This is a genomic window from Telluria sp. RB2R28 (assembly GCF_059685835.1).
Genome location: NZ_JCASIK010000003.1, coordinates 630,899 through 688,569, shown reverse-complemented (window position 1 = coordinate 688,569; position 57,671 = coordinate 630,899). Strand labels below are relative to the sequence as shown.

Below are 57,671 nucleotides of genomic sequence, written 5' to 3'. Positions count from 1 at the left end.
CTCGGCTACCCGTTCCTGACCAGCCACACGGCCCACCTCGACCTGCCCGTGCTGGGCGAACTGCACGCGCCGAGCGCGTTCATGTTCGACCTGGGCGTGTTCCTGGTGGTCGTCGGGTCGACCATGCTCACGCTCGTCGCGCTGGCCCACCAGTCGCTGCGCAGCCACCGCCTGGCCGCCGACGCCACGCGCGTCACCATTCCACCTGCCAAGGAGATCCTCTGATGGAGCTTGTTCTTTCGCTTGCCATCGGCATCGTGTTCGCCTCCGGCATCTGGCTTGTCCTGCGTCCGCGCAGCTTCCAGGTGCTGTGCGGCCTGATGCTGATGTCGTACGCCGTCAACCTGTTCATCTTCGCGATGGGCCGCCTGTGGATCGATGCGCCGCCGCTTACCCCGGCCGGCACGCTGCCTAACCCGGCGATCCTGGCCGACCCGCTGCCACAGGCGCTGGTGCTGACCGCGATCGTGATCGGCTTTGCCACCACCGCGCTGTACCTGGTGGTGATGATCGGTTCGCGCGGCCTGACCGGCACCGACCACGTTGACGGCCAGGAGCCCGATTTATGAGTCTGCACTGGACACAGCACCTGATCCTGGTGCCGGTAATACTGCCGCTGCTGGTCGGCGCCGCGCTGGCCCCGCTCACGCAGGGCTGGCACCGCCTGAAGTTCTGGCTCAGCTACGCCTCGATCCTCGGCCTCGTGGCCAACGCGCTGGCGCTGGTTCACTTCACTGACGGCGGCGCCTGGCAAGACGGCATGGGCATCTACCTCGCCGGCAACTGGAGTGCGCCGTTCGGCATCGCGCTGCTGGCCGATCGCCTGAGCAGCATCATGCTGCTGCTCACCGCCCTGCTGGGCCTGGCCTCGCTGCACTTCACCAAGCAGCGCTGGGGCCGGATCGGCGTGCACTTCCACACGCTGTTCCAGTTCCTGCTAATGGGCATCAACGGCGCGTTCCTGACGCACGACCTGTTCAACCTATTCGTGTTCTTCGAAGTGATGCTGGCCGCCTCGTACGGCCTGGTGCTGCACGGGTATAACGCCGAGCGCATCCGCGCCAGCATGCAGTACATCGCGATCAACCTGGCCGCCGCGCTGCTGTTCCTGCTCGGCCTGGCCCTGATCTACGCGACCACGGGCACGCTGAACATGGCCGACGTGGCCGGCCGCGTGCCGCTGCTGGCGGGCGACGACCTGGCGCTGTTCAAGATCGGCGCGACGATGATGGCGCTGACCTTCCTGACCAAGAGCGCGATGTGGCCGCTGGGCTTCTGGCTGCCGACCACCTACGCCGCCGCATCGCCGCCGGTCGCGGCCATGCTGGTGCTGATGACCAAGGTCGGCGCGTATGTCGTGCTGCGCCTGTGGCTGCTGATCTTCTCGGACGACGCCGGCGCCGCCGCTGGCTTCGGCCAGGACGCGCTGCTGTATGGCGGCATGGCCACCATCGTGTTCGGCGCCGCCGGCATGCTCTCGACCGATACGGCCGGACGCATGGCGGGTTACGCCGCAATCATCTCGTCCGGCACGCTGCTGGCGGTGATCGGCTATGGCCAGCCGAACCTGGTCACGGCCGGCATCTACTACCTGATCGGCTCGACGCTGGCGGTGGCCGCGTTCCTGCTGTTGATCGAGCTGATCGACCGCATCCGCACGCCGCGCTCGGCGATGTTGGCGCTGACCATGGAAGCCTACGCGGTCGAAGACGCACCGGTCGAACCGGTCGGGCGCGGCGTGCCGGCCGTGATGGCGTTCCTGTCGCTGGCCTTTGCCGCATGCGCGCTGATGATCGCCGGGCTGCCACCGCTGCCGGGCTTCATCGCCAAGTTCGGCATGTTCCATGCGGTGCTCCATCCGCAGGTCGTGGCCACGGCCGCAAACGGCGTGATGACGGGGCCGACGACGATCCCGACCGCCGGCTGGGTGCTGATCGCGCTGATCGTGCTGTCGGGCCTGATCGCCGTGATCTCGATGATGCGCTTCGGTGTGCGCACCTTCTGGGCCAGCGGCGTGCTGGTGCCGCCCAAGCTGCACCGCACCGAAGTGATGCCGATTATCTTCTTGCTGGGACTGGCGATCGGGATGACGATCCAGGCCAATGCGCTGTTTGGCTACCTGGCGCGCGCCAGCGACGCGATCCATCGCCCGGCAACCTATATCGGCCGCGTGCTGTCCGAGCCGAGCCTGCCCGGGCCGGCCTCATCGCCCGCCCCCACCATCAACCTGACACCGGAGGCGCCATGAAGCGCTGGCTCCCCCACCCCGTCGTCTCGCTCCTGCTGTGCGGCCTGTGGCTGCTGCTGAACCAGACGTTCTACCCGGGCCACGTCCTGCTCGGCGCCCTGCTCGGCATCGCCGCGCCAATCCTGACGCGGCACCTCAACCCGCTCGGCTACCCGCGCATGCGCGCACCCGTCGTGGCGCTGCGCCTGCTCGGCTTCGCGTCGGTCGAGGTCGTGCGCTCATGCTTCAACGTCAGCCGCGTGATCCTGTTTGCCGATTACGCCAATCTCAAATCGGAGTTCATCCGCGTGCCGCTGACGATGCGCGACGAGTACGGCCTGGCCGCGCTGTCCTGCCTGATCAATATGACGCCGGGCACGGTATGGACCGAGATCCAGCCCGACACCCATGAGCTGGTCCTGCACGTGTTTGACCTGCACGATGCAGCCTGGTGGGTCGACACCATCCAGACCCGCTACGAGCAACCCCTGATTGAAATCTTCGAGAAGAAAGGCCCCCATGGCGACCCTGCTTGAACTGTCGATCGGCTACGCCCTCGTGTGCGCCATGGCGGCAATGCTGCTGTGCGCCATACGCCTGCTGATCGGGCCCTCGGCCCACGACCGCGTGCTGGCGCTCGATACCCTGTGGATGTGCGGCATGCTGCTCGCGCTGGTGCTGGGTATCCGCTTCGGCACGCAAATCTATTTTGAGGTGGCGATGCTCATCGTGCTGGTCGGCTTTGTCTCGACCATCGCGATCGCCAAGTTCCTGATGCGCGGGGAGATCATCGAATGAATGGCATCGAACACTTGCCCGACTGGGCCGCCCTCGTCGTCTCGCTGCTGCTGATCGTGGGCGCGAGCATCGTGCTGATCGGCGCGCTGGGCCTGCTGCGCCTGCGCACCTTCTACCAGCGCATTCACGGCCCGGCCATCACGGTCACGATCGGCGCCGGCAGCCTGCTGCTGGCCTCCATGCTGTACTTCACGGTCGCGCAATCGCGGCCCGTCGTGCATGAAGTGATCATCACGCTGTTCATCCTGCTCACGGCACCGGTGGTGTCGATGATGATCATGCGCGCCGCCGTCTACCGCGACCTGCGGGCCCGCCGGCCCGATGCCGGCGCCACCGCCGGCGACGTCTACTCGATCGTCGACGAAGAATAAGTCACGGGCCGGGGCCGATACGCGCCCCGGCTTGCCTCTCCCGTAGAGTAAATACAACACTCCTGTCATGACGTTGGCGCATCGCAGCAATGATAGCGCTATCAAGTCACGCGCCCACGCGTCGAGTCAGCCGCCCCGGGTCACCCCAAAATTTCCGGCAAGACACCTGCACTAACCCGCAAGATTGCATTGCGTTGCAACATCGATATCTGGTTTACAAATTTCATAAGCTCGACAACACTGAAAAAAAGCGCGATGTTAGCGCTAACGAATTGAGGAGATACGATGTCGGCAAGCAGCACATCCCCGGCCCTGCGCTGGGTTGTCATGGGTGTCAGTGGATCGGGCAAAAGCACGGTGGGGGCCATGCTGGCTGCCCACGACGGCGTCCCGTTCCTGGAAGGCGATGCCTATCATCCGCCCGCCAACGTCAGCAAGATGAGTGCTGGCATCCCGCTCGACGACGATGACCGCGCCGGCTGGCTGGCCAGCCTGGCCGGCGAAATCCGCGCCGCGCGTGCACAGGGCCATGGCCTGGTGCTGTCCTGCTCGTCGTTGAAGCGGCGCTACCGCGACCTGCTGCGTGACGCTGATCCTGCCCTGCGCTTCGTCCACCTGGCCGGCCCGCGCGAGCTGATTGCCACGCGCATGACAAGCCGCCCCGGTCACTATATGCCGCCGTCGCTGCTCGAGAGCCAGCTGCGCATCCTCGAGCCGCTGCAGCCCGACGAAGCCGGCCTGACCCTCGACATCACACTGGCGCCGCAGGCGCTGATCGAACGCATCACGGCCAGCGCCTGACCTCAAGCGCAGCCCTTACCGATTTGCCAGCAGGCGCAGCCACCCACCCATAGAGGCGGCGCGCTTTCATCCAACGAGCATCGAGGAGACAACCATCATGCGCACACCCGTTCAACGCACTCTCATCAGCCTGGCCGTTGCCAGCGCCTGCTGGATGGTCGGCGCCGCCGCCCACGCCCAGCAGGCGCAAACCGAGGCTGCCAGCGACACCACACCCGAGGCCACCGCGCTGGACGCCAGCCTGGCTGGCCCAGCGACAGCGGCAGCGGCAGAACCGGCCTCCACGTCCGTGGTGCGCATCTCGGGCTCGCGCATCGCCGCGCGCGGCTTCTCGCAGCCGACGCCCACCACCAGCCTGAGCGCCGCCGACCTCGAAAAGGCGGCCAAGCCGAACCTGTTCAACACGCTGACCGAACTGCCGGCGCTGCAGGGCAGCACGGGCCGCACGACCAGCACCAACAGCACCAGCAGCGGCATCCAGGGCCTGAGCTCCCTGAGCCTGCGCGGCCTGGGCACGATCCGGACCCTGACGCTGCTCGACGGCCAGCGCGTCGTCGGCGCCAACGTCACGGGCGTCACCGACGTCAGCCAGTTCCCGCAACTGCTGGTCAAGCGCGTCGACGTCGTCACCGGCGGCGCCTCGGCGTCGTACGGCTCGGACGCCGTGGGCGGCGTGGTCAACTTCGTCACCGATAAAACCTTCACCGGCTTCAAGTCGAATGTCCAGCTTGGCCAGACCAAGTACGACGACGACCGGGGCGCCACGGTGCAGGCAGCCTGGGGCCGGGCCTTCCTCGACAACCGCCTGCACGTAACGGCCAGCGGCGAATTCACCAAAGAAAACGGGATCGAATCGCCCGGCATCGGCGGCATGGGCCCGAACGGCCGCACCTGGTACCAGAACCCGGCCTATTCGGTGCGGCCCCTGAACCAGACCGGCGACGGCCTGCCGCAATACCGCGTGATCTCGAACGCGCAGCAGTACCAGTATTCGAAATACGGCCTGATCACGAACGGCCCGCTCCAGGGCACCGCGTTCGGCGACGGCGGCGTGCCGTACCAGTTCCAGTATGGCTCCAACGGCCGGCCGACCGGCACGGGCGCCGTCACCGGCTGCGTCAATCCGTTCTGCATCGGCGGCGACTTGAGCGGCAGCGTGGGCTCGGGCTCCAACCTGGCCATGAACTTCAAGCGTCAGGTGGCCTACACCCGCGTCTCGTACGACCTCGATGCGAACAACCAGGTCTACTTCACCGCCAACTACGGCCAGGTCGCCTCGCGCTTCTCGCCCAACCCGGGCGCGGCCAAGAACGCCAACCTGACCATCCAGTGCGCGAACCCGTTCCTGCCGGCGTCGATCCTGGCCGCCTGCGCGCAGAACAACATCACCAGCTTCCAGTACGGCACCGCGAACGCGATCTTCCCCGAAAACATCGACGTGCAGCCGACCCGCACCCAGCGCCGCTTCGTCATCGGCGCCGAAGGCCGGTTCGACCTGTTCGGCAAGTCGTGGGGGTATGACGCCTACATCACGCATGGCGAGAACAAGACCAATCTCGACGCCAACAACATGACGATCAACCGCCGCTACAACGCCGCGATCGACGCCGTGCGGGCGCCGAACGGACAGATCGTCTGCCGCAATCCGGTGGCCGCCGCGTCGGGCTGCGTGCCGCTCAATATCATCGGCAACAACCCGGTCGATCCGGCCGCCTGGGCCTACATCGCGCCCGAGAACGGCCCGCGCCAGCGCACCACGCAAAGCCAGGATGTCGGCAGCTTCAACATCAATGGCGAATTGTTCGAAGGCTGGGCCGGTCCGGTCTCGGTGGCCACGGGCGCCGAATACCGCCGCGAGAAGTACCGCGTGCGCGGCGACGCCTACGGCAACGGCGTCACGCCCGCCTCGCCGAACAACGCCATGTATCCGGTCGACCCGCTGCTCGACACCACGGTCGGCAACAACTGGTACGCCGGTAACTTCCACAATGGCGACGGCAGCTACAACGTGCGTGAAGCCTACGTGGAGCTGAACATCCCGCTGCTGAAATCGGCCACCTGGGGCGAAGCGAACCTGAACCTGGCCGACCGCGAAACCAAGTACAGCACCGCCGGCAGCGTGGGCAGCTGGAAGATGGGCGCCACCTGGCAAACCCCGGTCGACGGCCTGCGCCTGCGCGGCGTGACGTCGAAAGACGTGCGCGCACCGAACCTGAGCGAGCTGTATGCCGCGCCGGTCGTGGTCAACAACGTCGTGCAATACCAGGGCAACACGATCAGCGTGCAGGAGCGCACCGTCGGCAACACGGCGCTGCGGCCCGAGATCGCCCGCAACAACTCGTTCGGCATCGTCCTGAGCCAGCCAACGTGGGCGCCCGGCTTCTCGGTGTCGCTCGATTACTTCGACATCAAGGTCAAGGGCGTGATCGCGGCGCTGACGATCCAGCAGGAAGTCGACCTGTGCGTGGCCGGCAACCAGGAAATCTGCGCTGCAATGGTGCTCAACAACCCGGGCAACAACTACGTCACGGTGCAGAACTTCAACCTGGCTTCGCTGCACACGAAGGGCTTCGATATCGAGACCTCGTACCGCACGGGACTCGAGCGCCTGAACCTGCCGGGACGCTTCACGTTCCGCGCGCTGGGCACGCGCAACCTGCACTTCATCACCGATACGGGCGTGGTCGGCACGATCCCGGTGGATGCGGCCGGCTCGAACATGGGCAACACGCCGAAGTGGAAGGTGCTGGCGCAGCAAAGCTGGGAGCACGACAAGCTCAGTCTGACGCTGACCGAGCGCTGGGTCAGCGATGGCACTTACCGCAACGACTTCATCGAGTGCCAGACCGGCTGCCCGGTATCGACGCTGATCCACCCGACCATCTACAACAACCGGATGAAGGGCGCGACCTACTTCGACCTGGGCGGCAGCTACAACGTCTCCAAGCAGTTGCAGCTGTACTTCAAGATCGACAACCTGGCCGACAAGGACCCGGAACCGGCGCCGCAGACCAATGCCAGCTACGGCATCAACCCGGCGCTGTACGACGTGGTCGGTCGCACGTACCGGGCCGGCCTGCGCTACGGCTTCTGACCGGCCGGCGGCATGCTCGATATCGTCTCGGTATTGCTGGCGGTGGGCCTGCTCACGCTCTTGATCGCGTGGGGCAAGGTCCAGCCGCTGCTGGCCTTCGTGGCAGCGTCGCTGCTGGCGGCGCTGCTGCTGGGGGTGCCGCTGGCGCGCATCCCCGGCGCCATCGAAAAAGGCATCGGCGACCTGCTCGGCTCCCTGGTGGTGATCATCTGCCTGGGCGCGGTGTTCGGCAAACTGATCGCCGACAGCGGCGCGGCGCGCCGCATCGCCACCTGCCTGGTCGATGCGTTGGGGCCGCGCCGCCTGCCGATCGCGCTGACGATCACCGGCTTCGTGGTCGGCATCCCGCTGTACTACAACGTCGGCTTCGTGCTGCTGGTGCCGCTGATCTTCTCGCTCGTCTACAGCTCGGGGCGTCCGGCCGTGGCGCTGGCGATCCCGCTGCTGGCGGGCCTGTCGATCGCGCACGGCTTCCTGCCGCCGCACCCGTCACCGGTGGCGCTGGTGGCCGCGATCCACGCCGACATGGGCACCACGCTGCTGTACGGGATCCTGGTAGCGGTGCCGACGTTGATCATCGCCGGGCCCGTGTTCGCCATGACGCTCACGCGCATCCAGGCCAAGCCGGCCGCCATCTTCCAGGAAAGCCAGCAGGCGCCGATTGCGCAGTTGCCCGGCGCGTTCAACAGCTTCGCCACCGCGCTGCTGCCGGTACTGCTGCTGGGCGCGACGACGCTGCTGACGATGGCGCGGCCTGATCTCCATGGTGTGCTGGCGTTCTTTGCCAATCCGCTGGTCGTGATGCTCGTGTCGTACGCGGTGGCGATCGTCTCGCTCGGCCTGGCGCAGGGCCGCTCGTTTGTCACCGTGATGCAGGGCCCGGCCGAAGCGATGCGCGAGATCGCGCCGATCCTCCTGATCATCGCCGGTGCCGGCGCGCTCAAGCAGGTACTGGTCGAATCGGGCGTGAGCGCCGATCTTGGCGCGCTGCTCTCGGGCTTGCCAGTGTCGCCGCTGGTGCTGGGCTGGCTGGTGGCGACCGTGATCCGCATCTGTCTTGGTTCTGCCACCGTGGCCGGCGTGACGGCCGGCGGCATCGTCGCCCCGCTCGTGCAGAGTTCGGGCGTCGACCCGAACCTGATGGTGCTGGCCATCGGCGCCGGAAGCCTGATGTGCAGCCACGTCAACGACTCCGGCTTCTGGATGTTCAAGGAATATTTTGGCCTGTCGCTGCAGGACACGTTCCGCTCCTGGACGCTGATGGAAACGCTCGTCGGTGTCTTCGGCCTGCTGTTCGTCCTGCTGCTGTCCCAACTCTTATCGCTGTGATCCGTTTCAAGGAAACCACCATGATGACAAGGCTGTTCGATCTTCCCCGTGCACTGGCCTTCTTGCTGCTGCTGGCCGCCAGTGTCTCCGCTGGCGCTGCTTCCCTCTCTGCCTACCCCGCCATGCCGGTCGACCCGCGCGCGATCGTCGTGCGCGCCACCGGCGACGGCGTCACCGACGACAGCGCCGCGCTGCAGGCGGCCATCAACAGCGCGGCCAACGGGGGCCAGGGCGGCGTCGTATTCCTGCCGTCCGGACGCTATCGCGTCACGCGCTCGATCCTGATTCCGCTGGCGGTGCGCGTGTATGGCGTGGGGCCGACGCGCCCCGTGTTCGTGCTGGCTGAGAACACGCCCGGCTTCCAGAAGGGTGTCGCCAACATGGTGATCTTCACCGGCGGCGACCAGTACAGCGTGGGCAAGGTGCCGATGCCGGTGCCAAGCGCCGTGCCGTTCAGTGCTGAAGACGGCAAGGCGGTGCGCAATGCCAATTCATCGACCTTCTATTCGGCGCTGTCGAACGTCGACTTCGAGATCAAGGATGGCAACCCGGCCGCCGCCGCCGTGCGCATGCACACGGCGCAGCACTCGAACCTGAGCCACATCGATTTCCATATCGGCTCGGGCCTGGCAGGCGTCTACCAGGTGGGCAACGTGGCCTACAACCTGCGCTTTCACGGTGGCCGCTACGGCATCCTGAGCGAGAAGACCTCGCCCGCCTGGCAATTCACGCTGCTCGATTCGACCTTCGATGGCCAGCGCGATGCCGCGATCCGCGAGCATGAGGCGAGCCTCACGCTGGTCAATGTCGACATCCGCAATACGCCGGTGGGCGTGGAGATCAACCGCGGTTACGGCGACTGGTTGTGGGGCAAGGACGTGCGCTTCGAGAACGTCAGCCGCGCTGCGCTGGTCGTCAGCAACGAGAACAATGTGTACACGCAGGTCGGCATGGAAAACGCCAGCGCGCGCAACGTGCCGACGTTCGTGCGCTTTCGCGACAGCGGCAAGACGCTGGCCGGCAAGGGCCGCGACTACCTGGTGAAGGAATTCAACTACGGCCTGTTCATCAGGCAGATGGGCGAGCCGGGCCAGTTCTCGACCAACTACAAGACGGCGGCGCTGCCGGCCAGTGCGACGCCAGCACGCGCACTGCGCGCCCTGCCGGCATCAAATGACTGGGCCAATGTCCTGGACTTCGGCGCGAAGGGCGACGGCAGCACCGACGATACGGCGGCGCTCCAGAAAGCCATCGACAGCAAGCGCACGGTGTACCTGCCGCTGGGCTTTTACGTCGTCAACGACACGATCCGCATGAAGCCGGACACGGTGCTCATCGCGCTGCATCCGGGCCTGACGCAACTCGTGATTCCGAATGGCTCGCCGCAGTACCAGGGCATCGGCAGCCCGAAGGCGCTCCTGGAAAGCGCACGTGGCGGCGATGGCATCGTTTCGGGCCTGGGCCTGGCCACCGGTGAAGTCAACAACCGCGCCGTGGCGCTGCTGTGGCGCGCGGGCGAACAATCGCTGGTGGACGACGTGCGCATCCAGGGCGGCCACGGCACGCGCCTGTACGATGGCAGCCGCGCCGACCCGTACAAGAAGGACGCCAAATTCGACACCACAGCGCACTGGGACCGCCAGTATCCGAGCGTGTGGGTGACCGACGGCGGCGGCGGCACGTTCTCGGGCATCTGGTCGCCCAGCGGCTATGCGCAGGCCGGCTTCTACGTCACCAATACGACGACGCCCGGCAAGGTCTACGAGCTCTCGGCCGAGCACCACATCCGCGCCGAGATCGTGCTGGATAACGTGCAGAACTGGGAATTTTTGGCGCCGCAGACCGAGGAAGAAGTGCGCGACGGCGCCGACGCGGTGTCGGTCGAGATCCGCAACTCGAAGAACATCCTGTTTGCCAACTACCACGGCTACCGCGTGACGCGTTCGTACAAGCCGATGCCGGCCGCGATCCTGATCACCAATTCCAGCGACATTCGCTTTCGCAACGTGCACGTGAACGGCGAGAGCGGCTTTGCCAGCTGCGACGACGCCGGCTGCGCCACCTATCTGCGCGCCAGCAAGTTCGCCTACGAGAACGCGATCCGCGACGTGACCAACAAGCTCGATGTGCGCGAACGCGAGTTCGCCGTGTTCGACTACAGCGGCGCGCAGCGCAAGGCGCCTGCGCCGCTCGGCAAGGTCGCCAAGCTTGAAAGCGGCTTCTATTCGATCGCCGGCGGCGCTGTCGATGCGCAGGGCAAGCTGTACTTCGTCGACCGTCACTGGAAACGCATCTTCAGCTGGACGAAGGACGAGGGCCTGGTCGTGGTACGCGATGCGCCGCTCGATCCGGTCAACCTGACGATCGACAACAGCGGCAACCTGATGGTGCTGTCGTCGTACGGCCCGCAGGCGAGCGTGTACGCGTTCGATCCGCGCAAGCCCGGCCTGGACATGACGATGATCCAGCCGACGCCGGTGGCCGCGCACAGCATTGCGTCGAATCGTAGCCGCATCGCGGTGCCCGTCAACTTCTGGCAGAACGGCGAATTCAAGGACCAGCTCAATCCCGATACCTACGAATTCACGACGCTGGCCGAGATGTTCGCGCGCGACGTGGCGCTCCCGAAAGCGAACCAATACGTCTCGCTCGACGGCAGCCTGGCGCTGCCGGCCTACCGCGTGCTGCGCCAGGGTGCGGCGGATCACCTGGGCTGGCGCTGGGCCGATTCGCTGCAGACCCACGGTTTCGTCACGGCCCCGGTGGGCGGCCGCGTGGTGTTTACCAACGGCTCGGAAAACCGCACCTTCAGCGGCGTGGTGGGCGCCGGCGGCGGGATCACTGACCTCAAGCTCGTGGCCAATCGCGGCGGCGAAGGCGCGGCAGTCGCGCCAAATGGCGACGTGTACGTGGCCAATGGCCAGGTCTTCATCTACGGCAAGGACGGCAAGCAAAAGGGGCGCATCGACGTGCCGGAGCGTCCGCTGCAACTGCTGTTTGGCGGCGCGAACAAGCGCACGCTGTTCATCCTGACCCACCACGCGCTGTACGCAACGCAGATCAACTGAGGACACCACTATGAGACGCATCACCAGGGCGCTGGGCGCAGCGCTGCTGCTGGCAGCGGCAGCGGACGGCATGGCCGAGGACCAGTTCAAGCTGCTGGTGCTGGCCATGCCCGGCAAATACCACTACGAGTACATCCCGATTGCGCGGGACAGCCTGGAACGCATGGCCAAGCTGCACGCGTTCGAACTCACCTATACCAACAAGCCGCAGATGTTCGAGGGCGACCTGACGCAGTACGCGGCCGTGATGTTCCTGAACACGCCGGGCGAAGAGCTGAACGCGGCGCAGCGCGCGAAGTTCGAGGCGTACATGCGCGGCGGGGGCAACGCGATCGTCGTGCACCGCGCCGCGATCACGCCGCCGAACGACTGGGTCTGGTACGAAAAGATGGTGGGCCGCTCGGTCGGCCCGCACCCGAAGCTGCAGACGGGCGTGGTGACGGTCGTTGACCAGAACTTCCCCGCCACCTTCGGCCTGCCTGCACGCTGGATCTGGAGCGACGAGTTCTACGTCACGACCAATCCGTATCAGGTGAAGATCGACACGGTGCTGAGCGTGGACGAGTCGAGCTACGACACGACGAAGATCTGGCCGGGGCAAACGGTCAAGGGCATGGGCAAGGACCACCCGATCGCCTGGCACCACCGGCACGAACAGGGGCGCGTGTTCGTCACCACGCTGGGGCACAACGGGGAGATGTACCGCGATCCGCAGTATCTGAATCATCTGCTGGGCGGGATTTACTGGAGTGCGACCGGGTTGGGGCAGAAGCGCTGATCGGGCGTGCAAACCGAAATCGCTTCGTGGTGCAGTAACGACCGTTGGACGCGTGGATGGCATAGCCATCCACCCTACATGGAAAGTACGTCCGCGTAGGGTGGACGGCTACGCCGCCCACGCGTTCAAACCAACCTCGCTTGGCGACGCAACAACGCACATTGGGGCGTCAGCGTCGCTCAGCATCGTCGTCATCGCCACGCCGGGCCGAATGGCCTGCGCGCTGCGCAGCAGCAGCGCTTGCGGCAGCACGCTGGACACGGTGCCATCCTGCGCGCGCAGCAGCGTGCGCACGGTGCGACCCAGGGCGCTCAGGTACAGCGTGCCGTCCACGCGGCGCCATTCCAGTTCGAGCGTGCCGGGATGCGCCCGCAGCAATGCAGCCGCATCGATTGCCAGGTCATCGCTGGCCAGCGCACCACCCGCGATTGCAAGGCAATCCTGCGCGGTCGCGCCGGGGTCGGACGGAAAACCGAACGGGCCCACCGACAGCCAGCCGCTGAACAGCCAAGTGATGACGAGCGCACCGCCGCTCAGGCCCAGCCAGCAATGCCAGCCCTGCCAGCCTTTGTACGGCGACATGCGCCCGCCCGCATAACGGCGCTGCATGCGCAGCCGCTGGACGCCCAGCACCATGCCGGTCACGCCCAGCAGCAGCGCCACGCCGGACGTCGACATCACGGCCAGGCGCCATGCTTCGTTCTGCTTGCGCAGCGGCGTGACGTAGATCCAGTGGACGACGGCGCCGACCCAGTTCCAGGCGCGCTCGCTGCGTATCGTGTCGCGCACCAGTTCGCCGGTGCGGCTCGAGACATACACTACGCTGCCGGCATCATCGTCAGCTGTGACGCGCAGCAGTGGCTGGTGCACGCGCACCGCGCCGAATGTCCACTGGTCCACGTCGATCGCTTCGAACGACAGCGCGCGCGCATCCGGCGCCGCGCTGCGCGCACTGCTCGACGCTACCTGCTCGTCGACCACGAGCGCTGCGCCGTTGTCGGCCCACACCGAGTTCCAGGTGCCGTCATGGCCGAAATGCCAGGCCGGCCGGCCCGCCACCGTGTTCAGGCGCACCGCATCGGGCATGCCCTTCAATGCCGTCTCGCGCCACGCCGCATCCGCGCTCACCTGGACCCGCGCCGGATCGAGCGGCGCAAGCCAGGTCCGACGCTCCGCTTCCGTCAGCTCGGGATACGGGACATGCATCATGACGATGCCCGCGCCAAACCACAGCAGCACCAGCAGGCCGATACCGATCCCGAGCCAGCGATGCCACAGGTGCAGCTGGCGCTTCATCGAAGCCATCGCAATCCCGATCAGTAGCGCCAGTGGACCGTCCGTTCGGCATGCAGCGCGCGCAACAAGGTCGTTTTCGTCATCTGCGTTACTTTTTTGCCGGGGTTGCCGTAGGCTCGATCAGCACCAGCTTGCCGGTCTTGGGATCGCGAAAGACTTCGCCGACGCGGTCGTAACCGCTGCCGTCTTGCGTCACGCCGCTCGCGGGGCGCTCGATCTGGCGGCCTTTCTCGACCGGTTGCGGCGGTTTGATGGCGCCTTGCGAGCCGGCGATCGCCGCGATCAGGCCGCAGGCAAAAACCAGCATCACGTCGACCAGATTGACCAGGCTCGCGCGCGGGTCTTCGTCGCTCTGGTCGAAGCGCGCGTCGAGATGGCGGTACAGGCGCAGACGGCCACGTGCAGGGGCGCTCATGCCAGCGGCTCCATCGCGTCCAGCGTTTCTTCGTACCAGCGGCGGCGCAGCTTGCCGATCACCAGGCCGGCAATGCCGGCAACGAGGCCCAGCACGGTCGCATCGAAGGCAACCGTCACGGCGCTGGCCAGCTTGGCCGGATCGCCTTCACCCAGCGCGGCCAGGCCAGGCCCGAGCGGAATGATCGTGGCCATCAAACCCAGCATCGGCGGGATGCGCGCCAGCAGGTCGGCGCGCTCCAGACGGTGACGGGCCAGCTTCTGCACGTGCCCGACGTTACCGGATGCGCGCAGTCGGGCCAGGCCGTGGAAGCGCTCGCCGACGGCGATGCCCGATTCGACCAGCGCAATGGCGCAGCCGGCCAGCAGCGCCACCAGCGAAGGCGTGAGCAGCCAGCTGACGGCGTCGTGCAACCAGGCATAGGACAAGTGATCGATCATGGAGTACTCCTTACAGGTTGGGGGATGCTGCGGCCGCGCCACAGGCCGAGCGCAAACAGGGCGAAGCAGGCGGCCAGGATGACCAGGACCTGCACGATGCGCAGGCCAGGGAGCGGCGCGGGTTCGGGTTGTTGGTTGAGTTCATACACGCGCATCGCTGGCGGGGCCGCCGGTGCGGGCGCGGAAGGCGCCTGCCCCTGCTGCGCGTCGGCGCGTGGTGGCGCCGCGGCCGGTGATGCCGCCGCTGCCGGCGCGCCGGCCGGCGCCGGGACGGCAAGCGCCGGCAGCATCTCGCCGCGTGCCTTCGCCAGCGTCACGCCAAGCTGCTGCGCGTCGCCCCGATCGAGTTGCGGCGCCAGCCAGCCCCACATCGGGTGATCGGGCGACGTGTGGCCGCTGCCCGGCAAGCCATTGGCAGCCACCAGGCGCGCCAGCTCGCCGCCCATCGTGCGGATCGTTTCCGGGTCGGTCTTCCAGAAGCCTCTTTCGGCAGCCACCATGAACACGGCCAGCATGTGCGCCTTGACGTGCGCGTTATGGCGCTGGCCCAGGAATGCCGGCAGGCCGAGCTTGTGCGCATCGTCGAAGTAGACGGCCTTGACTTCATCCCAGGCCCAGTTCTTCACGAGGTCCGGGCGCGTGACCTGCCAGCCCCACAGGTTCTCGATGAATTCCTGGCCCATCGTGCGTGCGCCCGAGTAGCCGTTGTCCATCAATGGACGCAGCCACGCAGGGTTCAGGAAGCGTCCGCGCAACTCGCCCAGCAGCGCGGTGGCCAGCGGCTCGACGTCGGCCTGGCCCGGCTGCCCGTGCTGCAGGATCAGCGCGTCCGGCACGCGGCCGGTGCGCGTCTCGACGGCCAGCGACAAGCCGCCCAGATAATCGAAGGCGTCGTTGTTGTCGAGCAGGCCATACAGATTGCTGGCGCGGCCATGGTAGGTGCGGTGGATGCCGTCCAGCGCCACGTCGAAGGCGCGGTGCTGCGCGTCGCCGTCGGCGTCCAGGCCGTACGCGTGGCCCATGCGGTTGCGGTAGGCGCGGCCGATCTCCTCGCGCTCACGCCAGGCGCCCGAGCGTTCGGTCAGGCGGTTCACGCCCGTGCCGTACGCGCCTGGCGCATCGCCGAACACGCGCAGCGCGGCGCCCTGCCCCGCTTCAATGGTCGATGCACCGCCCGCAACCAGCGCGCGCTGGCGCACCAGCCATTCGCGCGCGACCCGGTTGTCCTGCACGGCTTCACTACCCCAGGCGGCGCCCTGAAGCGGCGCCAACGCAGCTTGCAGCGCCTCGCGCAGGGCCGGGTCTTGCCGCGCCAGCGTCTCGGCGGACGCCGCCAGTGCCAGCCGGCCAGCGCGGTCGATCAGGCGGATCAGATTGGGATACAGGTCGCGGAACAGCCCGGACGTGGTCACCAGCGCATCGCGCCGCACGGCACCCGGCACCAGGCGCACATCGGTGACGATGCCGCGCGCGTTCCAGACCGGCTCGGCGCCCATCATGGCCAGTGCAAAGCCGACCATCACGCCTTCGTCGCGCACGGCGTCCGAGGCCCACAGGATGATGCCTTCACTGCCCTGCTCCCGCGCGGCGTCGCCCTTGCTGCGCGCCATCGCCTTGGCCGCCATCTTTTGCGCCAGCCCGAAACCCAGGCGCGTGGGCAGGATGTCGCCATCGACCGCGTGGAAGTTGCGGCCGGTCGGCAGCGCCTCGGGTGAGCGCAGCGGATCGTTGCCCTTGCCCGGCTCGATGTAGCGGCCATCCAGGCCCGCGAGCAGGCCTGCCATCTCGCGTCGCGGCGAGTCGCGCAGCTTGCCGGCGATGGATGGGTCGTCGATGCCGCTCTTGGCCATCGAATCGAGCATCAGGTCAAGCGACTTCTGGTCCCACGGCCGGCCGAACACGTGCAGGCCGAACGGCATGAACTTCTCCTGCAGCTTGGTCAGGTAGTGGCCGACCTCGTGCGCCAGCAAATCGTCGTCGGCAGCATCGAAGCCGATGCCCCGCACTTCGAGCACGTCGGACATCGACGCTTCGAGTTCGGCGCGCAGGTTCAGCGCCACGACGCGCTCGCGCATCAGTTGCGCGGCCTGCGTCTTGAGCGACTCGGACGACGCGGCTTCGAAACTCTCGACGATCTGGCGCAGCGACAGCAGCTCGTCGTACAGCGGTGTCGTCGCCAGCGGTGGCGTCAGGTGGTCGACGATGATCGCCAGGCCGCGGCGCTTGGCCTGCGTGCCCTCGCCCACGCCGTCGACGATGTACGGGTAGATGCCCGGCAGGTCGCCTGCGATCAGGCTGGGATAATCGTCGCTCGACAGGCCCACTGCTTTACCGGGCAAAAATTCAAACGTCGAGTGGCGCCCCACGTGCACGACGGCGTCGGCTTTGAAGCGGTCGCGGATCCAATGGTAGAAGGCCAGGTACTGGTGCGGCGGCGTGATGCTGGTATTTGCATGCAGCAGTTCTTCATCGACTTCCCAGCCGCGCGGCGGCTGCGGGCCGATGAACACATTGCCGAACGTGAGGCCCGGCACCAGCAGCTTGCCGCTGTCGACCATCACCTTGCCCGGCGCCGGGCCCCAGCCGCGCATGCCTTCGATGCCGTAACCGATCAGGCGCCGGTACAGCGGCGCGAGCGCCTTGCACGGACTGGGTTTGCTGTCGTCGAGGCAGGCGCGATACCCGTCTTCGAGCGCATGCAGGTCGCGCGTGGCCTGCACGCGCTGCGGATGGTCGACACCCTCGACCAGGTGCAGCAATTCCTTGATGATTGTCTCGGCCTGCTTGCGGCCCGGCGCGCGCTCGCCCTGTGCTTCGGCGACCAGCACGTCGGCATGCAGGCGGCCCAGCATGCCGTCCATCATCTCTCCCTGCACGCGCGGTGGCAAAGTCGCGAACCAGCGCGCGTAGTCGGGGGCGCTGACGCTGTTGACGGTGGCGCTCATTTCGCGCAGCGCGGCGCGGTCTTCGGGCAGGTTCACGCCGTGCGCCATGATCATGTCGAGCAGCGCTTCGGGCGTGGCCGGCAGATCGCCGACCGTGTAGCCGGCCGCCTTGAGCGCATGCAGCATGTCGAACAGCGACGCCGGCACGTTCAGGTTGTCGGCCCCGATGTTCTGGCGGCCCGGCGGGTGGTTGTAATAGACCATCGCGACGCGCTTGTCGGCATTGCGCTTGGCACGCAGCGCCAGCCAGCGGCTCACGCGCGCCGTCAAGCGATCGACTTCGGCTGGCAGCAGCACCGGCGGGCGGTTCTCGATGCCGGTCAGGCGGTCGCGTTGCGACTGGCCCAGCGCCGCCACCACCATCGGCTGGCCGATGCCCTGCAGTTCGGGCAGCGCGACGCGGTACTGGACCGAATCCGGCGGCAGGCCATCGGGCGAGAGCTGCCACCCGATCGCGGTGCGGTCCGACAGGCGGATCGCCTTGAACACGGGGATATCGAGGCGTTTGAAGGCTTCGCTGACGACTTCGCGGCCTTCGGCGGCGCCGACGACGAAGTCCTGCAGCACCACCAGCGCCGCGGGCTTCGCCGGCGCGATCAGCTCGGGCAGGCGCACCAGCGCTTCGCGCGAAGCGCCGCCCCAGCGCGTGAGCAGCTGGACGCAGGCCTGCCCTTGTTCTTCGATGCGGCGGCACAGCGCGGCCGGCACCATGCCATCCATGTTCGCCAGGTCGAGCACGACGACGGTCGGACGGTCCTTCAGACCCAGCTTGGCGGCGTTGCCCCAGGCGGCGGCATCCTGCAGCTCGTTCTGGCCGACGCGCAGGCGCAGGGTCGGCTCGGGCAGCGGAGGGCCGAGCGCTGTCGATGGATGCAGCAGGTGGGCGATGAGGGCCGTGGTGTTGCCCACGCCGCCCGCTTGCCAGACGCGCCGCGCCGCGAGCCAGTGGCGGGCGGCGGGATTCGCCTCTGCCGCCTGCAGCGCGGCGGGCGCCGGTGCTTCGGCTGCCAGTTCGCGCAGCAGCTCGGGGGCGAAGCCGGCCAGGCTGCCGTGCGCGGCGCGCGTCATCAGGTTCAGGCTTGCTTCGCCATTGAACGCCAGCACCGCGGTGCCTGGCTTCGCGTGGCGCGCCAGCGCATCCTTCATGCGGCGCGCCGGATCGCCAAACAGCGACACCGCCAGCACCGTGTCGGCGCTCGCGATCCACTGGCCCACCTCGCGTTCACTGGCGGCCATCAGCTGGGCCGGCGTGCGCAACTGAATCCGGTCGCGCGGGTGGCTGGCCAGGTGGCGGTGCGCGGCTTCGATCGCGCCCGGCGCGGCGCGCTCCGTGACCACGGCGAACATGGTGGCGGCGTGGCTGTGGGCACAGGCAAGCAGGGACGCGAGCAAAAGCACCAGCGCAGTACAGGCGCGGGGGAGCGAAGCAGTGTTCATGTGAACGTCGACCTTTCAGCTGCGCGCCATCAGCGCGCATGACAACGGGCAGACGTCTTCCTTCCACGCTGAACGTGACAGGCCATGCGCACGCATGCTGACGCGACCACAGTGGCAACACAGAAGGAACGACGAACTACCAACCGGCACGCCCACACCCCGGGACGTACGCAATGCATCGTGAAGGCCGGTCTTCTGGCTTGCCGTCATCCTTCCCGGGTCCTGCCTTCCCGTGCACGGGGCACAGTGGCGTTCGACGAGGGTCGTCAGGCATACAGCAGCGGGGGCTGCGCCGGACTGGCGTGCGATGGATTCGCACACGTCACCGGCTTCCCGTTTCACCTTCCTGCAGACGAGCAGGACGGCACCATTCACTTGATTGGGCGCGATTCTACAGCCAGGGTGCGCCACTGTCACCGCATTCTTTGGCCTCTAGCCTAGAATGGCGGTATCGTCCGGCCAGGCCGGCACCCACTACTTCTTCGCGACCGTTCACATGATCACACGACAAGACTGCCTGGCCCTCGACGCGGCCGACCCGCTGGCTCCCCAGCGCAATGCCTTTGCGCTGCCGGACGGCGTGATTTACCTCGATGGCAATTCGCTCGGCGCCCGCCCCCGCGCGGCCCTGCAACGCGCGCAGGACGTGATCGCCGCCGAATGGGGCAATGACCTGATCCGCAGCTGGAACACGGCCGGCTGGTACGACCTGCCGCAGCGCCTGGGCACCCTGATCGCGCCGCTGATCGGCGCCGCGGCCGATGAAGTGGTGGTCACCGATTCGACCTCGGTGAACCTGTTCAAGGCGCTGGCTGCGGCGCTCAAGATGCAGGCCGACGCACCGGCGCACGCGGCCCGCCGCATCATCCTCACCGAGCGCGACAACTTCCCGAGCGATATCTACATGGCCGAAGGCCTGATCGGCTGGCTCGAGCGCGGCTACGAGCTGCGCCTGCTCGACAGCTGGGCCGACCTGCCGGCCGCTCTCGAAGGCGACGCCGGCGCCCAGGTAGCGGTGGTGATGCTCACGCACGTGAACTACCGAACCGGCCGCATGCTCGACATGAAAACGATCACGGCGCAGATCCACGCCGCTGGCGCGCTCGCGATCTGGGACCTGGCCCATTCGGCCGGCGCCGTCGAGGTCGACCTGAATGGCGCGCAGGCCGACTTCGCGGTGGGCTGCACCTACAAATTCCTCAACGGCGGGCCGGGCGCGCCCGCCTTCATCTGGGTGCCGCAGCGCCACCACGCGCAGTTCACGCAGCCGCTCACCGGCTGGTGGGCACACCGCCAGCCGTTCGCGATGCAGCCGGCGTTCGCGCCGGTGGCCGGCATCAAGCGCGCGATGTGTGGCACGCAACCGGTGGTGGCGCTGGCGCTGATCGAATGCGGACTGGCCGTGTTTCAGGACGTGACGATGGCGGCGCTGCGCAAGAAGTCTCTCGCCTTGTCAGACCTGTTCCTGACGCTGCTCGAACAGGAATGCGCCGCGCACCCGCTGGAGCTGATCACGCCGCGCAATCATGCGGACCGTGGCAGCCAGGTGAGCGTCACGCATCCGCATGGCTACGCGGTGATGCAGGCCCTGATCGCGCGCGGCGTGATCGGCGACTACCGCGAGCCGCAGGTGATGCGCTTTGGCTTCACGCCGCTGTACACGGGGTATGACGATGTGTGGCAGGCAGTGATGGTACTCAAGGATATTCTGGACCGCAGCGACTATCAGGTCGATGCCAAGCGTACTGCGGTGACCTGAGCGATTTTCGAGCGATTCTCAAGAGAGGACACGATGCCCTGCCCTGTTGACCCTGATTCGTCCGCCAGTAATGCCGATGTGAGTGGCTGCCCTGTCGCGCAGCCCGGCTACCACGGCGCCAAGCTCGATTTCAGCAAGGACATGAGCTACGGCGACTACCTGTCGCTCGACACGATCCTCAACGCCCAGCACCCGCTGTCGCCCGAGCACAACGAGCTGCTGTTCATCGTCCAGCACCAGACCAGCGAACTGTGGATGAAGCTGATGCTGCACGAGCTTCACGGCGCGCGCGACAACATCGCGCGGGGCCAGCTGCCGGCGGCGATGAAGATGCTGGCGCGCGTGGCCGCAATCATGAACCAGCTCGTGCATGCATGGGATGTGCTGGCGACGATGACGCCGCCCGAGTACACGGCGATCCGCCCGTACCTGGGCGCGTCGTCGGGGTTCCAGTCGCACCAGTATCGCGAGATCGAATTCATCCTGGGGAACAAGAACGTCACGCATTTGCAGGTGCATCAGCACAAGCCTGACGCGCATGCGGCGCTGCAGGGCGTGCTCGATAAACCGTCGCTGTATGACGAAGCGATCATGGTGATGGCGCGCAGTGGATTGGCCGTGGATGCGGCGCGGCTTGCCGGGCCGTGGCATCAGGCGACGCGGTCGGATCCGTCGGTGAAGGCGGCGTGGATGGTGGTGTATCGCGACACTGACCAATACTGGCCGCTGTATGAGCTGGGCGAGAAGCTGGTCGATATCGAGACGGCGTTTCGCTTGTGGCGCTTCCGGCATGTGACGACGGTGCAGCGCGTGATCGGGTTCAAGACGGGCACGGGTGGCACGGACGGCGTGGGGTATCTGCGCAAGATGCTCGATGTCGTGCTGTTCCCGGAATTGTTCGAACTGCGCACCGAGCTCTAATCACCTTCATTCAAGGACGGCCTGCCATGATTTCTCATCTCGACCACCTGGTGCTGACCTGCACCGACCTCGATGCGACGGAGCATTTTTATACGGAAGTCATGGGCATGGGGCTGGAAACCTTCGGCGCGGGGCGGATCGCCTTCAGGTTCGGTAACCAGAAGATCAACCTGCATCAGCGCGGGGAGGAGTTCGAGCCGAAGGCGCACCTGCCGGTGCCGGGGGCGCTGGATCTGTGCTTCATTGCATCGGTGTCGCTTGATAAGGTCATTGCGCATCTGGGCAGCTGCGACTGGCCCATTGTCGAAGGGCCGGTTGAGCGGACTGGGGCGACCGGCAAGATCCGCTCGGTGTATGTGCGTGATCCGGATCTGAATCTGATCGAGATTTCAGAGATGATGTGCTGAAATGGTTACGGCATGATGGGCGGACAGTGTCGCTATCATGCAAGCGGTTTTTTACTTTCTTGATCGAACGCTCGATATGGCGAGGGCGCAAAAAAAGCGCCGTGAGTCACAGACCCACGGCGCTTTGATCGCTCCAACAACATTCAGTCTTAGAACGGAATGTCGTCATCCATATCCGAGAAGTTCGGAGCCGGCTTCGGCTGCGGACGTGCTGCCGGTGCCGGTGGCGCCTGGCGTGGCGCTTGCTGGCGTGGCTGCTGTGGCGCCGAGTAGTCGTCGTCCATGCCGCCACCACCCATACCGCCACCCATGCCGCCGCCGTCGCCGCCCATGCCCTGGCGACCGCCCAGCATCTGCATGTTTTCAGCGATGACGTCGGTTGCGTAGCGCTCGATGCCGTCCTTGTCGGTGTACTTGCGGGTCTGCAGACGGCCTTCGACGTAGACCGACGAACCTTTTTTCAGGTATTGCGCGACGATCTCGGCCAGGCGGCCGAAGAACGAAATACGGTGCCACTCGGTCAGCTCTTTTTGCTCGCCGGTGTTGCGGTCTTTGGATTTGTACGAGGTGGCGACCGCGATGTTCGCGATGGCGTCGCCGCTCGGCATGTAGCGCACTTCCGGATCGCGGCCGAGGTTGCCAACGATGATGACCTTGTTAACTGATGCCATTTGATTACTCCTGCTGGGTATGATCAGCCCTGACTCTGCATGCTTCTAGGCGTCAGGGAACGTGGTGGTACAGCTCACTATTATGAGGCCGGCGCCCGGATTTGCCACAACAATTTGTTGAAATCCATCAGCCGTAACGCAGCGTCATCCCGTCGATTTTGTTGTCAATCCGACCTCATCCATAGCTCAGCAGGGAAATTTATTTTGCGAATCTGAACGCTTTGTCATTGAACCATTCAGAGGGCGACCCACATACGGCGGACATGTCGTTGTCCAGGCCATCGCGCCATCCGGATGCGCTTGCCGATCCGGCAATGCGCACATTAGAACCACTGGACAAATATACAGCCGTAACAAAAACCAGCTACACTAACGGGTTCTCCCCGATTGGCCCGCTGACCCGGTCGCTTAGCGTTCGCGGCTCCGCCACGGTGGCCCACATAAACTAATAGAAAGTCTGCCCAACTTAATGGAAGAAATTCGCATTCGTGGTGCCCGCACGCACAATCTGAAGAACATCAACCTCGACCTCCCGCGCAACAAGCTGATCGTGATCACGGGTTTGTCGGGCTCCGGCAAGTCGTCGCTCGCCTTCGACACCCTGTACGCCGAAGGCCAGCGCCGCTACGTCGAGTCGCTGTCGGCCTACGCGCGCCAGTTCCTGCAGCTGATGGAAAAGCCCGATGTCGACCTGATCGAGGGTCTGTCCCCGGCCATCTCCATCGAGCAGAAGGCGACGTCGCACAATCCGCGCTCGACCGTCGGCACCGTCACCGAAATTCATGATTACCTGCGCCTGCTGTACGCGCGCGTCGGCACGCCGTATTGCCCGCAGCACCCGCACCATCCGCTGGCCGCGCAGACCGTGTCGCAGATGGTCGACTCTGTGCTGGCCATGCCGGAAGGCACCAAGCTGATGATCCTGGCGCCGGTCGTGGCCGGCCGCAAGGGCGAGCATGGCGATCTGTTCCTGGCGATGCAGGCCCAGGGCTTCGTGCGGTTCCGTATCGCCAGTGGCGTGGCCGCGGCCAAGATCTACGAGATCGACGAGCTGCCCAAGCTGAAAAAGACCGAGAAACACACGATCGACGTCGTGATCGACCGCATCAAGGTCAATCCGGACATCAAGCAGCGCCTGGCCGAGAGTTTCGAGACCGCACTGCGCCTAGCCGATGGCCGCGCGGTTGCGTACGAAATGGACACCGAGAACATGACGGTGTTCTCGAACAAGTTCGCCTGTAATGTCTGCGGCTACTCATTGCAAGAGCTGGAACCGCGCCTGTTCTCGTTCAATAACCCAATGGGCGCCTGCCAGGAATGCGACGGCCTGGGCCACATCGAATTCTTCGATCCGAAACGGGTCGTGGCCTTCCCGCACCTGTCGCTGGCGTCCGGCGCCGTGAAGGGCTGGGATCGCCGCAACCAGTTCTATTTCCAGATGCTGCAGAACCTGGCGTCGCACTACGACTTCGACCTCGACGTGCCGTTCGATAAATTGCCGGCGGCGTCGCAGGATGCCGTGCTGTTCGGCTCGGGCAAGACGGCGATCCCGTTCAGCTATGTGAACGAGCGCGGCCGCACCGTGATTCGCGAGCACACGTTCGAAGGCGTGGTCAACAATCTGCAGCGCCGCTATCGCGAAACCGATTCGATGGCCGTCAAGGAAGAGCTGGCGAAGTTCATCAATGAGAAGAAGTGCCCGTCATGCGAAGGCGCGCGTCTGCGCACCGAAGCGCGGTACGTGAAAATCGGCCAGGGCGCCCAGCAGCGCGCGATCTATGAAGTGTCCGATAAGCCCCTTCGGGACACGCTCGAGTTCTTCGAAACGCTGGAACTGACCGGCGCCAAGAAGGACATCGCCGAGCGCGTGATCAAAGAGATCATTTCGCGCCTCAAGTTCCTGAACAACGTCGGCCTGGATTACCTGTCGCTCGACCGCAGCGCGGACACCTTGTCTGGCGGCGAAGCGCAGCGTATCCGCCTGGCGTCGCAGATCGGCTCGGGCCTGACGGGCGTCATGTATGTGCTCGACGAGCCGTCGATCGGCCTGCACCAGCGCGACAACGATCGCCTGATCGCGACGCTGAAACACCTGCGCGACATCGGCAATAGCGTGCTGGTGGTCGAGCACGATGAAGACGCGATCCGCACTGCCGACTATATCGTCGACATGGGCCCGGGCGCGGGCGTGCACGGCGGGCAGATCATCGCCGAAGGCACGCTCGAGCAGATCATGAAGAACGAGCATTCGGTCACGGCCCAGTATCTCGATGGCCGGCGCCGGATCGAAGTACCGAAGAAGCGCACCAAGGCCGACCCGGCGCGCCAGCTGGTGATCACAGGCGCCAAGGGCAATAACCTGAAGGATGTGACCCTGACGCTGCCGGTGGGCTTGATGACCTGCATCTCGGGCGTCTCGGGTTCGGGCAAGTCGACCCTGATCAACGACACGCTGTACCCGGCGCTGTCGCGTCACCTGTACGGCTCGCAAACCGAGCCGGCCGAGCACACGTCGATCCACGGCCTGGAACACTTCGACAAGGTGATCTCGGTCGACCAGGCGCCGATCGGTCGCACCCCGCGCTCGAATCCGGCGACGTACACGGGCCTGTTCACACCGATCCGCGATCTGTTCTCGACAGTGCCGACGGCCAAGGAACGCGGCTACAGCGCGGGCCGCTTCTCGTTCAACGTCAAGGGCGGGCGCTGCGAAGCGTGCCAGGGCGATGGCGTGATCAAGGTCGAGATGCACTTCCTGCCGGACGTGTATGTGCCGTGCGACGTCTGCCACGGCAAGCGCTACAACCGCGAAACGCTGGAAGTGAATTACAAGGGCAAGAACATCACCGAAGTGCTGGAACTGACCGTCGAGGATGCGCACGAGTTCTTCAAGCCGGTGCCGGTGATTGCGCGCAAGCTGCAAACGCTGCTGGACGTGGGCCTCGGCTACATCAAGCTGGGGCAAAGTGCGACGACCTTGTCGGGCGGCGAAGCACAGCGCGTGAAACTGTCGCTCGAGCTGTCCAAGCGCGACACGGGCCGCACGCTGTATATCCTGGATGAACCGACGACCGGCCTGCACTTTGCCGACATCGACCTGCTGCTGAAGGTGATTCACCGCCTGCGCGACCAGGGCAACACGCTGGCGATCATCGAGCACAATCTGGACGTCATCAAGACGGCGGACTGGGTGGTCGACCTGGGGCCGGAAGGCGGCGCCGGCGGCGGCGTCATCGTGGCGACGGGTACGCCGGAAGACGTGGCCAAGAACAAGGGCAGCGCCACCGGCAAGTATCTGAAGCCATTGTTGAAGGCGCCTGCAAAGGCGTAACACGCCGCTTCAGGCAGCACGATCAAACAGGGGCAACGCCAGCGGCGCTGCCCCTGTTTTTTTATGCGCGCAAGGCCTGCATTGCCGCGCTGATGAACGCGCGCATGCGCTCGTCGACCATTCCCGATTGCTGCAGTGCCGGCTCGTTCTGCAGGGCTTGCCGGATCTTTTGCTGGGTTGCCGGCTGGTCGCCGGCAAACGAGCGGAACAGATCGAACCACGCCAGCGCCAGCGCGCGTGCCTGCGGCGAGTCGGGCGCATGGCCTTCGTCCATGGCCGTACGGACCTGCGCCACCAGCGGCGGCCACTCGGCATCGCGCTTGCCGAAGTTGGCGCGCATGAAGGCAAATTCGTCGTCGTCGAGATAATTCCGGTAGATCGACAACTGGTGCGCCTTCGATGCCGCCAGGATGAACGTCATCATCTGCGGCGAAATGCCGGTGCGCTCCTGCACGCTGGGTTCGTGTTCGTGCATCGCGTTCAGCTTGGCAAACAGGATCGGATTGTCACCGGTATCGCGTCGGACCATCGCCATCCACTGCGTCGCCAAAACCTGCGCCTGCGGATCACCAGGGTCAGTACCGGCATCCATCAGTGCCTGCACTTGCGCCACCAGTGCCTGCCACTCGGGCTCGACATCATCGGCCTGGGTATAGATCGGTAATTGCGTGAGTTCTTCCTGGGAAAAATACTTGTCGTACATGGTCATGTGCTCCAGCGTTGTCAGCCAATCGGCCAGATCCGGTTGCTGTCCGTCAGCCAGCTGTCCCTGCAGTTGGGACAGGCGGCTGCGCAAGGCTTTGGCCTGCTGGATCTGCTCGGTCAGCAGGCCGATCTGGCGCGCGACGACCGTGGCCAGCGACAGGTCGGCTCTGGTGAGGGTGGTTCCGATGTCGGCCAGCGCTAGCCCGAACCTGCGCAATGCCAGAATGCGGTGCAGGCGGGCGATGTCGGCTTCGTTGTACAGCCGGTAGCCGGCGTCGGAACGCGCAGAAGGCGATAACAAACCGATCGCGTCGTAGTGGTGCAAGGCACGGACCGTCAAGCCAGTGCGTTTTGCCAGTTCCCCAATTTTCAGCAGCATCGTCGTCATCCTTTCTTCATGCGTGAAGACAGGATGGAGCCTGACGCCACGTGAGGGTCAAGCCTACAATGAATTACGGCGACGCCATCAGCAAATAGCTGAGGCCGACGATTGCCGCGTGGACGGCAGAGCCGTCCACCCTACGCCAACAGAGGGCAGTCGTAGGGTGGACGGGTTCCCCGTCCACGCGGTGATGGTTGACGAAGAGATCATCCGGCACGATCACGACGCCACAAATGAATCAGGGGCGGCGCCACCGGCGCTGCCCCTGTTCTTTTTTTTATGTTTTCACCGTCGCGAAGACGGCGCCTCCCCCACCAGGCAGCTTAAGCTCAAGCAGCCAGTTGTTTCTCCAGCCGGTCACGCGTGGCCACCAGCTCTTGCGGCAGGTGGTAGGCCAGCTTCTCGAACAGCTCGGTATGCAGTTTCAGTTCTTCGCGCCAGGCGTCCTTGTCGATGGACGTGATCTGCGCAAATTGCTGCTCGCTGAAGTCCACGCCTTCCCAGTTCAGGTCGGCATAGTTCGGCGTGGTGCCGAACAGGTGCTCGGTGCCGCCGGTGGCGCCGGCGGTGCGGTCCAGGATCCACTTCAGCACGCGCATATTATCACCGTAACCTGGCCACACGAAGTTGCCCTGCGCATCGGTGCGGAACCAGTTGACGCAGAAGATCTTCGGCAATGCCGCTGGATCGATTGCTTCGACCTTCTTGCCCAGATCGAGCCAGTGCTGGAAGTAGTCGCTCATGTTGTAGCCGATGAATGGCAGCATCGCGAACGGATCGCGGCGCACGACACCCATCTGGCCGGCAGCGGCGGCGGTGGTTTCGGAACCCATCGCGGCGGCCATGTAGACGCCTTCCACCCAGTCGCGCGCTTCGGTCACCAGCGGCACGGTCGTCGAGCGACGGCCACCGAAGATGAATGACGAGATCGGCACGCCGGCTGGATCGTCCCAGGCAGCATCGATCACCGGATTTTGCGTTGCGGCCACCGTGAAGCGAGCGTTCGGATGCGCGGCCTTGGTGCCCGATGCCGGCGTCCAGTCCTTGCCCTGCCAGTCGATCAGGTGGGCCGGTGCTTCTTTCGTCATGCCTTCCCACCAGACGTCGCCGTCGTCGGTCAGCGCGACGTTGGTGAAGATGACGTTTTCACGCAGCGAGGCCATGCAGTTCGGATTGGTCTTGTCGTTGGTGCCCGGGGCCACGCCGAAGTAGCCGGCTTCCGGGTTGATGGCGACCAGCTTGCCATCGGCGCCCGGCTTGATCCAGGCGATGTCGTCGCCGATGGTCGTGACTTTCCAGCCGTCGAATGCCTGTGGCGGGATCAGCATCGCGAAGTTGGTCTTGCCGCAGGCCGACGGGAACGCGGCGGCGATGTATTTCTTGTCGCCTTGCGGTGATTCGACGCCCAGGATCAGCATATGTTCGGCCAGCCAGCCGGTGCCGCCCTGCTGTGCTTCCTGGTAGCCCATGTTCGAGGCGATGCGCAGCGCGAAGCACTTCTTGCCCAGCAGCGCATTGCCGCCGTAGCCAGAACCGAACGACCAGATTTCGCGGGTATCCGGATAGTGGACGATGTACTTGGTGGCATTGCATGGCCATGCGACATCAGCCTGGCCATCGACCAGCGGCATGCCGACCGAGTGCACGCACGGCACGAAGTCGCCGTCCTGGCCCAGCACGTCGTACACGGCGCGGCCCATGCGCGTCATGATGCGCATATTGACGGCGACGTACGGCGAGTCGGACAGTTCCACGCCGATATGGGCGATTGGCGAACCGAGCGGGCCCATCGAGAACGGCACGACGTACAGCGTGCGGCCGGTCATGCAACCGTCGAACAGGCCGTGCAGCGTCTGGCGCATTTCGGCCGGTTCCATCCAGTTGTTGGTCGGGCCGGCTTCTTCTTTCGTGGCCGAGCAGATGTAGGTGCGGTCTTCGACGCGCGCCACGTCTGACGGATCGGACCAGGCCAGGTAGGAATTTGGACGCTTGGCCGGATTCAGCTTTTTCATCGTGCCAGCGGCAACCATTTCGGCGCACAGGCGGTCGTATTCGTCTTCCGAACCGTCGCACCAGTAAATGCTGTCAGGCTTGGTCAGCGCAGCAATCTCAGCCACCCAATTGATGAGTTTTTGATGTTTGATGTAAGCTGGGACGTTCAGTGCGGCGACGCCGCCCATCACGGGTTGGTTCATGGGGATACCTCCAAATGCCAATTAAGAATTCGGGTGGACCGTTACCTTGCATCGTCTTCAGCCGGGGCGCCCTGCGGTCGATCACGACGTTGGGCAGGCACTCTGCGGCAGAAGCAGGCGTCAACACTTGACGATACAGCGGGCAGGTCGGCAGCTTCGAGTGAAGCCTTGCGGTGCGTCTCGTGAGCACCGTTGGATGCGTGTCATTCGCTTAAGTTCTGCGCCGATTGTACACCCGCAAAACGGCGTTTCGACGGGTTTCACTACAAAAAAGTAGGAAAAATGCCCGACTAATGTAGTAGGCTATTTGGGCATTTGCCCTATCGTGTTATTTGTTTACAGGCAGATCATACAATTGTGACAACACCACTGAAAATCGCGATTCTTGACGACTATCAAGACGCTGCACGCCGTCTCGCGTGCTTTCCCCTGCTCGATGGCCATGAGGTCAAGGTCTTCCAGAGTTCGACCCGCGGCCTGGGCCAGCTTGCCATCCGGCTCGCGCCGTTCGATGCGCTGGTGCTGATCCGCGAACGCACGGCGTTCTCTGCCGCCCTGCTCGCCAAGCTGCCCAACCTGAAACTGATTTCGCAAACAGGCAAGGTCAGCGGCCATATCGACGTCGCCGCCGCGACCGCGCGCGGCATCGCGATTGCCGAGGGTACCGGCTCACCGGTTGCGCCGGCAGAATTGACGTGGACCCTGATCATGGCGGCCAGCCGCAAGATCGTGCCGTATGCCACCAATCTGAAAGAGGGACTGTGGCAGACAGCCTCGACCAATCCAGTGCTGAATGGCGTGGGCCGCGTGCTGCACGGCCGCACGCTCGGGCTCTGGAGCTACGGCAAGATCGGCAAGCTGGTGGCTGGCTATGCGCGCGCGTTCGGGATGCGCGTGGTGGTGTGGGGCAGCGACGCCAGCCGACAGGCGGCGCTGACGGATGGCTTCGAGGCGGCGCCGTCGCGCGAGGCACTGTTCGAGATGGCCGATGTGCTGAGCCTGCACTTGCGCCTGGCCGAATCGACCCGTGGCATCGTCACGGCAAGCGATCTGGCGCGGATGAAACCGGACGCACTGTTCGTCAACACCAGCCGCGCCGAGCTGGTGGCCGATGGCGCGCTGGAAAGCGCCTTGAAGAAAGGCCACCCAGGCATGGCGGCACTGGACGTGTTCACCAGCGAGCCGCTGGGACCGGATTCACCGTTGCTGCGCATCCCGACCGTCCTGGCGACGCCGCACATCGGCTACGTCGAGCAGGACAGTTACGAGCTGTATTTCAGCGCTGCGTTCGAGAATATCGTGCAGTTCGCGCAAGGTACGCCGACCAATATTCTGAATCCAGAGGCGTTGGACAAACGCTGAAGACGCGCCGCCGTAGCCTCAGCGCAGCTCCGGCTCGCCCCTGATATTGATTTTCGGCGCCGGCAGCACATGCGTGCCGGTCCACAGCCCGGCCCAGCCCGGCGGCCAGCCGATATCCGGCCCCGCATAGGGTTTGAGGCCCGCGCGCACCGGGACGATCGGCACCGGGGGCGCTTCGATCAGGCCGCCACCCGGCGGCCGCTCCATGTTCAGGCTATACATATACCCGGGCAGCAGCAGGTCGCATGCCTGCGCGAACCACGCCGTGTGATCTTCGTCGCGGCCCAGCGCTTCAGCCAGCCCTTGCGGATCGAACTTGGCGAGCGCGTGGATCAGCTCATCGGTGCTCGCGCCCGGCACATCGTTCCAGCCCATCACCGGATTGTTGTTGTACTCGGCGCCCGAGCCATACCAGCCTTCGCGCCAGGTGCGCTGCATCCAGTTGCGCGGCCCTGTGAACAGGTGCCAGCGCCAGTGCAGGCCGGATGGCTTGGGCCACGAGTACAGATACAGTTTCTGATAACCGGCCTCGTGCAGTGCACGGACGACGGCCATCAGGCGCGCGTGCGGCATGCGGTCGGGCGGGGCGCGCCGGAACAGGATCAGCTCGCCATCGGCGTGCTGCACCTCGTCGTTCGACAGGTTCAGGTCTTGCGCGCGCGACTCGTTGCCGAAGCGCGCCGACACCCACCCGGTGAGCAGGTTGACATGCGTGATCACGCCATAGCCGCGATGGCGCTGGAAGATCACGGTTCCGGGGGCAACTGCTTTCATGGCAAATATGGAAATAGACAGGAGAAAAGGAAAACGATGGGGGAAGTACTCATCCGATCCGGATGATTCTAGCGCAGTCGCCTGGAGATCGCCGGTGGTTTGGCGATATCATGGGGACCTTTTTTCAGCGAGTGGATAAACCAACATGACTTTGCGACTCATCGCCACCGGCGGCACTTTCGACAAGCATTACAACGAACTCAATGGCGTGCTGGGCTTTGCCGAAAGCCATTTACCAGAGGTCATCAAGCGCAGCCGCATGACGGTGCCGGTGGCGCTGGACGTGCTGCCGCTGCTCGATTCGCTCGAGATGGGCGACGCTGACCGCGAGCGTGTGCTGGCGACCTGCCGGGCCGCATCCGAGAAGGCCATCGTGATCGTGCACGGCACCGACACGATGCGCGAGACGGCGGCCGTACTGGGCGCGGCGGGTCTGGATCAGACGATCGTGCTGACTGGCGCCATGATCCCGTACTCGATCGCCAATTCCGATGCGCTGTTCAACCTGGGCTTTGCCTGCGGCGTCGCGCAGGTGCTGCCGGCCGGCGTGTACGTGGCGATGAACGGCCAGGTGTTCCCATGGGATAACGTGACCAAAAACCGCAGCGCCGGCGTGTTCCAGGGACTGTAAGCAGAATCGAAAAACGGCAACGGCCGGACGCCATGTCCAGCCGTTCGATCCTGCCGGCGCCGTCTCCGGCGCCATGCATCAGGTACTTGATTACGCCTTGGCTTCGCCGCCCAGCGCTTCGACGATATCGGCCAGCATCTTCGACAGCTCGCCCGTCATCAACACGATATCGTTGTCAAAACGTTCGTCGTCGTTGTGGGTCGGGCTTTCGCTTTCCTTGATCACGTCCAGCGGCTTGATGCCCTTGATCGCCAGCGACTCGGTCAGCACGAAGCTGACGCGGTCGTTCCAGGTCATGGCCAGGCGCGTGCACTGCTTGCCAGCGGCGATGTGGCGGCGGATGTCGTCCGGTTCCAGCGTGTGCTTCACGTAGCGCACTGCGGCGCGGCTCTCGCCGGTGGCGCGCAGTTCGGTGTCCTGGTCGATCGTGAAGCCGTACGGCGCTTCATCGGCTTCCAGCCAGCCGGTCATCACGGCCACTGGCGAGCGCTGCACACGGAGCGACTCCAGCGGCATCTTGTCGACGGCCTTGAGCAGCAGCTTGACGACGTCGTCGGCCTTGGCCGGGCTGGCCGCATCGACCACGAGCCAGCCATTGACCGGATCGATCCAGGTCCAGACATTGCTGCGCAGCGTGAAGGCGCGCGGCAGCAGTTCGTCGGCCACGCGCTCCTTCAGTTCCTTCATGGCTTTTTTGCCTGGCGGGAAGCCCTGCGCTTCTTCCATTTCGGCCGCCTTGGCCTTGGCCACCTGGTTGATGACCGATGCCGGCAGCAATTTCTTTTCGGTGCCCAGCATGATCAGCATCTGCTTGTTCACGACATGGACCAGGCCGCCATTTGGGCGCGGCGCATCCCAGCCCTGGCGCAGCAATTCGTTGCTGTTGGCAGGCACGAAGCTGCCCGGCTCGAGGGCCTTTTCCAGCTGTTCAGGGGTGTAGGCCCAAGGGGCCGGCAGGCGGTAGATCTGGAGATTCTTGAACCACATAGGCTTAATCCGATTGTTTCAGTATTTCAAGGGAACGACATTCTACGCTGCGCAGCAGCCGCAGCGTCAAAAATGTCAGGGGGTTGTCGCGTCGTCCGGAGAATCGTCGAACAGTCGTAACTGCTCGACAATCTCGGTGTCGCTCAGGCGCACGCCGACGCCCAATAATCGCACCGGCCGGCTGGCGCGCGCCCAGCCGGTCTCCAGTAAACGTCCATAAGTCGGAATATTGGGCGCATATCCCACACATTCGACGGTTGTCTGCTGGAAGTCCGAAAACTTGATCTTCACGAACAGCTTGTTGATGAATTTTTCAGCATTTGCGCGCTTGATGCGGCCCAGCAAATGCTCATGCAAATCGGGCAGCAGCTTCAGGCAGGCGGCCAGGTCGGGCACGTCCGGCGTATAGGTTTCCTCGGTGCTGATCGACTTGCGCTCGCGCGAGGTATTCACTTCGCGGTGGTCGATCCCGCGGCTCAGGTCGTACAGCCGCACGCCGAAGCTGCCCATATGCTCCTGCAGCTTGTCCAGGCTCCAGCCGCGCAGGTCGGCGCAGGTCTGGGCGCCTAGCCGGTTGAGTTTCTCGGCTGTCACCTTGCCCACGCCGTGCAGCTTCTTGACCGGCAGCGCCGCAACAAACGCATCGACTTCTTCGGGCCGCACCAGGAACAGGCCGTCAGGCTTGTTCCAGTCGCTGGCGATCTTGGCGACGAACTTGTTCGGGCCCACGCCGGCCGAGGCCGTGATGCCCACCGTTTCGACGATGCGGCGCCGGATCTCCTGCGCGATCAGCGTCGCACTACCTTTGCAGTGCGGCGAATCGGTCACGTCCAGGTAGGCTTCGTCGAGCGACAGCGGCTCGACGATGTCCGTGTAATCCTGGTAGATGGACATGATCTGGCTGGACGCGATGCGGTATTTCTCCATTGCCGGCGGAATTACCACCAACTCCGGACACAGCTTCATCGCCTGGGCGGTGGCCATCGCCGAATGGATGCCGAAGCGGCGCGCCTCGTAATTGCAGGTGGCAACCACGCCGCGCTGGTCGGCGCGCCCGCCCACCGCCAATGGCCGGCCGCGCAACGACGGATCGTCGCGCATCTCGACCGATGCATAAAAGCAGTCGCAATCGCAGTGGATGATTTTTCGGGCTGGGGCGTTCACGCTGGCGGGCCGCCCCATGCGGTCACAAACTGCCGGGGTCGCTTACTGTAATTGCATACAGTATCTTCTAAAAATCTCCCCGGTGCAAATGTTGCTCATTTCTGGGCAGCCTTCCTGTGACCGCCGACTCACCGTGTCACTGACAGCGAATACCGGCCATTGCTGGTGCCGGTGCCGCCACTGGTAAAGAGCACGCGCAGATAGAGGACCGCCGTGCTGGTGCTGGTATTGGCGAAGGTGGCGGTGTCGGCCACGCCAGCGCGGTTTACGCTCGCGCTCAGTTGCTTGCCTGCGCTGTTGTATAGCTGCAGGTCATAATTGGCCGTTGCCAGCACCGCGTTCAAGCTCGCCTTGAGCGTCTTGCCGGCCGGCAGATCGACCCGGAAGTAATCGGTATCGGTTGTCGTGCCCAGGTTGCCGGTGACGCTGGCATTGACCCGATTGGCCGTGGCGATCGTGTTGTTCGCTTCGATTTCAGCAACCCCGATGGGCGGCGCGGCGATGGGCGGCGCGGCGGTGGACCTGCTCGCTGCGGCGGCGGTGGCCGCGGCGGCATCGACGATGCCGGCGCCGCACCCCGTGCAACTGGCCGGGAACGCGCGCGCCGTCGACTTCAGCCTTGTTGCGATCTCGTCCGGTGTCAGTTTGGTATTTGCCGCCAGCATCAGCGCGGCCACGCCTGCCACGTGCGGCGCAGCCATCGACGTGCCCTGGTAGACCGCGTACGTATCCGCCAGCGGTCCGCTCCGGCCGCTGTTGAGCGTGGAAAGAATGCCTGACGCGCCATCGCCGCCCGGCGCAGCCACCGTGACCTGGGCGCCGAAGTTGGAATATCGTGCCCGCCCGCCAGTACGGCCCGTGGCGGCAACCGCGATCACGCCAGCGCAGTTGGCCGGGCTGGCGTTGCTGACGTCCACGGCCGAATTGCCCGCCGCTGCCACCACGACCACGCCGCGCGAGCGGGCCCCGTTGACGGCGTTCTGCATCGTCGCGCTGCAGGCCCCGCCCCCGCCCAGCGACAGGTTCAGCACGCGCGCCTTATTGGGATTGGCGGGCACGCCCGCGACGACGCCGCCCGATGCCCAGGTGATCGCATCGGCGATATCGGATGTGTATCCGCCGCATTTGCCCAGCACGCGCACGGGCAGGATTTTGGCGTTGTACGCCACGCCCGCCACGCCGGCGCCGTTGTTGGTGCGCGCCGCTACCGTGCCGGCCACATGCGTGCCGTGCCAGCTGGATGGCTGGTCAGAGAATGGCTGACCGCCACCGCAGGCACCGGCCGTGATGCCGTCACCCGGGTCGGTCGCATCGCTGTCGCGCCCGTTGCCATCATTGCCAATGGCGGCGGTGCTGATGAAGTCGTAACCCGGCAGGAACTGCCCGCTCAGATCGGCGTGTGGGCGGTAGCCGGTGTCGATCACGGCCACCACCACGCCGGTGCCAGTCGAGATATCCCAGGCCGCCGGCAGGCGCAGCCCGCCAACCGTATCGTAGTAATGCCACTGGTCGGTATAGCGGGGATCGGTCGGCGTGGCCGCATGCGTCATGATGCGGTCCGGCTCGGCATATTCGATCGACGCATCGCGCATCATCATCTCGGTCGCCAGCGAGCGCACCTCGGCCAGATTGTGCCGGCGATCGAGCCTGAACACCTTTGCGCCGTTCGCCAGCGCATGGCTTTCCCGGACCAGCACGCCAAACTGCTGGCCAGCGCGATCAATCCTGGCCTTGCGCGCGCTGCTGCCGCCTTCCACGATCACCGTCGATCCTTTGGCGGCGGGCTGGGCGTCGCGGTACTTCACGATGACGCGGTCGGTTTCCAGGATGGAATGCGGCTCTTGGGAGGCCGCGGCCACACCTATTGGGAGAGACGCCAGCGCCAGCCAAAGTGTGGCGCAGCGCGTTACCGCCGCAGTGTGCATCGAATGTGTTTGCTTCATGATCTTCCCCGTTCAAGTTCTGCATCAGGCATGTCGATGCGCCTGAGTCATGACAAGACCAGCTGCATCGGGCGCCGCACCATAGCGGCAGAATTCAGAGTAGCCTGACGGAAACATTAAGTCGCGTGGAAAATCACACCTTTTCAGCATAGTTACAACACTTACACCACTCGTTTCCTCAATAACATTTTTTCTTTGGGGTAACTATATGAACACAAAATATGTGGCACCCTGCTTCAGTTAATTAACAATCATGAACAGCCAACGCTGACCCCAAAAAAAACACGCGCGACTATATCGCGCGTGTTTTGTATGCACCAACCGCCTGCTTACCAGTTCAGCTTCAGCGTATATCGGCCATTGGTCGTGCCCGTGCCGCCACTGTAATAGGTCACACGAACATAACGGATCGCCGTACTGCTGCTCGTATTGGCCGAGGTGAGGCTGTCGGTCGCACCGGCCCCGTTCTGGCTGGTGCCCAGCTGCGTGCCGGTGCTGCTGTACACGTACAGGTCGTAGTCAGCCGTCGTCGACGTCGGGGTCAAGCTTGCTGCCAGCGTCTTGCCAGCTGGCAGATCGACCCGGAAATAATCGGTGTCGGTCGTACTGCCCAGGTTGCCGGTGACGGTCGTGTTGCTGGCCGCGACCGGGTCTGCCGTGGCCGTCGTGTTGTTCGACTCGCTCTCGGCCAGCGTGGTGACTGGTGTACCGCCACCGCCCCCTGTGGCCGACGCCACGGCGGCAGCCGCATCGACGATGCCGGTGCCGCAACCCGAGCAGCTGGCCGGGAACGCGCGCGCCGTCGACTTCAGTTTCGACTCGATCTCGTCCGGCGTCAGGTTGGTGTTTACCGCCAGCATCAGCGCCGCCACGCCGGCCACGTGCGGCGTGGCCATCGACGTGCCCTGGTAGGCCGCGTAGCTGTCCGCGGCCGGTGCGCCGGTGCCGCTGTTGAGGGTCGAGAGCACCCCCGAGGCGCCATCGCCGCCGGGCGCGGCCACATCCACCAGCGTGCCAAAGTTGGAGTACGACGCCCGTCCACCGGTACGGCCGGTGGCCGCCACCGCGATCACACCCGAGCAGTTGGCAGGGCTGGCATTGCTGACGTTGACGGCGTCGTTGCCGGCAGCGACCACCACCACCGCGCCGCGCGAACGGGCACCGTTGATGGCATTTTGCGTCGTTGCATCACAAGCGCCGCCGCCGCCCAGCGACAGGTTCAGCACACGCGCCTTGTTGGCGTTGGCCGGCACGCCCGACACCGTGCCGCCGGACGACCAGGTGATCGCGTCGGCAATGTCGGATGTGTAGCCGCCGCACTTGCCCAGCACGCGCACCGGCAGGACCTTGGCGTTGTAGGCCACGCCCGCCACGCCGGCGCCGTTGTTGGTGCGCGCTGCGACCGTGCCGGCCACGTGCGTGCCGTGCCAGCTCGATGGCTGGTCACGGGTTGGCTGGCCGTTGCCGCACGAGCCAGCGGTGACGGCGTCGCCCGGGTCGCTCGCGTCGCTGTCGCGACCATTGCCGTCGTTGCCGATGGCGGCGGTGCTGATGAAGTCATAGCCGGGCAGTTGCTGGCCGCTCAGGTCGGCATGAGGGCGCGAGCCGGTGTCGATCACGGCCACGACCACACCGGCGCCGGTCGAGACATCCCAGGCGGCCGGCAGGCGCAGGCCACCCGCGGTTTCATAGTAGTGCCATTGGTCGGTATAGCGCGGGTCGGTCGGCGTGGCCATGTGCGTCATGATGCGGTCCGGCTCGGCATATTCGATCGACGGATCGCGCGCCATCATCTCGGCCGCCAGGGACTTCACTTCGGCAAGATTGCGCTTGCGGTCGAGCTTGAACACTTTTGCACCAGTGGAAATCGGATGGCTTTCCTGGACCACCATGCCGAACTGCTGGCCGGCGCGGTCGAGCTTGGCCTTGCGCTCGCTGCTGGTACTGGCCACGCGCGCAGCGATGCCATTGACGGCCGGTTGCGCGTCGCGGTACTTCACGATGATCCGGTCGGTTTCCAGGATGAACTGTGGCCCCGGGGACGCCGCATCGCCCGCAGCCGCCAGGGCTGCGCTCGAGGCCAGCGCCAGGGATACCGCGGCGCACATCTTCAATACGACAGGACGAATCGAATGCGTTTGCTTCATTTTTCTTCCTTGTTCAAGGTTTTCCGTCGGGCGAAAGGGCTCGCCCGTATCGTTGTAAGTCCGGACTTTGCCGGCGCCGCATCGAGGCGGCTCAGCCAGCGTAGCGCGAAAGAAAGATTTAACGGAACGCAAACCTGAGAGAGTGAAGCGTGCATACAACGGTTACATGCCTAAATTTTGCAAAACCATGTTTTGTTCGGCGAAACATAAATTTAGCAGAATACTTGACACCTAAAATTTGTTGACGAAGGTTTATCGCATAGTTCCCAGATGCAAAAAAGGGCCGCGCAGTGCGCGGCCCTTTTCGTTTATGACACGTCGGCCTCGTGCGAGGCTCGTCAATTCTTAGAAATTACCCTTGAATTGCATGCCCCACTGGCGCGGCTCGTTGGTGAAGCCGGTCAGGTTGTTGAAGTCGATCGCACCGGTGATACGGCGCTGGTCGAGCACGTTGCGGCCGAAGGCTGCCACTTCATACTTGCCATTGCCGAAGATGTAGCCGACGCGCACGCCGCCTTCGGTCAGTGGTGCACCGGTGAACTCGGTCGACTCGTACAGGAAGAAGTTCACTTTGCTGCGGTACGACCAGTCGGTGTAGAAGTACAGCTCGCCGTCACGGAACGGCACGCCGTAGCGGGCCGTCGCGTTGAAGGTCCAGCGCGGTGCCTGTGGCAGTGCATTGCCATCGATCACGACACGGCCGGCGCCGTTGATCGGATCGGTGATCGTGCACTGCGCGCAGCGGTTGACCGACAGGCTGCCGTCGCGGATCTGCGTGTAGTTGTAGCTCGCGCCGGCGCTCATGCGCAGGGCGGTGCTGATCGCTGCTTCGAAGTCGAACTCGGCGCCACGGCCCTTGGTCTTGTCGGCGTTGATCAGGCGGTTGACGTTCGAATTGCCACCCACCACGGTCAGCTGCTGGTCTTCGATCGTGTAGTCGTAGATCGAGAACGAGCCACGTGCGCGGCGCTCGAACAGGTCAGCCTTGATGCCCAGCTCGACCGACTTGATGGTCTCGGCATCGGCCACGGTGATCGGCACCGACGCCGATGCAGCAGCGATACTCGGCGCGCGGAAGCCCGTTGCGGCGCGGCCATACACGTTCACGTCAGGCGTCAACTTGTAGGTGGCCGACAGGTCCCAGCTGACCTTCTTCTTGTCCGCTTCGACCGACGACGGGCCGATCTGGACGACGTTGGTCGCTTCGATGGTGCGGAACTCTTTCTCGTCCTTGGTGTAGCGCACGCCGCCGCGGATGGTCCAGTCAGGGGTCAGGTTGTACGTTGCCGAAGCGAACGCAGCCCAGGCCTTGTTCTTCTGGGTCGACACCAGGCGCGAGGTGCGCGCGTAGGTGGTGCTGTCGAAGTTGTCGCTGCCGCCGGTGACGTCTTCATCGAAGAAGTAGACGCCGGTCTGCCAGTTGAACGGGCCGGTGTTCTGCGATTCGACGCGGAATTCCTGGCTGTACTGGTCGAGGTTGTTGATGTAGCCGTTGGTCTCGACCTGGAACGGGATGAAGCCCGGACCGGTTGGCGTGCCGCCGTCGATGTCGCCGCGGCTCGAGTAACCGATGATGTGCTCGTAACCGGTGATCGACGACAGCTTGTAGCCGCCCAGATCCCATTCCAGACGCAGGTTGATGCCGTTGGTTTTCAGGTCCTGGTCATTCATCGCATTGGTGACGATCTGGTCCAGATCGGTGCCGTCGGCGAAGGTGTTGCTGCCCTTCTTGATCAGGTTGGCGCGGAACAGGCGTGCGCTGCCATTGGTCTGACGCTGGTGGAAGCCCAAGAGGCCGGTAACACCATCTTTGCTGTACAGGAACTGCACGCGCTCGGCGTGTTCGTTGTAGCCGTCCAGCTCACCGCGCTTGGTGGTCTTGGCCGGGGTGCTGTAGTTGTCGACGTAGTCGTCGCGGTGCTGGCCGACGGCCGACACGCGCATTGCCACGTTGCTCGACAGCGGCACGTTGACGGCGCCTTCGGCATTGAACGTGTAATGCGATGCCGCCGACACGTTGTAGTAGCCTTCGGTGCTGTTCAGGCGAGGCTTTTCGGACTCGAACTTGACCACACCGGCCGGGGTATTACGGCCGAACAGCGTGCCCTGCGGGCCGCGCAGCACTTCGACGCTGGCCAGGTCGAAGATCGGGAAGCCCTTGAGGATCGGGTTTTCTTGCACGATGTCGTCGTACACGAGCGAGACCGGCTGCGAGGCGAAGGTGTTGAAGTCGGTATTGCCGTAGCCGCGGATGTAAAAGCGCGGGAAGGTACGGCCGTTCGACGATTCCACGTTCAGGCTCGGCACTTTGCCGGCCAGCAGACGGATGTCGTCGCCGCCCGAGACCAGGACGTCCAGCTTGTCACCCTTGAGGGCCGTCACCGACACCGGCACGTCGCGGATGTTCTCGGTACGGCGCTGCGCGGTCACGGTGACCGATTGCAGCTGCAGGGACTCGGGCGCCGGTTCGGCCGGGGCCGCCGTCTGGGCTGCAGCCTGGGCGATCGGCAGCAGGGCGAGGAACGCCAGCGCTGCGCCATGGGAGCAGGTGACGCGCTTGTGCATCTTGGACATCTTGGTCATGGAGTATTTTCCTGGTGATGATAAAAGAACCGGTGTCTCCGTTCTTCTTTTCCAACGCCCCCCGCCGGGTGCGCAGGCGGTGATACCCCGCCCTCGGCAACGCGCATCTTTGGCGCCCATCTTTCCGATGTTTTAAGGTTGCCGACTTAGTAAAGGCGGTATTGTCCGTGATGGTTATAAACCCGGCAAGTAAATAACTCGATGACGCCATGATTACAACACATGCATATCGTCGGCTGCAGGCAGCGGCCATGACCAGAAAAATAGCGCTTTCGATATTTTTTCGAAAAACCTCTTGCAGACCCTGAAAGGCACCCTCTATAATTCGGTCCTCTTCGACGCAATGACAAGCGTCAGTAGACATCAACGAGATGGGCGCTTAGCTCAGTTGGTAGAGCGGATCCCTTACACGGATTAGGTCGGGAGTTCGAGCCTCTCAGCGCCCACCAAGCATCTCGCCGATGGATCGAAGGCTGATCTTAGTAAAACGGAGTGGTAGTTCAGTTGGTTAGAATACCGGCCTGTCACGCCGGGGGTCGCGGGTTCGAGCCCCGTCCGCTCCGCCAGCATCACTGAAGAAGGGTCCGATTCGTCGGGCCCTTTTTCTTTTTCTGCGCGCGTTTGCGTGCCGGCTTGCACCCCGCGTCCACGCTAGGCCGGCTTGCGCATCAGCTCTCCGATTTCGACCCGGTCCCGCCCCGCGCTCTTGGCCGCATACAACGCATGGTCGGCACGCGCCATCGCCCCGCCCAGATCCTCGTGCGGATCGAGCACCACGACGCCGATGCTGACCGTCATCCGGTAGGTCGGACCACTGGTGATGACCGTCGCTTCCCGGATCGCCCTGCGCAGCCGCTCGGCAGCCTGCACTGCCCCATCGAGATCGGCTCCGGGCAGCAGCAGCGCGAATTCCTCGCCGCCCAGGCGGCCGATCGTTTCATGCCCGCGCAGGAGCGGACGTACGGTGCGTGCAAACACCACCAGCGCCTCGTCGCCGGTGGCATGGCCCCAGCGGTCATTGATCTGCTTGAAGTGGTCGATGTCGATCATCAGGAGGCCCAGGCCGCTATGCTGGCGCTGGGCCAGCAGGCGCGCACCATCGGCCTGCTCCAGGAACGCATGGCGGTTGGGCAGCCCGGTCAGGCAATCGGTCGACGCCAGTTTTGCCATCCGTTGATCGTCCTTCTGCTTGCACAGCAACAAAAAGCCGAAGCCGTTGACGATCATGAGCAGGTAGCCCGTCAGGTACGCCACCTGCTGCGCAACGCTGTGGTCGAGCGGGCCCTTGTCCAGCCATCCTGAAACGACCCAGACGGCGACAGCCGTGGCGAACAGCGCGTCGTTGATGCCGATGATCCGCTGCAGCAGCGAAGCACTGCGCCGGCGCAGCAGCACCCATGCCATGGCGGCGGCGAAGAACGCCACGACGACGCCCACGAGCGCACTGAGCTGGACGTGATTGGCCCCACGCACTGCGCCCGCCACAACGATGGCGGAAGACAGCAACGTGATGGGCAGCAGCACCCGGCCCCAGCGTACGAAGCCGAAGAACACGCAATAGGCCGCCATTTCAAGCGACATCGCCAGAATCCAGACAAGGCCTTCAAGGCCGACGATCAGCGGCAAGCCCAGCACGGGACTGGCCCAGCCGATCAACTGGCTCACGCCCATGCCCAGCCGAGCCCACATCCACAGGCGCAGCCCGGCACTGGGCGCCGCGCCGTGCGTGTATCCCGCCATCAGGATCGCAAAGCCGACGTTGCCGATGCCCAGTGCAAGAAGAAAAGTCTGTATATCGATCACTGCCTGTCCTTGAAAAGGCACTTGCATCCGCCTCGCCTCATCGCACGCATGGCTTTCTAAAAATACCATTGATGTTGCCCTACGGAATTATGTTACACGTTTTTCAAGACAGGCGAGCGCACGCTTGACGCACCTTATGGACACGCCGCCACACCGCCGCGCACACGTCACGCTTTTTGATGCGTGGCAGCATCCGATCGCGGATAATCAAACAGACAACAGACCGCACCACCCCGGAGTACGCCTTGATTTTTCGTTTTCTCAAACCACCGCGCATGTCGCCGCGCCTGCATCGGCTCAAGAGCTCATCGCTGTTCGCGGCGCTGACGCCGCTGGAACTGAAGATCGTCGACGGTCTGCTGCACGAGCGCCGCTATTTAAAAGACGAGATCATGTTCGACGAGGGCGAAGAAGGTCAGGCGCTGTACCTGTTGATGAGCGGCCGGGTGCGCATCAGCCGCCTGCACGAGGGCATGACGCAGGTCGTGGCCGAGCTCGAACCGGGCGGCTTTTTTGGCGACCTGGCGCTGCTCGATAACTCCCCCCGCAATGCCCAGGCACGCGCCCTGGAACCGTGCGAAGTGGCCGTGTTCTTCCGTGCCGACTTTCTGGGCCTGATGGAAACCGACGCCGTCATCGGCTACAAGATTTCGCTGGCACTGGCGCGCCACATTGGCCTGCGCCTGCGTGAATGGATGGGCACCGGCCGGCCGCAGCTGGAAGCGCTGTGAGCACCCACCTCGACCCTGCCCACGGCCCCGAGCGCGCCGGCCCGGTCGTCTGGACCGGCATCATCGGCGGCACCTGCCTGCTGCTGCTGGTAGTCCAGAAGCTGCTGTGGCTGGCCCTGCCCTTCATCTTCGGCGCCGTCCTGTATTACATCCTGCTGGGCCCAATGCAGCGCATGGTGCGTTCAGGCTTTGGCCGCAACGCCGCCGCGCTGTGGGTCTGCACGCTGTTCTTTGCCCTGACCGCGCTGGCGCTGACGGCGGCCATGGCCTGGGGCGACGGCCCCGAAGAAGATTCATGGGAAGCGACGATCAGCCTGTATCTCGACGGCGGCGTCGCCTTCGTGCGCAATTCGATGGGTTTGCTGGAAGCGAAATTCCCGCTGCTGGCCGAGATGCGCCTGACCTCGACCGTCAACCGCGCGTTCACCAATTACACGAGCGACTTCGCGCAGAACCACCTGGGCGACATCGTCGTCGGCATCGTGACCTGGGTGCCGTCGCTGTTCCTGGCGCCGTTCCTCAGCTTCTTCCTGCTGCGCGATGGTGTGCGCTTCAAGAAGTTCCTGGCGCGCGCGGTGCCGAACGCCTACTTCGAGCCGGCGCTGTACCTGCTGCACGAAGTCGACCAGACCGCGCGCCGCTACTTCGAAGGGCTGCTCAAGCTGACCGTGCTCGACACGATCGTGCTGGCGCTGGGCCTGTGGATCATCGGCGTGTCCTCGCCCCTGCTGCTGGGTCTGATCTCGGCGGTGCTGGCCTGGGTGCCGTTCGTCGGCTCGATCGCCGGCTGCGCGCTGGTCGTCATCGTCGCCTCCACCGACGCACCGGGCAACCCGTTGATGGCCTACGGCGCGATTGGCGTGTTCGTGCTGGTGCGCCTGCTGGACGACTTCATCTTCATGCCGGCCACGCTGGGACGCAGCCTGCACATCCATCCGCTGGTGACGGTGCTGATGATCTTTGTCGGCGGCATGCTGGCGGGCGTGGTGGGACTGATGCTGGTGCTGCCGCTGCTGGGCGTGGTGATGGTGATCGGCGAAACGCTGGGTGTTTTGGTCACGCACCCGCGCCTGCGGGCGCGGCATCGCTATGCCAACTCGCTACGCACGCGGCAGGCCAGCATGGACCTGGACATCGCGCGCGAACGGCGCGGGGCGCCGACGCCGAATGCGAAATTGAAGACCAAACCGTAACGGACTACATTGCACTGCCCAAAAAAAACCGGCGCCTCAGGCGCCGGTTTTTTTTGTCCCTTCGAACGCGCTTACTTGCGCACGGTCTTGGGCTTGGCCTTGATGGTCGACAGGATCGACGGCTTGACCTTCGACGGCGGCGCCATGAATGGCGTGGTGGCCGGCGTGCGGTCGGTGCGGCCGCGTGGTGCGCCGGCGCCCATCGTGCGCTTCGGTGCGCCATCGGCTGGCCGTCCTTTCGGCGCCATGCCGGGACCGCGGCGCTCTTCGCGCAGCGAACCGCTGGCCATCTCGCCGCCCGGCGCCGGAATCAGGTGCCGGTCGCTGTTGCCGATCAGGTCGCCACGGCCCATGCGATACAGGCCCTCGCGCAGGATCGGCCAGTTCTCCGGGTCGTAATAGCGCAGGAACGCCTTATGGAGTTTGCGCGTCTTGCCGCTCTTTGCCGTCTCGACGATCTCCGAATCCTCGGTCACCTTGGCCAGCGGGTTGCGGCGCGAGTGGTACATCGTCGTGGCCATCGCCATTGGCGTTGGCGTGAACGTCTGCACCTGGTCGAGCTTGAAGTTGTTTTTCTTCAGCCACAACGCCAGGTTCAGCATGTCTTCGTCGGTCGAGCCCGGGTGGGCCGCGATGAAGTACGGGATCAGGTATTGCTTCTTGCCGGCTTCGAGCGAGTACTTGTCGAACATGCGCTTGAACTCGTCATACGCGCCGATGCCCGGCTTCATCATCTTCGACAGCGTGCCCGCTTCGGTGTGTTCCGGCGCGATCTTCAACAGGCCGCCGACGTGGTCGGTGACGAGCTCTTTGACGTACTCGGGCGAGCGCACGGCCAGGTCGTAGCGCAGGCCGGAACCGATCAGGATCTTCTTGATGCCGGGAATCGCGCGTGCCTTGCGGTACAGCGAGATCAGCTTGCTGTGGTCGGTGCCCAGGTTGCTGCAGATGGTCGGGTACACGCACGACAGGCGGCGGCAGCTTTCCTCGATCGTCTTTTCCTTGCACGCCAGGCGGTACATGTTCGCGGTGGGGCCACCGAGGTCGGTAATCGTGCCGGCGAAGTTCTTGGTCGTGTCGCGGATCAGTTCGATTTCGCGCAGGATCGACGGCTCGGAGCGGCTCTGGATGATGCGCCCCTCGTGCTCGGTGATCGAGCAGAAGGTGCAGCCGCCGAAGCAGCCGCGCATGATGTTGACCGAGTAGCGGATCATTTCCCAGGCCGGGATGTGCGCCTTGCCGTAGCTCGGGTGCGGCGCGCGGGCGTAGGCCATGTCGTAGACATTGTCCATCTCGTCCATCGCCAGCGGCAACGGCGGCGGGTTCAGCCAGACGTCGCGGTCGCCGTGCGCCTGCACCAGCGCGCGCGCGTTGCCCGGGTTCGACTCAAGGTGGAACACGCGCGATGTGTGCGCGTACATCACCGGGTCGACGCTGACCGTCTCAAAGCTCGGCAGGCGCACGACGGTCTTGGCCGCTTTTTCGCGGGCCGCGGCCTGGCGCTGCTCGCGCGTCATGATCATGATCGGCTTGACCTCGGGCTCGGGCGCGGCGTTGTCCAGCGCGCAGGCTTTCGGGTCTTCCAGCGCCATCGCGTACGGGTTCGGCTGCTTGTCGATGCGGCCCGGCACGTCCACGCGGGTGGAATTGTGCACGCTCCATTCTTCGTCCGGCAGCCAGCCCAGCGGCACCAGGAACGCCGTGCCGCGCAGGTCGCGGATCGTCTTGATGTTTTCGCCCGCGGCGATGCGGCGCGTCAGGTCGACCAGCGCGCGCTCGGCATTGCCGAAGATGAGCAGGTCGGCCTTCGATTCGAACAGCACCGAGCGGCGCACTTTATCCGACCAGTAATCGTAATGGGCGATGCGGCGCAGCGAGGCTTCGATGCTGCCGGCGATCACCGGCACGCCCGGGAACGCTTCACGGGCGCGCTGGCAATACACGGTCACGGCGCGGTCAGGGCGCTTGTTCGGCGCGCCTTCGGGCGTGTAGGCATCGTCGGAGCGGATCTTGCGGTCGGCCGTGTAGCGGTTGACCATCGAATCCATATTGCCGGCGGTAACGCCCCAGTACAGATTGGGTTTGCCCAGTGCCCGGAACGGCTCGACCGAGGTCCAGTCGGGCTGGCTGATGATGCCGACCCGGTACCCCTGCGCTTCGAGCAGCCGGCCGACCAGCGCCATGCCGAAGCTCGGGTGGTCGATGTAGGCGTCACCCGTGATCAGGATGATGTCGCACGAATCCCAGCCCAATGCGTCCATTTCGGCGCGGGACATCGGGAGGAAGGGTGCGGTCGGGGCGCGGCTGGAGCGCTTGGCGACCGTCGCAAAGAGATTGGCAGGGGAGTTCATTGCCCGGCATTGTACCGGAAAACCATTTACGGAGCATGGAAGGCCCCGAAAAATGGCTTAAAATCAATGACTTGTGGCTATTAGCCTACTATTTCAGCAGCGCAGGTCAAATGCCCATGTTCGACAGGATCTGGCCCAGTTCGCGCAAGCCGTGCTCGACGCGCGGGTGGCGGGCGGCAAAACTGGCTGCCAGCTCCTGCGTGCGCGAGCCCAGGCCATAGGTATTCGCATCGAGCTCCTGCTCAGCGCGACGTTCGAGGACTTTCTCGATATCGCCATCGAGCTGGCGCAGCAGCGTTTCCAGTTCGACATCGGTGTCGCCGGTTTCCTGCAGTTCGCGGTGCAGGGCTTTCAGGCGTGCCTTCAGGTCGGCATCGTGTTCGGGTTGCATCGTGGTCTCCGTGGATTGGTCGATTTCATTGTAAGGCATGGGGGGCGTGGGAGAGAACACGGCTGTGTGGAAAACAAAATGAACGGGGGCCCCCGCCTGTGCGGGAGCCCCCATTGTCCGGCAACGCGGAAGCCGTTAGTTACCGGTCAAGCCACGACGCTCCAGCAGCGGCTTGATATCCGCATCCTTGCCGCGGAAATTACGGTACATCTGCATCGCATCCAGCGTACCGCCGCGCGACAGCAGCGTCTTGCGGAAATGGTCGCCGTTCTTGCGCGTCAGGCCGCCATTGGCCTTGAACCACTCGACCGTGTCGGCGTCGAGCTTCTCGGCCCACAGGTAACCGTAGTAACCGGCCGAGTAGCCGCCCGAGAACGTGTGCGAGAAGTACGTGCTGCGATAGCGCGGCGGCACCAGTGCGAAGTCAACGCCGGCCTTTTTCAGCGCCTGCGCCTCGAACGCCAGCACATCGGTCGGGATCTGGTTCGGCGCCAGCTGGTGCCAGGCCTGGTCCAGCAGCGCGGCGGCCAGGTACTCGGTGGTGCGGAAGCCTTCGTTGAACTGCGACGAGGCCTGCACCTTGTCCAGCAGCGCTTTCGGCATCGGCTCGCCGGTCTGGTAATGCTTGGCGTAGTTGGCAAGCACTTCCGGCCAGGTCATCCACATCTCGTTGACCTGCGACGGGAACTCGACGTAGTCACGCGGCACGCGCGAACCCGAGAAGCGCGGGTACTGCACGTCCGAGAACATGCCGTGCAGCGCGTGGCCGAATTCGTGGAACGTGGTGCGCACTTCGTCGTAGGTCAAGAGCGTCGGCTCGCCGGCGGCCGGCTTCGGGATGTTCAGGTTGTTGGCGATGACAGGCTTGGTGCCCAGCAGCTTGCTCTGGCCGACCCAGGCGTTGGCCCAAGCGCCGCCACGCTTGTTCGAGCGGGCGTACGGGTCGAACGTGAAGATCGCCAGTTGCTTGCCATCGACGTCGAACACGTCGAACACGCGCACGTCTTCGTTGTAGCCCGGCAGGTCCTTGCGTTCCTTGAACGTGATGCCGAATTCCTTGGTCGCGGCAAAGAACACGCCATCGACCAGCACGCGGTTCAGTTCGAAGTACGGGCGCAGCTGGCTGGCGTCGAACGCGTAACGCTCGGCGCGCACCTTGTCGCTGTAGAAGCTCCAGTCATGGGCGGCGGCCTTGAAGCCACCTTTTTCAGCATCGATCACCTTCTGGATGTCGGCCGCTTCCTTCTTCGCGTTGTTCACGGCAGGCGTGGCCAGTTCGGCCAGCAGGCTGTTGACGGCGTCCGTGGTCTTGGCGGTCTGCTCTTCCAGATTGTAGGCAGCGTGGTTCGGGAAGCCCAGCAGCACGGCGCGTTCGGCGCGCAGCTTGGCGATCTGCAGCACGGTGTTGCGGGTGTCGAATTCACCGCCACGGCTGCCGCGCGCCATCGAGGCGGCCAGCAGTTTTTCGCGCGTGGCACGGTTGGTCAGCACCGACAGCGATGCCTGCTGCGTGGTGTTCACGACCGGCAGGACGAACTTGCCATCCATGCCGCGTTTTTTTGCTTCGGCGGCCGCGCCGTCGATGGCCTTGTCGCTCATGCCCGCCAGTTCGGCGCGCGAATCGACCACCAGCGCCGAGGCGTTGGCTTCTTTCAGCGTGTCTTGTGCGAACTTGGTCTGCAGGGCGGCCAGCTGGCTGTTGAAGGCCTTCAGCTTTTCCTTGTCGGCGTCCGACAGCTTGGCGCCGGCGCGCTCGAAGTCATTGTTGTAGCGGTCCAGCAGGTAGGCCGATTCGCTGTCCAGCTTCAGGCTGGCGCGCTTGTCGTACAGTGCCTTGATGCGGGCGTACAGCTTGCCGTTCAGGCGGATCGCGTCGCTGTGCTGCGACAGCTTCGGTGCGATGTCGCGACCCAGCGCGATCAGCGTGTCATTGGTGTAGGAGCCTGACAGCGTGCCGAAGGCGGTGCTGACGCGATTGAGCATGCGGCCCGAGCGCTCCATGGCGACGATGGTGTTCTCGAAGGTTGGCGCAGCCTTGTTGTTGGCGATCTTCTCGATCTCCGCCGCGTGCTGGCGCATGGCTTCGGCGTAGGCCGGGGCGAAGTGCTCGTTCTTGATCTTGTCCCAGGCCGGGTAGTTGTACTGCAGGCTGCTCTCTTTGGCGAACGGGTTGCTCGCGTCGAACGGCGCCGCAGCGGTCACCGGTGCGGCGGTCGCTGGTGCGGGCGCGGCCAACGCGACATTGGCAAAGGCAGCGCTGATGGCAGCGGCCAGGATGATATGGGTACGTTTCATGTTCTTGTGCTTTTCACGGTAAGGATAAGGACCTGCTGGCAGCCGGCGCAGACCGGCTGCCCTGGCATCAGTTCAGGCCACGGCGTTCCAGCAGCGGCTCGATGACCGGATCGCGGCCACGGAAGGCGCGGTACATCTCGACCGCATCGACAGTGCCGCCCTTCGACAGGACCATATTGCGGAAGCGGTCGCCGTTCTTGCGCTGCAGGCCGCCGTTTTCCTTGAACCACTCGCCGGCATCGGCGTCGAGGCGCTCGGCCCACAGATAGCTGTAGTAGCCGGCCGAATAACCGCCGCCCATCGCGTGCGAGAAGTACGTGCTGCTATAGCGTGGCGGGACCGGTGCGAAGTCCAGGCCCGCGTCCTTCAGCGCCTGCTGCTCGAACGTCTTCACGTCGGTCGGGATGGCCTTGGAGCCCAGCTGGTGCCAGCGCTGGTCGAGCACCGCAGCAGCCAGGTATTCGGTGGTGCGGTAGCCTTCGTTGAACTTCTGCGACGCGCGCAGCTTGTCGAGCAGTTCCTTCGGCATCACGGCGCCGGTCTGGTAATGCTTGGCATAGCTGGCCATCACTTCGGGCCAGGCCATCCACATTTCGTAGACCTGCGATGGCAGCTCGACGTAGTCGCGCGGCACGCTGGTGCCCGAGAAGCGCGGGTACTTGACCTTCGAGAACCAGCCGTGGGTTGCGTGGCCAAATTCATGGAACGTCGTGCGTACCTCGTCCCAGGTCAGCAGGGTCGGCTCGCCTGCGGCCGGCTTGGTCAGGTTCAGGTTGTTGGTGATGACGGGCTTCTTGTCGAGCAGGAAGCTCTGGTCGACCAGGGAGCTCATCCAGGCGCCGCCGCGCTTGTTCGGGCGCGCGTACGGGTCGACCACGAAGATCGCCAGATGGGCGCCGTTTTCTTCGAACACGTCATACACGCGCACATCGGCGTCGTAGGTCGGCAGGTCGGTGCGGCGCTTGAAGGTGATGCCCCAGAGTTTGGTCGCAGCGAAGAACGTGCCTTTCTCCAGCACGTTGTCGAATTCGAAGTACGGCTTGAGCTGGTTGGCGTCGAACGCATACTTGGCGGTGCGCACCTTGTCGCTGTAGATCGCCCAGTCCTGCGCGGCCAGCTGGAAGCCGCCCTTCTCCGCATCGATCACGGCCTGGATCTCGGCCGCTTCTTTCTTTGCGTTGCGCACGGCCGGCGCGGTCAGGTCGCCCAGCAGCTTGTTGACCGACGTGGTGTTCTTCGCCGTCTGGTCTTCGAGCGAGTAGGCGGCGTAGTTCTCGTAGCCCAGCAGCTCGGCGCGTTCGGCGCGCAGTTTCGCCAGTTGCAGCACGACGTCACGGTTGTCGAATTGCCCGCCGCGGCTGCCGCGGATCATCGACGTGGTGAGCAGTTTTTCGCGCGTGGCGCGGTTGGTCAGCACGGCCAGCGGCGCTTGCTGCGTGGTGTTGACGACCGGGATGACGAACTTGCCTTCCAGGCCACGCTTGGTCGCTTCGGCGGCCGCCGCGTCGATGGCTTTCTCGGGCAGGCCGGCCAGTTCGGCGCGGGTGTCGACGACGAAGGCCGAGGCGTTGACTTCCTTGAGCACGTTCTGGCTGAACTGGGTCTGCAGCGCGGCCAGCTTGCCGTTGTAGTCCTTCAGCTTGACCTTGTCGGCAGCGGACAGGTTGGCGCCGGCGCGCACGAAGTCCTTGTAATAGCGCTCGAGCAGGAACGATGATTCGGCGTCCAGGCCAAGCGTGGCGCGCTTGTCGTGCAGGGTCTTGATTCGGGCGAACAGGGCCGGGTTCAGGCGGATCGCATCGCTGTGCGCGGCGAATTTCGGCGCCAGGTCCTTGTCCAGTGCCTGCAGCGTGTCGTTGGTGTACGAACCGGTCAGCGTGTAGAACACGGCGCGCACGCGGCCCAGCAGCTGGCCCGAGCGCTCCATCGCCACGATCGTGTTGTCGAACGTCGGTGCAGCCTTGTTGCTGGCGATTTTGGCGATTTCAGCGGCCTGCTCGCGCATGCCTTCGTCGAACGCTGGCGCGAAGTGCTCGTTCTTGATCTTGTCGAAGGCCGGGTAGCCGTACTGCAGGGTGCTCGGCTTGGCGAACGGATTCGAGGCTGGCAGCGCAGCGCTGGCCGACTTGGAAAACGCGAGGGTGGCAAGGGCAACGCCGGCTGCGATCAGCAGCAGTTTTGGACGGTTCATGGTATCTCTTGTGCGATGGGAGAAAAAGGGTAGGTCAATGGCGCAGCGCGCCGCCTGCACCGCTCGTGACGGCGCAGGCGGCGCACAGGCATCAGTCGTTCGACGGCGTCGCGGTCAGGCCGCGGCGTTCCAGCAGTGGACCGATGACCGGATCGCGGCCACGGAAGTTGCGGAACAGGTCCATCGCTTCTTGCGTGCCGCCACGCGAGAGCAGCGTCTTGCGGAAATGGTCGCCGTTCTTGCGCGTCAGGCCACCGCTTTCGGTGAACCACTTGACCGTCTCGGCATCGAGGCGCTCGCTCCACAGGTAGGCGTAGTAGCCGGCCGAATAGCCGCCGCCCATCGAGTGCGAGAAGTACGCGCTGCGGTAGCGCGGCGGCACCGGGGCGTACGCGACGCCTGCATCGGCCAGCGCCTTCGCCTCGAAGCTCAGCACGTCGGTGGGCACCTGGTTTGGTGTGATCTGGTGCCAGCGCTGGTCGAGCAGCGCTGCCGCCAGATAGGCGGTGGTGGTATAGCCCTGGCCGAACTTCTTCGACGCGACGACCTTGTCCAGCAAGTCCTTCGGCATTGGCGCGCCGGTCTTGTAATGCTTGGCGTAGTTGGCCAGCACTTCAGGCCAGGTCACCCACATTTCGTTGACCTGCGACGGATACTCGACGAAGTCGCGCGGCACGTTCGTGCCCGAGAATTTCGGGTACTTCACGTCCGAGAACATGCCGTGCAGCGCGTGGCCGAATTCGTGGAACGTGGTGACCACTTCGTCGTAGGTCAGCAGCGTCGGCTCGCCGGCTGGCGGCTTCGGAATGTTCAGGTGGTTGCCGATGACCGGCTTCTGGCCCAGCAGGTGCGATTGCGAGACGTACTCGTTCATCCAGGCACCGCCCTGCTTGTTGCTGCGTGCGTACGGGTCGAAGATGAAGATCGTCAGCAGCTTGCCGTCGACGTCGTACACGTCGAATGTACGCACGTCGGGGTCGTAGGTCGGCAGGTCCTTGCGTTCCTTGAACGTGATGCCGTATTCCTTGGTCGCGGCGAAGAACACGCCATCGACCAGCACGCGGTTCAGTTCAAAGTACGGGCGCAGCTGGCTGTCGTCGAAATTGAATTTCTCGGCGCGCACCTTGTCGGCGTACAGCGGCCAGTCCCAGCTTGCCACTTCGAATTTGCCGCCATCCTTGTTGATTGCAGCCTGGATCTCGACGGCTTCCTTCTTCGCGTTGGTGACGGCCGGCTTGGCCAGGTCGCCCAGCAGCTTGTTGACGGCGGCCGGATTGCGCGCGGTTTCCAGCTCTTGCGAGTAAGCCGCAAAATTCGGGTAACCCAGCAGCACGGCGCGTTCGGCGCGCAGCTTGGCCAGGCGCAGCACCTGCCTGGTGGTGTCGAATTCGCCGCCCTTGGTGCCGCGCTCGAGCGAGGCTTTCATCAAGCGCTCGCGCGTGGCGCGGTGCGTCAGGGTCGACAGGCCAGGCTGGATCGACGTGTTGACGATCGGGATCGCAAACTTGCCCTTCTGGCCGCGTTTCGCGGCTTCTGCAGCGGCGGCATTGATCTCGGCGTCAGACAGCCCGGCCAGCTCGGCGCGGGTGTTCACAATCAGGGCGGCGGCATTCGCGCCCTTGAGCACGCGCTGCTGGAAGTCCGACTGCAGCGAGGCGATCTCGCCGTTGTAGGCCTTCAGCTTGGCCTGGTTGGCCGCCGACAGGTTGGCGCCGGCGCGCACGAATTCCTTGTAGTAGCGCTCGAGCAGGTGCGTCGATTCGGCGTCCAGGCCGAGCGAGGCGCGCTTGTCGTGCAGCGCCTTGACGCGCGCGAACAGCTTCGCGTTCAGGTGAATTGCATCGGTGTGCGCCGCCAGCTTGGGCGACATCTCGCGATCGACCGCGTCGAGCGTATCGTTGGTGTTGGCGCCGTGCAGATTGCTGAAGGTCGCGTTCACGCGTGCCAGCAACTGGCCGGATTTTTCCAGCGCCACGATCGTGTTGTCGAACGTCGGCGCCGCCTTGTCATTGGCGATCGCCTCGACTTCGCGCAGTTCTTCGCGCATGCCGGCAGCGAATGCAGGCAGGTAGTGCGCATCCTTGATCTTGTCGAACGCCGGGTATTGCAGCGGCAGGCTGCTGGGCTTGGCGAACGGGTTGGAAGCGTCGAGGACGGGTGCGGCAGGCGCTGCGATGGCGGAACACGCCAGCGCGACGCTGGCTGCCACGATGAGCAGTTGAGGACGGATCATGAGGTCTTTCGCTAACACTGAGGAAGGGCGCTGTCGCCAGTGGCTCGACAGCAGTGCGCTGAAGATCATAGCAGGCTTGCATGGCGCTTGTAACAATTAAAAAGTAGCGCAATGTATCAATCCGCAGCCCCTGTATTGACGTGCATACGGTGAGCGCCGTGCTAGCATCAAGGCCCCTTTGCAGCCTCTTTCCATGACCCTTTCTTCCTCTTCCTTCGACGCCATCGTGGTCGGCACCGGCCCTGGCGGGGCCAGCGTCGCGCGCGAACTGGCGCGTGCCGGCAGCCGGGTCCTGCTGCTCGAACAGGGCGGCGCCGCACCGCTCGCCGGCACCGTCACGCAGATGGCGTCGATGGCGGCCGTGCCCGGGCGCGGCGCCTTCATCCACCGCGATGCGTCGCTGCTGGTGGCCGGCACGACGCTGGGCGGCAGCTCGGCCGTCAACTTCGCCACTGCGGCCGCGCCGCCGGCGGCGTACTTCGCCGCGTACGGCATCGATCTGGCCCCGAGCCTGGCGGAGCTGCGCGCGGAACTGCCGCTCGCGCCCCTGCCCGATGCGCTGGTCGGGCCCATGGCCACGCGCATCATGACGGCGGCGCATGCGGCCGGCATCGATTGGAAAAAACTCGACAAGATGATCCGGCCGGCGCTGTGCCGCAGCGGCTGCTGGCGTTGCACCTATGGCTGCCCGTTCGGCGCCAAATGGAGTGCCCGTGATTTCGTCGAGCAGGCGGTGGGGCTTGGCGCCGTGCTGCAAACAGGCAGCCGCGTCACGCGCGTCCTGCTGGAGGGAGGCCGGGCCAGCGGCGTCGAGGTAAAGCATGGCGGGCAGCTGCAGACGATCCACGCGCCGCTGGTGATTCTGAGTGGCGGCGGGATCGGCAGCCCGCGCATCCTGCATGCGTCAAGCCTGGGGCCGCGCGATGCGCCGTTCTTCAGCGATCCCGTGGTCGCCGTGATGGGCAGTGTGGCCGACATCGATGGCGGCGCCGAAGTGCCGATGGCGGCCGGCTGGCATGACCCGGAAGCCGGCATCGCGCTGGCCGACCTGACCTTGCCGCGCCCGATGTACCAGGCCTTTGCGGCGCAGGTCGGGCGCGTGGACCGCTTGTTCGCGCACCGGCGCACCCTCTGCATCATGGTCAAGATTCGTGACGATATCAGCGGACGCGTCGGACCGCGCTGGGCCGACAAGCGCCTGAGCGCTGGCGATCGCGCGCGCCTGCAGACGGGCGAACGGATGGCGCGCACGATCCTGGAGGCGGCCGGTACGCGGCACGTGTTCAAGAGCTGGCATTTCGCGGCGCACCCGGGCGGCAGCGTACGGATTGGCGCCGGGGTCGATGCCGATCTGCGCACGCGCGCGCCGGGTGTCTATGTGTGCGATGCGTCGGTGATCCCGCAGCCATGGGGCTTGCCGCCGACACTGACCCTGCTGTGCCTGGGCAAGCGCCTGGGGCAGCACCTGGCGCGTCAGGCTTGATTCAAGCGTGAATCAATAGTGCGGGGGGCGTTCGTTGAGTGGCGCCTGGCCGGCGTCGCGCAGGGAGCGCAAATGGTCGGCCAGCTTGCCGACCATCGCCTCGAGCTCGTCGATACGGCGCTCCTGGCGGTAGATGGTCTTGTTCAGCTCATCGAGCAGGTCTTCCTGCTGGGAGAGCTTGATTTCAAGATTGACGAAACGTTCTTCCTGGTCCACGGCGCACTCCGGTAAAGCCGGCATTATGCCAGCTGTACCGGGGCTTGCCCGTGCATCAGGACATGGCAGGCTGGAACGCAAGATCTGCAGACATGACGCCAACCAGTTCAACGGCAGGCTTTACAGGCTGCCATGGCGTGAATTCCATGCCGGTCGACGTCACGCCAACGACCTGGGCCTGGTTTTCCGGGCTTTCGCTGAATTCCACCAGAATCTGGGCCTTGCTCGAATTGTCGGCACGCATGAGCCAATACGCAAAACCGTCCGCATCGGGTGCCCGGTGCAGGACGTTCTGGTACAGATTGCTGATGAACACTTCGTCGGTCGGGTTCGCGCCGTAAATGCGGTCAAATTCGGCCTGATTGACGGTGAACTCATTCGCGATCGTCAACAGCGACGCGCCTTTATCCATACGGTCGATCCAGTAGCCCATCCCCACGGAATCAGAGGCGCGGCCGAAAGCAGCCTGGTACAACCGGAACACTTGCGCCGTACCGTCGTCGAGCGCCAGCCAGCTGTCGCTGAAATGGAGCCGCTCGATGTTGTACAAGCCATCGATACCGCTGGCATCGGTCACTGCATGGCCCCAGGCACCCTTGGTGATGGTGTACTGCGCACGCGCGCCGCTGAACGCCACGGTATCGATACCGCCGCCGCCATCGATGGCGATATTGCCTGCACCCATGGAGAATGTGTCGGCATTGCCAGTGCCGACAAGGTTACCGGCATGATTGATCGTCATGGTCACATTGCTGCCTGCCTGCATGGCAGTGGCATTGCCTGCGATATCCACCGCCGCACCGATCACGTCGTAGACACCATTCGGCAATGGCGCTGCGGCCAGCTTCCAGGCGCCATCCGATCCAACGATTGCACTGCCAAACTTGATACCGTCGCTGTTGCGGTACAGCTCGATCGTGGTACCAGCTTCACCGGCGCCGCTGAACTGCGGCTGGTTACTGCCGGTGGACAGCGATACGGTCATTGTTGGGGCGGTGGGTTGGGTGGCATCCACGTTGAACACGGACAGGTCGCTCGCACCCGAGGTATTGCCCGAGGCGTCCGTTGCTTTGGCATAGGCCCGGTAATTCAGGCCATCCGCCAGCGCCACGGTCGACCGGGCGCTCCACAGGCCAGATGCGTCAGCCCTGGCAGTGGCAATCAATTGCTCGCCAATGAATACCTGAACCAGTGCATTGGCCTCGGCCGAGCCATTCATGTTCGGCATATTACCGCGCGCATACATGGCGCCATTCTTGGTCACGGCCATCGTCGGCACGGGCGGCGGCGTGGTATCCAGGATACTGGCGCGGCTGACGACCATATCGGCGAACCTTAGCTGCTCGACCGAAACCAGCGTATCGACGCCTTGCGCACTCGTGACCGACAATGCGCCATTGTCCAGATTGGCCAACGCATATGCACTGCGATTGCCACCATAGATCACCGTGTCGATTCCATCTCCGCCATTCATCATGTCACTTCCTCCGTTGCCCTGCAAAGTATCGTTAAATTGGGTACCCATCAGGGTGTCTGCCTTGAAGCTGCCGGTGATATAGCGTCCACCCGTCGTGCTGTTGATGCCGAGCTCGCCACGCAGGCCGTCGCCGCCATACAGCCAGTTCAGTGCTGCGATGTCGTAGGGCCGGTAGGTGCTGTGCCAACCGCCGGCGCTGGTGTACGACATGATCGTATTGCTCGTGTTGTCTTCGCTGCCGGGCAGCACGGCCAGTCCTTCGTCACCCGGTTCCGGGAACGGGTGCTTCAGGCCAAGGGCGTGCCCCAGTTCGTGCAGCAGGGTTTCGTAACCCTGGGTACCGACT

Annotated in this window: 41 protein-coding genes, 2 tRNA genes and 1 riboswitch (2 of these 44 running past the window's edge); of the genes, 22 read left to right on the top strand and 21 right to left on the bottom strand. The window is 64.6% G+C overall.

All coding sequences use genetic code 11. The features are described 5' to 3' along the window. The 11 genes from AC56LV_RS15350 to AC56LV_RS15300 form a co-directional block, all read left to right on the top strand. Nucleotides 1-225, top strand: partial view of a monovalent cation/H+ antiporter subunit A gene (locus tag AC56LV_RS15350; protein WP_499558819.1) — the end only. The gene continues 2,691 nt to the left of window position 1, outside the view; only the last 225 of its 2,916 coding nucleotides appear in the window; the start codon falls outside the window, past its left edge; it ends in the stop codon at nucleotides 223-225. Next, a complete protein-coding gene (locus tag AC56LV_RS15345; protein WP_183555200.1) occupies nucleotides 225-569 on the top strand; it encodes a Na+/H+ antiporter subunit C in 345 nt (114 codons plus the stop codon). Before AC56LV_RS15350 ends, AC56LV_RS15345 begins: the two co-directional genes overlap by 1 nt. Next, nucleotides 566-2,248 carry a monovalent cation/H+ antiporter subunit D gene (locus AC56LV_RS15340; RefSeq protein WP_258838024.1) on the top strand — a complete coding sequence of 561 codons (1,683 nt, stop codon included), beginning with the start codon at nucleotides 566-568 and terminating at the stop codon, nucleotides 2,246-2,248. Before AC56LV_RS15345 ends, AC56LV_RS15340 begins: the two co-directional genes overlap by 4 nt. Then, nucleotides 2,245-2,763 (top strand): Na+/H+ antiporter subunit E, encoded by a 519-nt coding sequence (locus AC56LV_RS15335; protein ID WP_183555198.1) that lies wholly within the window; start codon nucleotides 2,245-2,247, stop codon nucleotides 2,761-2,763. The genes AC56LV_RS15340 and AC56LV_RS15335 overlap by 4 nt, the downstream gene beginning before the upstream one ends. Next, the gene (locus AC56LV_RS15330) at nucleotides 2,747-3,025 is read left to right on the top strand and encodes a K+/H+ antiporter subunit F (protein WP_183555197.1); all 279 of its coding nucleotides are present in this window, start codon (nucleotides 2,747-2,749) and stop codon (nucleotides 3,023-3,025) included. The genes AC56LV_RS15335 and AC56LV_RS15330 overlap by 17 nt, the downstream gene beginning before the upstream one ends. After that, a complete protein-coding gene (gene mnhG / locus AC56LV_RS15325; RefSeq protein WP_183555196.1) occupies nucleotides 3,022-3,396 on the top strand; it encodes a monovalent cation/H(+) antiporter subunit G in 375 nt (124 codons plus the stop codon). Before AC56LV_RS15330 ends, mnhG begins: the two co-directional genes overlap by 4 nt. A gap of 285 nt (nucleotides 3,397-3,681) precedes the next feature. Continuing rightward, entirely contained in the window at nucleotides 3,682-4,197 is a 516-nt protein-coding gene (locus tag AC56LV_RS15320; RefSeq protein ID WP_499558817.1) for a gluconokinase, read from the top strand. 97 nt (nucleotides 4,198-4,294) lie between these two features. Beyond that, a complete protein-coding gene (locus tag AC56LV_RS15315) occupies nucleotides 4,295-7,291 on the top strand; it encodes a TonB-dependent receptor domain-containing protein (RefSeq protein WP_499558815.1) in 2,997 nt (998 codons plus the stop codon). Between the two features lie 12 nt (nucleotides 7,292-7,303). Continuing rightward, nucleotides 7,304-8,620 carry a gluconate:H+ symporter gene (locus tag AC56LV_RS15310; protein ID WP_499558813.1) on the top strand — a complete coding sequence of 439 codons (1,317 nt, stop codon included), beginning with the start codon at nucleotides 7,304-7,306 and terminating at the stop codon, nucleotides 8,618-8,620. A 20-nt stretch (nucleotides 8,621-8,640) separates the two neighbouring features. Beyond that, the gene (locus AC56LV_RS15305; protein WP_499558811.1) at nucleotides 8,641-11,688 is read left to right on the top strand and encodes a glycosyl hydrolase family 28-related protein; all 3,048 of its coding nucleotides are present in this window, start codon (nucleotides 8,641-8,643) and stop codon (nucleotides 11,686-11,688) included. A 10-nt stretch (nucleotides 11,689-11,698) separates the two neighbouring features. Next, nucleotides 11,699-12,466: a ThuA domain-containing protein gene (locus AC56LV_RS15300; protein ID WP_499558809.1), complete on the top strand. Its 768-nt coding sequence runs from the start codon at nucleotides 11,699-11,701 to the stop codon at nucleotides 12,464-12,466. Between the two features lie 108 nt (nucleotides 12,467-12,574). On the opposite strand, the gene AC56LV_RS15295 is transcribed toward AC56LV_RS15300, so the two are convergent. The 4 genes from AC56LV_RS15295 to AC56LV_RS15280 form a co-directional block, all read right to left on the bottom strand. Continuing rightward, the gene (locus AC56LV_RS15295; protein ID WP_499558807.1) at nucleotides 12,575-13,771 is read right to left on the bottom strand and encodes a PepSY domain-containing protein; all 1,197 of its coding nucleotides are present in this window, start codon (nucleotides 13,769-13,771) and stop codon (nucleotides 12,575-12,577) included. Nucleotides 13,772-13,850: 79 nt separating this feature from the next. Further along, complete coding sequence (locus AC56LV_RS15290) at nucleotides 13,851-14,177, bottom strand: hypothetical protein (protein WP_499558806.1); 327 nt, start codon at nucleotides 14,175-14,177, stop codon at nucleotides 13,851-13,853. Beyond that, the gene (locus tag AC56LV_RS15285) at nucleotides 14,174-14,617 is read right to left on the bottom strand and encodes a MotA/TolQ/ExbB proton channel family protein (protein ID WP_499558804.1); all 444 of its coding nucleotides are present in this window, start codon (nucleotides 14,615-14,617) and stop codon (nucleotides 14,174-14,176) included. The genes AC56LV_RS15290 and AC56LV_RS15285 overlap by 4 nt, the downstream gene beginning before the upstream one ends. After that, nucleotides 14,614-18,999, bottom strand: a complete 4,386-nt coding sequence (locus AC56LV_RS15280; RefSeq protein ID WP_499558802.1) for a cobaltochelatase subunit CobN — start codon at nucleotides 18,997-18,999, stop codon at nucleotides 14,614-14,616. Before AC56LV_RS15280 ends, AC56LV_RS15285 begins: the two co-directional genes overlap by 4 nt. A 168-nt stretch (nucleotides 19,000-19,167) precedes the next feature. Beyond that, a riboswitch (cobalamin riboswitch) is annotated at nucleotides 19,168-19,386 on the bottom strand. 109 nt (nucleotides 19,387-19,495) lie between these two features. Here AC56LV_RS15280 and kynU point away from each other — a divergent pair. The 3 genes from kynU to AC56LV_RS15265 are packed head-to-tail and all read left to right on the top strand — an operon-like array spanning nucleotide 19,496 to nucleotide 22,086. Next, nucleotides 19,496-20,758, top strand: a complete 1,263-nt coding sequence (gene kynU / locus AC56LV_RS15275) for a kynureninase (protein ID WP_499558801.1) — start codon at nucleotides 19,496-19,498, stop codon at nucleotides 20,756-20,758. Nucleotides 20,759-20,791: 33 nt separating this feature from the next. Beyond that, nucleotides 20,792-21,679, top strand: a complete 888-nt coding sequence (gene kynA / locus AC56LV_RS15270; protein WP_499558799.1) for a tryptophan 2,3-dioxygenase — start codon at nucleotides 20,792-20,794, stop codon at nucleotides 21,677-21,679. Between the two features lie 26 nt (nucleotides 21,680-21,705). Next, nucleotides 21,706-22,086, top strand: coding sequence for a VOC family protein (locus AC56LV_RS15265; RefSeq protein ID WP_499558797.1), 381 nt, complete (start codon nucleotides 21,706-21,708; stop codon nucleotides 22,084-22,086). Between the two features lie 149 nt (nucleotides 22,087-22,235). On the opposite strand, the gene ssb is transcribed toward AC56LV_RS15265, so the two are convergent. Further along, nucleotides 22,236-22,757, bottom strand: a complete 522-nt coding sequence (ssb, locus tag AC56LV_RS15260) for a single-stranded DNA-binding protein (RefSeq protein WP_258836787.1) — start codon at nucleotides 22,755-22,757, stop codon at nucleotides 22,236-22,238. Between the two features lie 469 nt (nucleotides 22,758-23,226). On the opposite strand from ssb, the gene uvrA reads away from it, so the two are divergent. Next, nucleotides 23,227-26,088, top strand: a complete 2,862-nt coding sequence (uvrA, locus tag AC56LV_RS15255; RefSeq protein WP_499558795.1) for an excinuclease ABC subunit UvrA — start codon at nucleotides 23,227-23,229, stop codon at nucleotides 26,086-26,088. A 61-nt stretch (nucleotides 26,089-26,149) separates the two neighbouring features. Here uvrA and AC56LV_RS15250 read toward each other — a convergent pair whose 3' ends face one another. After that, the gene (locus AC56LV_RS15250) at nucleotides 26,150-27,172 is read right to left on the bottom strand and encodes a MerR family transcriptional regulator (protein ID WP_499558793.1); all 1,023 of its coding nucleotides are present in this window, start codon (nucleotides 27,170-27,172) and stop codon (nucleotides 26,150-26,152) included. A 332-nt stretch (nucleotides 27,173-27,504) separates the two neighbouring features. Then, on the bottom strand, nucleotides 27,505-29,370 hold the full coding sequence (locus tag AC56LV_RS15245) for a phosphoenolpyruvate carboxykinase (GTP) (RefSeq protein WP_258836789.1): 1,866 nt from the start codon (nucleotides 29,368-29,370) through the stop codon (nucleotides 27,505-27,507). A 369-nt stretch (nucleotides 29,371-29,739) separates the two neighbouring features. Here AC56LV_RS15245 and AC56LV_RS15240 point away from each other — a divergent pair, with 369 nt between their 5' ends. Further along, the gene (locus AC56LV_RS15240) at nucleotides 29,740-30,732 is read left to right on the top strand and encodes a D-2-hydroxyacid dehydrogenase family protein (protein WP_499558903.1); all 993 of its coding nucleotides are present in this window, start codon (nucleotides 29,740-29,742) and stop codon (nucleotides 30,730-30,732) included. A gap of 18 nt (nucleotides 30,733-30,750) precedes the next feature. Here the strand turns inward: AC56LV_RS15240 and AC56LV_RS15235 are convergent, their stop codons facing one another. Continuing rightward, nucleotides 30,751-31,506 carry an L-asparaginase gene (locus AC56LV_RS15235; RefSeq protein WP_499558791.1) on the bottom strand — a complete coding sequence of 252 codons (756 nt, stop codon included), beginning with the start codon at nucleotides 31,504-31,506 and terminating at the stop codon, nucleotides 30,751-30,753. Between the two features lie 145 nt (nucleotides 31,507-31,651). Between AC56LV_RS15235 and AC56LV_RS15230 the strand changes: the two genes are divergently transcribed. Continuing rightward, complete coding sequence (locus AC56LV_RS15230) at nucleotides 31,652-32,137, top strand: asparaginase domain-containing protein (protein ID WP_499558789.1); 486 nt, start codon at nucleotides 31,652-31,654, stop codon at nucleotides 32,135-32,137. A gap of 90 nt (nucleotides 32,138-32,227) precedes the next feature. Here the strand turns inward: AC56LV_RS15230 and AC56LV_RS15225 are convergent, their stop codons facing one another. The 5 genes from AC56LV_RS15225 to AC56LV_RS15205 all read right to left on the bottom strand — a co-directional run bounded on the left by AC56LV_RS15225 (nucleotide 32,228) and on the right by AC56LV_RS15205 (nucleotide 40,961). Beyond that, on the bottom strand, nucleotides 32,228-33,124 hold the full coding sequence (locus AC56LV_RS15225; RefSeq protein ID WP_499558787.1) for a recombination-associated protein RdgC: 897 nt from the start codon (nucleotides 33,122-33,124) through the stop codon (nucleotides 32,228-32,230). A 75-nt stretch (nucleotides 33,125-33,199) separates the two neighbouring features. Further along, nucleotides 33,200-34,306 carry a DNA polymerase IV gene (gene dinB, locus AC56LV_RS15220; protein WP_499558785.1) on the bottom strand — a complete coding sequence of 369 codons (1,107 nt, stop codon included), beginning with the start codon at nucleotides 34,304-34,306 and terminating at the stop codon, nucleotides 33,200-33,202. 110 nt (nucleotides 34,307-34,416) lie between these two features. After that, nucleotides 34,417-36,231 carry a S8 family peptidase gene (locus AC56LV_RS15215; RefSeq protein WP_499558784.1) on the bottom strand — a complete coding sequence of 605 codons (1,815 nt, stop codon included), beginning with the start codon at nucleotides 36,229-36,231 and terminating at the stop codon, nucleotides 34,417-34,419. Nucleotides 36,232-36,560: 329 nt separating this feature from the next. After that, nucleotides 36,561-38,378: a S8 family peptidase gene (locus AC56LV_RS15210; protein WP_499558782.1), complete on the bottom strand. Its 1,818-nt coding sequence runs from the start codon at nucleotides 38,376-38,378 to the stop codon at nucleotides 36,561-36,563. A gap of 345 nt (nucleotides 38,379-38,723) precedes the next feature. Then, nucleotides 38,724-40,961 carry a TonB-dependent receptor gene (locus AC56LV_RS15205; RefSeq protein WP_499558780.1) on the bottom strand — a complete coding sequence of 746 codons (2,238 nt, stop codon included), beginning with the start codon at nucleotides 40,959-40,961 and terminating at the stop codon, nucleotides 38,724-38,726. 373 nt (nucleotides 40,962-41,334) lie between these two features. Between AC56LV_RS15205 and AC56LV_RS15200 the strand changes: the two genes are divergently transcribed. Together AC56LV_RS15200 and AC56LV_RS15195 are read left to right on the top strand one after the other, a co-directional pair. Continuing rightward, nucleotides 41,335-41,410, top strand: a tRNA-Val gene (locus AC56LV_RS15200). 40 nt (nucleotides 41,411-41,450) lie between these two features. Then, nucleotides 41,451-41,527: transfer RNA gene (locus AC56LV_RS15195), tRNA-Asp, on the top strand. Nucleotides 41,528-41,612: 85 nt separating this feature from the next. On the opposite strand, the gene AC56LV_RS15190 is transcribed toward AC56LV_RS15195, so the two are convergent. Further along, nucleotides 41,613-42,764: a GGDEF domain-containing protein gene (locus AC56LV_RS15190; protein ID WP_499558779.1), complete on the bottom strand. Its 1,152-nt coding sequence runs from the start codon at nucleotides 42,762-42,764 to the stop codon at nucleotides 41,613-41,615. Between the two features lie 245 nt (nucleotides 42,765-43,009). On the opposite strand from AC56LV_RS15190, the gene AC56LV_RS15185 reads away from it, so the two are divergent. Both AC56LV_RS15185 and AC56LV_RS15180 read left to right on the top strand, forming a co-directional pair. Then, nucleotides 43,010-43,495, top strand: a complete 486-nt coding sequence (locus AC56LV_RS15185; RefSeq protein ID WP_221290483.1) for a cyclic nucleotide-binding domain-containing protein — start codon at nucleotides 43,010-43,012, stop codon at nucleotides 43,493-43,495. After that, a complete protein-coding gene (locus AC56LV_RS15180) occupies nucleotides 43,492-44,688 on the top strand; it encodes an AI-2E family transporter (RefSeq protein ID WP_499455989.1) in 1,197 nt (398 codons plus the stop codon). The genes AC56LV_RS15185 and AC56LV_RS15180 overlap by 4 nt, the downstream gene beginning before the upstream one ends. A 71-nt stretch (nucleotides 44,689-44,759) precedes the next feature. On the opposite strand, the gene AC56LV_RS15175 is transcribed toward AC56LV_RS15180, so the two are convergent. The 5 genes from AC56LV_RS15175 to AC56LV_RS15155 all read right to left on the bottom strand — a co-directional run bounded on the left by AC56LV_RS15175 (nucleotide 44,760) and on the right by AC56LV_RS15155 (nucleotide 54,149). After that, on the bottom strand, nucleotides 44,760-47,039 hold the full coding sequence (locus tag AC56LV_RS15175; RefSeq protein WP_499558777.1) for a YgiQ family radical SAM protein: 2,280 nt from the start codon (nucleotides 47,037-47,039) through the stop codon (nucleotides 44,760-44,762). A 106-nt stretch (nucleotides 47,040-47,145) separates the two neighbouring features. Further along, on the bottom strand, nucleotides 47,146-47,430 hold the full coding sequence (locus tag AC56LV_RS15170) for a DUF4404 family protein (RefSeq protein ID WP_183555162.1): 285 nt from the start codon (nucleotides 47,428-47,430) through the stop codon (nucleotides 47,146-47,148). A gap of 135 nt (nucleotides 47,431-47,565) precedes the next feature. Then, nucleotides 47,566-49,725 (bottom strand): M3 family metallopeptidase, encoded by a 2,160-nt coding sequence (locus AC56LV_RS15165; protein ID WP_499558775.1) that lies wholly within the window; start codon nucleotides 49,723-49,725, stop codon nucleotides 47,566-47,568. A 67-nt stretch (nucleotides 49,726-49,792) separates the two neighbouring features. Then, the gene (locus AC56LV_RS15160; RefSeq protein ID WP_499558773.1) at nucleotides 49,793-51,916 is read right to left on the bottom strand and encodes a M3 family metallopeptidase; all 2,124 of its coding nucleotides are present in this window, start codon (nucleotides 51,914-51,916) and stop codon (nucleotides 49,793-49,795) included. A gap of 91 nt (nucleotides 51,917-52,007) precedes the next feature. Beyond that, entirely contained in the window at nucleotides 52,008-54,149 is a 2,142-nt protein-coding gene (locus AC56LV_RS15155; protein ID WP_499558771.1) for a M3 family metallopeptidase, read from the bottom strand. A gap of 193 nt (nucleotides 54,150-54,342) precedes the next feature. On the opposite strand from AC56LV_RS15155, the gene AC56LV_RS15150 reads away from it, so the two are divergent. After that, the gene (locus AC56LV_RS15150) at nucleotides 54,343-55,632 is read left to right on the top strand and encodes a GMC family oxidoreductase N-terminal domain-containing protein (RefSeq protein ID WP_499558769.1); all 1,290 of its coding nucleotides are present in this window, start codon (nucleotides 54,343-54,345) and stop codon (nucleotides 55,630-55,632) included. A gap of 12 nt (nucleotides 55,633-55,644) precedes the next feature. Here AC56LV_RS15150 and AC56LV_RS15145 read toward each other — a convergent pair whose 3' ends face one another. Together AC56LV_RS15145 and AC56LV_RS15140 are read right to left on the bottom strand one after the other, a co-directional pair. Continuing rightward, complete coding sequence (locus AC56LV_RS15145; RefSeq protein ID WP_183555154.1) at nucleotides 55,645-55,848, bottom strand: SlyX family protein; 204 nt, start codon at nucleotides 55,846-55,848, stop codon at nucleotides 55,645-55,647. 55 nt (nucleotides 55,849-55,903) lie between these two features. Continuing rightward, nucleotides 55,904-57,671: the 3' portion of a DUF4214 domain-containing protein gene (locus tag AC56LV_RS15140; RefSeq protein ID WP_499558767.1), read on the bottom strand. 437 nt of this gene lie beyond the right edge of the window; 1,768 of the gene's 2,205 nt are visible here — the last part of the coding sequence; its start codon lies off the right edge, out of view; the stop codon is at nucleotides 55,904-55,906.

Excerpts from the sequence above, each read along its gene's own strand:
- dinB (WP_499558785.1), bottom strand. The coding sequence starts at position 34,306 with ATGGGGCGGCCCGCCAGCGTGAACGCCCCAGCCCGAAAAATCATCCAC.
- AC56LV_RS15175 (WP_499558777.1), bottom strand. The coding sequence starts at position 47,039 with ATGAACTCCCCTGCCAATCTCTTTGCGACGGTCGCCAAGCGCTCCAGC.
- AC56LV_RS15300 (WP_499558809.1), top strand. The coding sequence starts at position 11,699 with ATGAGACGCATCACCAGGGCGCTGGGCGCAGCGCTGCTGCTGGCAGCG.
- uvrA (WP_499558795.1), top strand. The coding sequence starts at position 23,227 with ATGGAAGAAATTCGCATTCGTGGTGCCCGCACGCACAATCTGAAGAAC.
- AC56LV_RS15285 (WP_499558804.1), bottom strand. The coding sequence starts at position 14,617 with ATGATCGATCACTTGTCCTATGCCTGGTTGCACGACGCCGTCAGCTGG.
- AC56LV_RS15160 (WP_499558773.1), bottom strand. The coding sequence starts at position 51,916 with ATGAACCGTCCAAAACTGCTGCTGATCGCAGCCGGCGTTGCCCTTGCC.
- AC56LV_RS15335 (WP_183555198.1), top strand. The coding sequence starts at position 2,245 with ATGAAGCGCTGGCTCCCCCACCCCGTCGTCTCGCTCCTGCTGTGCGGC.
- AC56LV_RS15295 (WP_499558807.1), bottom strand. The coding sequence starts at position 13,771 with ATGGCTTCGATGAAGCGCCAGCTGCACCTGTGGCATCGCTGGCTCGGG.
- AC56LV_RS15150 (WP_499558769.1), top strand. The coding sequence starts at position 54,343 with ATGACCCTTTCTTCCTCTTCCTTCGACGCCATCGTGGTCGGCACCGGC.
- ssb (WP_258836787.1), bottom strand. The coding sequence starts at position 22,757 with ATGGCATCAGTTAACAAGGTCATCATCGTTGGCAACCTCGGCCGCGAT.
- mnhG (WP_183555196.1), top strand. The coding sequence starts at position 3,022 with ATGAATGGCATCGAACACTTGCCCGACTGGGCCGCCCTCGTCGTCTCG.
- AC56LV_RS15290 (WP_499558806.1), bottom strand. The coding sequence starts at position 14,177 with ATGAGCGCCCCTGCACGTGGCCGTCTGCGCCTGTACCGCCATCTCGAC.
- AC56LV_RS15225 (WP_499558787.1), bottom strand. The coding sequence starts at position 33,124 with ATGTGGTTCAAGAATCTCCAGATCTACCGCCTGCCGGCCCCTTGGGCC.
- AC56LV_RS15215 (WP_499558784.1), bottom strand. The coding sequence starts at position 36,231 with ATGAAGCAAACACATTCGATGCACACTGCGGCGGTAACGCGCTGCGCC.
- AC56LV_RS15205 (WP_499558780.1), bottom strand. The coding sequence starts at position 40,961 with ATGACCAAGATGTCCAAGATGCACAAGCGCGTCACCTGCTCCCATGGC.
- AC56LV_RS15210 (WP_499558782.1), bottom strand. The coding sequence starts at position 38,378 with ATGAAGCAAACGCATTCGATTCGTCCTGTCGTATTGAAGATGTGCGCC.
- AC56LV_RS15155 (WP_499558771.1), bottom strand. The coding sequence starts at position 54,149 with ATGATCCGTCCTCAACTGCTCATCGTGGCAGCCAGCGTCGCGCTGGCG.
- AC56LV_RS15305 (WP_499558811.1), top strand. The coding sequence starts at position 8,641 with ATGATGACAAGGCTGTTCGATCTTCCCCGTGCACTGGCCTTCTTGCTG.
- AC56LV_RS15250 (WP_499558793.1), bottom strand. The coding sequence starts at position 27,172 with ATGCTGCTGAAAATTGGGGAACTGGCAAAACGCACTGGCTTGACGGTC.
- AC56LV_RS15230 (WP_499558789.1), top strand. The coding sequence starts at position 31,652 with ATGACTTTGCGACTCATCGCCACCGGCGGCACTTTCGACAAGCATTAC.
- AC56LV_RS15330 (WP_183555197.1), top strand. The coding sequence starts at position 2,747 with ATGGCGACCCTGCTTGAACTGTCGATCGGCTACGCCCTCGTGTGCGCC.
- AC56LV_RS15165 (WP_499558775.1), bottom strand. The coding sequence starts at position 49,725 with ATGAAACGTACCCATATCATCCTGGCCGCTGCCATCAGCGCTGCCTTT.
- AC56LV_RS15235 (WP_499558791.1), bottom strand. The coding sequence starts at position 31,506 with ATGAAAGCAGTTGCCCCCGGAACCGTGATCTTCCAGCGCCATCGCGGC.
- AC56LV_RS15320 (WP_499558817.1), top strand. The coding sequence starts at position 3,682 with ATGTCGGCAAGCAGCACATCCCCGGCCCTGCGCTGGGTTGTCATGGGT.
- AC56LV_RS15345 (WP_183555200.1), top strand. The coding sequence starts at position 225 with ATGGAGCTTGTTCTTTCGCTTGCCATCGGCATCGTGTTCGCCTCCGGC.
- kynU (WP_499558801.1), top strand. The coding sequence starts at position 19,496 with ATGATCACACGACAAGACTGCCTGGCCCTCGACGCGGCCGACCCGCTG.
- AC56LV_RS15245 (WP_258836789.1), bottom strand. The coding sequence starts at position 29,370 with ATGAACCAACCCGTGATGGGCGGCGTCGCCGCACTGAACGTCCCAGCT.
- AC56LV_RS15310 (WP_499558813.1), top strand. The coding sequence starts at position 7,304 with ATGCTCGATATCGTCTCGGTATTGCTGGCGGTGGGCCTGCTCACGCTC.
- kynA (WP_499558799.1), top strand. The coding sequence starts at position 20,792 with ATGCCCTGCCCTGTTGACCCTGATTCGTCCGCCAGTAATGCCGATGTG.
- AC56LV_RS15280 (WP_499558802.1), bottom strand. The coding sequence starts at position 18,999 with ATGAACACTGCTTCGCTCCCCCGCGCCTGTACTGCGCTGGTGCTTTTG.
- AC56LV_RS15315 (WP_499558815.1), top strand. The coding sequence starts at position 4,295 with ATGCGCACACCCGTTCAACGCACTCTCATCAGCCTGGCCGTTGCCAGC.
- AC56LV_RS15265 (WP_499558797.1), top strand. The coding sequence starts at position 21,706 with ATGATTTCTCATCTCGACCACCTGGTGCTGACCTGCACCGACCTCGAT.
- AC56LV_RS15170 (WP_183555162.1), bottom strand. The coding sequence starts at position 47,430 with ATGCAACCCGAACACGATGCCGACCTGAAGGCACGCCTGAAAGCCCTG.
- AC56LV_RS15340 (WP_258838024.1), top strand. The coding sequence starts at position 566 with ATGAGTCTGCACTGGACACAGCACCTGATCCTGGTGCCGGTAATACTG.